Raw genomic sequence first — 50641 nt, 5'->3', positions numbered from 1 at the left:
TGTGCTTGCGCTGTCATAATTTTTGCTTGTGCATCTGTTGTTGAAAGTCCTGTAATGTCAACACCTAATTTCTTAGCTCTTTCTGCAAGACCTTGTTCTTCACGTGTTGCTTTTATTTTTTCTTTTATTTGATCAACAGTAAGTCCTGTAGTATCTATTCCTAACTTTTGTGCTTGCGCTGCCATTATTTTTGCTTGTGCATCTTCTTTTGAAAGTCCTGTAATATCAACACCTAATTTTTTAGCTCTTTCTGCAAGACCTTGGTCTTCACGTGTTGCTTTTATTTTTTCTTTTATTTGATCAGCAGTAAGTCCTGTAGTATCTATTCCTAACTTTTGTGCTTGTGCTACCATTATTTTTGCTTGTGCATCTGCTGTTGAAAGTCCTGTAATATCTACTCCTAATTCTTTAGCTTTTTCTGAAAAGTTTTGACCTTCATGTCCTGCTTTGCCATCAAATTTTCCTTTATTATCTAATCCCTTAGTATGTTTTGCTTCAATTTTCGTTTGTTTAGCACCTGAATCCTTTAGAGATCTTTCAGCTGCATAAGTTGGAACAGTACTTGTAATAGCCATAATAGCAACAATAGCGATCCCCAATATTTTTTTGTTCATCATAATAATCTCTCCTTCATTAATAAAAAATTTACCTATTATTTTTTGGAATAATACTTTTTGTAGAATGTCTTATTCCTTATAGGTACATAATATAATTCTTTTGTGAAATTTTTGTGAAATTACTAATATTTTTTTAAATAACTATATTTAAAAATAATGTTGATATTTTAATATAAGAGCGAACTGGCATTGGAATTTGCTTTTTAGAACTCTTAATGAATATTAGTCCTATTAATTGCTTGTCACAATCTTTGATTGGGAGCATGCATTAATAGGACTAATATTTATTTTAGTGTTCTTAAAGCAAATTCCACTGTCCATGAGCTTTATATTAAAATATCAACATTCACTTAAAACATAGCAAAAAATTTTAAGGTATCTTAACAAAGAATATTACACCTTCATTTACATTTTCCACACCAGTAATCCCTCCATGAAGCTTAGCTATTAATCTTACTATAGATAATCCCAATCCATGGCCACCATATTGCCTAGACCTTGCTTGGTCTACCTTGTAATAAACATCCCAAATTTTTTCTAAATCATTCTCTGGTATATGATTACCTGTGTTAAATACAATTATTTTTATGCCAGTTCCCTTCTTTTCCACAGTCACTTTGATATGTTTTCTTCCTTCTACATGATTAATAGCATTTGTAATAAAATTATTTATAGAACGTTCTACCAGTTCATAATCAGCAGATATAACAAAATCTTCATATTTCAAATCATAGGTAATACCTTTTTCAATAAATACAGGAGTAAAACGGTTCATTGTATTTTGAATAAGGTCACCAACATTAAACATTGTGATATTCAACTGAAACGTTCCAGATTCCATCATAGACAGACTTAAAAGCTCACGCACCATGCCATCCATCCTATCACATTCTTCACATATAACATTGCAATACTTCTCCATCTTTTCTTTATCTTGAGCTACACCATATTTTAATCCTTCTGCATAGCCTTTTATTATAGATATTGGCGTTTTTAATTCATGTGACATATCTCGTACAAGATGTTTTCTACGTTCAACATCTTGTGTAAGCTCATTTATACTGGTACTTAATTTTTCTGAAATTTTGTTAATACTTTTTCCCAGTATCCCAATTTCATCTTGTGAATAAATATTTACACGTTTGTCAAATTCAAGATTTGATATATCTTCTGCAACATTACTCATCTCTATTATGGGCTTAGTTATCTTCCTTGAAAAAATAAATATAAATATTCCACCTATAAAAATTATTATTAAACCTGCAAAAATATAAAACTGATTTGCGATAAAAACACTCTTCTTAATACCCTGCATAGGCTTTTTTAAAATAATAAGTTCTCCATTATTCATTCGTGACGAAAAAACTAATTTAGGTGCTTTACCATTTGGTTTTTCAACAGTAGAATATACATATGTCTTTAACAATTTCATCTTATTTTCTATAACAAATTGTTCAATTTCTTTTGGTAAACGTGTTTCATCAGAACCTAACTTTTCAGAAAAAGAATAGTATTTTACATTCATATTTATATCAGCAATTGTACAGCTTATGCCATCAACATAATCTATCTCATTTATAAAGTTAGAAATATTTTCTTTATTATTAATATATTCCTCAGTGATTTCTTTACTTGTATCTATAAAAATATCTCTATTTTTATAGATATAATAACGTTCTAAAAATAATGCATTAAAAATTATGCCACAAAAAACTAAAAAAAACATAAACATTGTAAATAATAAAAACAGTTTTACTTTAATTGTTTTCATGATTCATCCACCTCAAGCATATACCCACTACCCCGTACAGTCTTTATATATTTACCACATTCTAAAAGCTTGGCTCTTAGGGTTTTTACATGTGTATCAATGGTTCGTATATCTCCATCAAAGTCATACCCCCATATGCTGAATAATATTTGTTCACGGGTTAATACCATGTTTCTGTTCTTTATAAAATAAATCAAAAGGCTATATTCTTTACGGTTTAATTCAACTTCCAAATCACATACCATAACTTTATGTGTTGCCTGATTTATTATTATTTCCCCAACCTTTATCTTCGCAAGACGTTCCTTTTTTACCTTTCGCAAATGTGTATTGATACGAGCAATAAGCACCTCATAGCTAAATGGTTTCGCAATATAATCATCTGCTCCTTTTTTAAGTCCTAACACCTCGTGTTTTTCATCTCCCAATGCTGTTAACATGATTACTGGCACATCAGAATATTCCCTAATTTCCTTTAGAACCCTCCAGCCATCATATACAGGCATCATGACATCCAATATAAGTAAGTCAATATCATTTGATTCAAAAAAAATATCTAAAACTTGTTGTCCATCGCATGCGTCAACAGGTATATAACCTTGTTTTTTTATTATGTCGCATACAAGTTCTCTAAGCATCTTATCATCATCTGCAACCAAAATTTTTATATCCATCAATACCCCTTCTTCCATAATATACAATCTACATTTGCCTCCGATTATTGCATATAGTATCAAGTTACATTAACATCTTTAATCTCAATGATGTATTTTGTCGTTTTTCGTAGCTTTATTCTTATTATTCTAACATGATAGATAAATATTAGGAATGGTTTTATAAAAAGTTATAGTACTATTATATTTTCTTTCAGATATCTTAATTGATATAATAATTATGCGAAAATTAAAGTCATGACATAAAGAATGAAAAGTGGATTGATATGTTAAATGACTGGAATAGTTATTTTTAGTAAATGAGTCACGTGTTGCTTACCCCCCTCTGAAATAGAGTATAGATAACAACATCCAATAAATGAAGGAATCCCAAAAAGGACATATTAGTACGGAGTGATACATTGTAAATAGTGATTTTAGTGTTTCATCATTTCTGTTATAGAATTTGCCACTGTTTGAAGCTTTAGCTGAGTTTGGCATAATTCTATTGCAGAAATGATAGAAACACTTAATCTTTATTTACTAGTATCCGTAGTACTAATATGTCCTTTTTTTAAGGGTTCTGTTTTAATTAAAATGTCTATACTATATAATAAAGCTAATAACATTTTAAAGAGGTGAAAATATATGATGAAAGGTTTGTTAGATCCTAAAATTGATTTTGTATTTAAAAATATTTTTGGTTCTACTAATCATCCAAGAGTATTAATATCATTTTTAAATGCAATTTTGAAACCTAAATATTTAATAACTAAAGTAAAAATACAAAATACAGATATAGAAAAACATTTCTTAGATGATAAATTTTCGAGATTAGATGTTAAAGCGAAAACAAGTAATAATGAAATTATTAATATAGAAATTCAACTTAAAAATGAATATAACATGATAAAAAGAAGTTTATACTATTGGAGCAAGATGTATGAAGAGCAGCTTAATGAAGGTGAAGATTATTCTGAATTAAAGAGAACTGTTTGCATAAATATTCTTAATTTTAAATATCTTAAAAATGAAAGGTTTCATAATGGATATAGATTAAAGGAAACTGAAACAAATGAAGAATTAAGTGATGTTTGTGAAATTCATTTTATAGAAATACCTAAACTTAAGGAAAACAGTGATGAAAAGGATATGCTAATGGCTTGGACAGAATTTCTTAAAAATCCTGAAAGTGAAAAGGTAAGAAGTCTAGAAATGAGTATAGATGAAATACGAGAAGCTAAGGATGAATTAATAAGATTAAGCAATGATGACAAACAAAGACAACTTTATGATATGAGAGCTAAAATATTAAAAGATAAAATAAGTGCAATAAATAAAGCAAAAAGAGATGGAATAGAAAAAGGAATTAGACAAGAAAAAATAAATATAGCTAAAAATTTATTGGATGTTTTAGATAATAAAACGATAGCACTTAAAACTGGATTAACAATAGCTGAAATCCAAAAATTAAGATAAGGCACATTCAATAAATATTACTTAATATTATACTTTTTAATAGTAAAGATTAAATCATTTATACCTGAAAAAAGGACATATTAGTACATAGTGATACATTGTAAATAGTAATTTTAGTATTTCATCATTTCTGTTATAGAATTTGCCACTGTTTGAAGCTTTAGCTGAGTTTGGCATAATTCTATTGCAGAAATGATAGAAACACTTAATCACTATTTGCTAGTATCCGTAGTACTAATATGTCCTTTTTTAAAGGTTCTGTTTTAATATAATGTTGATATTGTTACATTTTTGTTCAGCGGGCATTAGAATTGGACTTTTAGAACTCTTAATGAGTATTGTCACATTAATTGCTTGTCCGAAGCTTGTCTTTGGAGCAAGCTGGAATTGGACTATACTCATTTAGATGTTCTTAAGTTTAATTCTTTAGCCCACTTAACAATATGTAACAATATCAACACGGTTTAAAACATCGCCTTTTTTTAATATGATCTGATTATTTGATCCAAGCTCCGCTTGCTCCTAATTTGTAACCATCAACAGTAGTGCTTACAGCCATTGAACCTGAAGCATTTAAGTAGTACCAAGTACCATTATCGTTCAACCAACCAGTTTTCATTGCTCCTGATGATTGCATGTAGTACCAAGTTCCGTTAACTAATTGCCATCCAGTTTGCATTGCTCCTGAACCATTAGTGTAGTACCAAGTTCCGTTGTCATTGATCCAACCAGTTTGCATAATTCCTGCTGAATTTAGCATGTACCAAGTTCCATTATCATTGTACCAACCAGTAACTTTAGTTGCATCAGCTTTTACAAATGACCAAGTTCCATCAGCGTTCTTAACCCAACCAGTTTTAACTTCTGGAGTTACAACTGGAGTTTCAGTTTCTTTGTTTCCAACTATTGAATAAACTTCATCTTTTTCATTCCAAGTAACCATGTTATCTTTATCGTAAACAGATAATTGATTCATTGATCCGTCTACTTTATAAACTTTATTCCATGTGTCATTGTTATCAAATTGATAAACATATCCGCCATCTAATTTCCAAAGATTTCCATTAACATCAACATCTAATATTCCTGTAGCATCAGTGTTTACACTATCTAAATCAGTGTAGTTTAATACACCTTTGCTCTTTAATTCAATAGTTTGTACTTTTCCATTAGTGTAAGTGATGATTTTTCCATCAACTATGCTGTATTTTGTATTATTATCTAAAGTGTTTGCTGGTGTTACAGCAACTCCTGCATCATCAGTTATTTCATAGTCAGATACAGTTTTAGCATATTTAGCTCCATCAATAGTATCTGTAGCTTGTGCTTTTGATATCTTTTGGATAACTTTAACACTTGCAGGTGCTGAAGAAGGTGTTCCAACTGAAACTCCGTTGATTTTTGATATTTTATCAGTTAAAGTTCCACCAGCTGTAGTTGTAACTGCTACTTTTATTTGTGCTAATCTATAAATATAGTTTGAGTCTTGTCCAATTACTTGTGGTGCGCTAGCTGTATCTATTGTAGCATTAACAACGTTCTTATCAGTTATTTCTGTTTTAGTTGTATCTTTGCTATTAGTTATGTTAACTGTTTTGCTTGAATTATCAAATTCAACTTTGATTTTTCCTAAGTTGTAATCTGCATCAATGTAGTTTCCTTTTGCATCAGTATAAACATTCTTACCGTCGTAAGTAGTTGCATACCAAGTTGCACCAAATTCTGCTCCTGGAAGTTCAGTTAAATCAGTTTTCAAATCAGCATATTGAGTTGTGTATCTGTCATTTGCTTTATCTTTGATGTTCTTTTTTAAAGCCATTGCAGCATCATCTTTAGCATTTTCTGCTACTTTTTCATCTGTTACTTTACCACTTGATAAATCAACATAGTAACTTCCGTCATCTACAGAAACATATTTATCTCCATAAGTACCAGTAACTGTTGCTCCTGAATCAATACCATCTATTTGAGTGTATTGTCCTCCGTTTAAGTAATAAGCTGCTTCAGAAGTTCCATCTTTAACATTACCATCTACATAGAATTTTCCATCTTTGTAAGCTTTCGCTGCATAGATTGTTCCTTCTTGTGAAGCTATTTTAGTATAGTCTGCAGCATTTGCAGTAATTCCTGGTACCATTGAAGCCACAGCTGTTGCTGCAACTAATAATGCTGTTAATTTGTTCACTCTTTTTATCATTTTCAATCCCCCTGAATTTTTGTATTATATTTTTTGTCATTTGTCGTTTTTTGTTGTTTGTTTTTCAATTACAGTTTTTATTCTAACATGGTAGACAAGCTTTGGGAATAGTTTTTTGTATAATTTTAATATAATTATATTTCCTTTAAAAGAATTAAAATGAATTATAATAATTTTCAGGTACTAATGTTATTAAATTCATTGGAATTTTATATAATCTATGCTTTATTTCTTCATTTAAAGAAAAAAAACACACCATAATCGGTGTGTTTTTAATATATGTTCTTATTATTGTAAAGAACCATCTGAATTTAAATAGTACCATTTTCCATCTAAGAATAAATTTCCTGTCTTCATTTTTCCAGAATAATCAAAGTAATACCATATACCATCAATATATTGCCATCCCATTTTCGCATATCCAGAATAATCTAAATAATAGAATTCTTTACCAGTATATAACCAACCTCTTCTCATAGTTCCGTCATCATTTAAATAATACCAGTTCTTATCATAATATTGCCAGCCCTTTTTCATAACTCCACTATCTTGTAAATAATAGTAGTATCCATCACGTAAAATCCATCCTGTTTGCATCATTCCATTTTCATTAAGCATATACCATTCTTTATCGTATTGACCCCAGCCGGAACTTTTCATAGAACCATCACCTTGAAGGTAATACCAGTACCCATTCCCCTTATACCAACCAGTTTTCATAGTTCCATCTGGATTTAAATAGTACCACTTATTACTTTCTAAAATCCATCCGTTTTCTTCCCTATATCCACTTACATTTACAAAATACCAGTTATTATCATACTTAACCCATCTATTTTTAACTTGAGTTCCTGTTGCATCATAAAAAGTCCATGCATCTCCAGCAAGAACCCATTCATTAACAGCTTCTACCTTATCTCTGATTATGCTTACCTTATAATTAGTTGTAGTTTTTTTATCCTCAGCTACTACATTAATATTTACAAGATTTGCACCAATCTTTAAATCTATATAATCTGATTGTTGAGCACTTGCATACTCCTTATCTTCTACTTTAACAACTGCCTTATCGTTTTGTGCAGCAAATACAATTTTAAGCTTTGAAACAGCTCTATCTACCTTAACTGTATAAAGATAAGTTTCTGGATCGAACTTTGGAGATAAAGTTCCCTCTGTAGTCTTAAGACTTCCAAGTCTTACATTATCCTTACCATATCTTCTTGTTACAGTAACCTTATAATCAGTTGTATCTCCTTTTACATCAGTAACTTGTATATCTATATCATTTGATCCCTCATCTAAGCTAATAAATCCTGTAGTACCTCCATTTGCAACACTCTTACCATTAACTTTAAGAGTTGAAGTAGCAAATTCTGCTGTTGGAGTAACTGTTACTGCAGTAACTTTATTATCAACACTTGAAGTATACTCATATGTATCCTTATTAAAGCCTGGTGCAAGAGGTGCAGAATTTATAGTTAATGATTTTAAACATGAACTTCTTGGTGCTTCAGCACGATTTACTTCAACATTATAAGCACTAGCTTGTCCATCTGGCGTAGTAACCTTAACAACAATATTATTTCTACCTTCTTTTAATGAAATAGCTTGACTGTTAGTTCCACTTCTTACAATGACTCCATTAACCTTTATAGTAGAACTATTATCTGTTGCTGTTGGGTTTAAAGTTACAGTAGTTTGAGTAGTTGGCACATTAACTGTATACTCAGTTGTGTCTGAATTAAAACTTGGTGAAAGTGTTACCCCTGTTAATGACTTTAATGTTGCACTTCCTTTTTTAGAAAGTATTAAATTAAATACTTTCGTATGTCCATTAACAGTCCTCTTTATAATTACCTTATTATCTCCTCCAACTAATTTAAAATTACTTGAACTACCATTCATTGTTATTTGGACTCCTGATGTTATAGGCTTAGCATTTGCATCTAATATAGATACCTTAACATTATCTATATTATCTGGAAGGTTAGATAAAGCATAATCCCCAGTATCTGGATCACTATCTTTATAATCTACACCTATATGTGTAGAATATCCAGTTCCACAAGCAACATCAATCGTATCAAACTTAAATGCATCAGAATTATCTTCTGAAAATTTAAACTTTACATTATAAGATTTAATTTCATTAGTACCTAAATCTTTTACTTTTATTGTTGCATAAAAGTCATTATATTGAGTTATTACAATTTTAGCAGAAGTATTTGAACCACTTCCTGAGTTAATAACTGTAACCCCACTAGAACTTGAAGTAACTTCTTCAATCTTATAATATGAAGTACCACTTGACTTTATATTAATAGTAGATACAGACATATCAATTTCATCAGTTTGGTAGTTTGAATCTATTTTATTTATAGCTATATTATTACCATTGCTACTTGCAGTAAATCCAAGATCCAAATCTATCGCATTAGCTCCTTTTATATTTCCAATTTGCACAGTTGTTATCATCAAAGCAAATATTAACAGCTGTGAAATCACCCTTTTAAAATTCATTTTCATCTTTTTATTAATTGCCAAAATAAATTTTCTTTTTTTGACAATATTCCTCCCCTCTCTTAATGGTTTAATCAAAAAGTTCCACAATATTTAATTATCGTATATATATGAAAAAACTAAAGTATTTATTGTGAAAAATTTAATCTATTTAAATTAAGGCTATGTTTTAAAACCGTGTTGATATTGTTACATATTGTTCAGTGGGCTAAAGAATTAAACTTAAGAACATCTAAATGAATATAGTCCCATTTCAGCTTGCTCCAAAGACAAGCTTCGGACAAGCAACTAATGTGACAATACTCATTAAGAGTTCTAAAAGTCTAATTCTAATGCCCACTGAACAAAAATGTAACAATATCAACACTATATTAAAACATAGCCAATAAAAAAAGGATGAGTAAAACTCATCCTTTTTTATATGAAGTTAGATTTTATCTAAATCCAAGCTCCGTTAGCTCCTAGGTTACATCCATCAACAGTTGTGTTAGCAGCCATTGAACCATTAGCGTTTAAGTAATACCAAGTATCACCATCTTTGTACCATCCAGTTTTCATAGCACCTGATGGTTCTAAGAAGTACCAAGTACCACTAACGTTCTTCCAGCCAGTAGCCATTGAACCTGAATCATTTAAGTAGTACCAAGTTCCGTTAACGATCTTCCAGCCAGTAGCCATAACTCCGTTATCGTTCATGTAGTACCAAGTTCCAGCTAAGTTTAACCAACCAGTAGCCTTAGTTCCGTCTTCATTAACATAAGTCCAAGTACCATCAGTAGCTTGTACCCATCCTTTAGTAGCTACAACTGGCTTTTCATCTTCTTTGTCTTTAGCTCCGATTATAGAATAAACTTCATCATCCTTATCCTTATCGCTCCAAATAACCATGTTGTCTTTATTGTAAACTGATAATTTATTCATTGATCCATCTACTTTATAAACTTTATCCCAATCTTCATCGTTATCAAATTTATAAACGAATCCATCATCTACCATCCATAAGTTTCCATCTACATCTGTATCAAGAGCTTCTATCTCATCATCATTGAAATCATGTACATCTGTATAGTAATATGAACTCTTTGATTTTAATTCTATAGCTTGAACCTTCTTATTAGTTTTATCATATGCAACTATTTTTCCGTCAGCTACAGTATATTCAACACCAGTTCCAGCTAACATTTCATTTTTATCTCCTGATTTTGGTTCTTCTCCATTATCCTTAGATATTATATAAGTATTTACAGTCTTAGCATATTTAGCTCCGTCAATATCATCAGAAGCTTGTTCTTTTGATATCTTTTGAATAACATCAAATTTTACTACTTTTGTAGATTTTGCATTTGCTTTAGTAATCGCATTTTCTGAAGCATCTGTGAAAACAGTTTTTACCTCTTTACCATTCTTATCTTCTTGATATATATTAACTCCGTTTATTTGAGCTATATTTTCTTTACTTGTAACAGTTATAGTTGCTTTTCTATAAATGTTTTTTGAATCTTGTGTAAGTGTGCCTATAACGGTAACAGCTGCTTGTGTATCTTCATCTTCTTTAAGCTTATCTGCATCAGTATTCTTTAAAGTAACTGAAGATCCTGTTACAGTTTCAACTTTAATTTTACCTATATTGTAGTCAGCATCAATGTATTTTCCTTTTGCATCAGCATATACATTATATTCAAGACCTGTTATCTTTTTATCAGCATATTTAGTTTTATACCAAGTATCACCATATTTAGAACCTTCAATTTGTGCATTGTCTAAATTTGGAAGTGCTTCAGAACCATAAACGCCATTACTTGATGAAGAATCTTCCTTATATCTTCCATCAGTATCTTTTTTAACGTTCTTTCTTAAAGCTGAAGCTGCATCATCTGCATTATCTTCTCTAACGTTATCATCTGTTACTTTACCGTTTGTTAAATCAACAAAGTAATCTCCACCTTGCATTTCAAGGTATTTTGCAGATTTAACTCCTTCAAAATCATCTCCTGAATCTAAATCTTGTAATGGAGTGTATTTACCATCTTTTAAGAAGTAAACTTCATCATTATCTTCTTTAACAACATCTCCGTCAATAACGAAAGATCCATCTTTGTAAGCTTGTGCGTTATAAACAGTACCATCCTTTGATTCTATTCTCTTTACGTCTGCTGCATTAACTCCAGTAGCTGGAACTAATGAAACTACTGCTGCGGCAGCTACTAATAAAGCTGTCATTTTATTTGCTCTTTTAAACATAATTTCTTTCCCTCCTAATTTTTCTAATTTCATGATAAATTATACCATCACTACATATTATTGTAAAGTTAGATATTGACTATCCATGAACATTATTGCACATTTAACTTTATTTAACTTGGTTTATTTTTCTTGTTAAACCTACTTTTATCATTATATCAAAAACTTTCTTCATGTCAACCAAAATTTATCCAGTAATTAGTATTTATAAGTTTTCAGTTTTAAGTGAAAAATAAATATATATACTACTAAATAACTTTTTATAAATGTTTATTATGAAGAATAATATTTTTTATAAATAAATTCCATCTGAGTTTAAAAATCATTTAATGACATAATGTTATATATGTTCTATTAATTTGGTTTTTAAGTTTAATTTCCTAGTAGTGGTTTATAATTCCATGAAATCTCTTTGTCATATAGTACAAATATAAAATTAACTTTAGGTACCTTTTTTTGAAAGTATTAAAAAAATGTATAAATATTTCTAATTAAGGTACATGAAAGAAAATAATGAATAAGTATACAAGTCTATTACTTTTTTGAATGTAACTAAGATATGGCTTAATCATACAAGGGGCTGTCTCTGAATTACCAAGTGAAGTAATAGTAAAGAAATAGAAATAACATTTATTAAAGAAGACTAGAAAAATAAGCTAAGAGTTTCTAACATTTAAAGTTGTACCCATAAAAGATTGCTCCTAATATGCATTAGGACAATCATTTATGGAACAATTTCAAATGAAGAAACTCTAAGCTTATTTTTCAATGCTTCTTCCACAAATGTTATTTCTATTTCTTTTTTTTGAATATACATCATATCATTAAATGATTCGTATTATGAGACAGACCCTTGTTCTTTCTATAGTAATTTAGGTTGTCATCAGCATATTTGTATCTTCAATTTGTTAATTTCTTAGTTTGTTATCAATAGCTTTTGCTTTTTTGTGTTACTTCTACATTTTTACCTTTGAATACAATTGCAAGTTTTATAATATTTTTAATACCTTTATTTAAAAGTTCTGTTTCATATTTTTTATCTTCAATTTGCTTTAGAGCTTTAGATATTCCTTCTTCAATTGTTTCTTTTGAGAATTCATTTATTTTTTTAAACTCAATTATTATTCCATTTTTTAAATTATTCTTTGGAATTATCATTACATCATATCTTCCATATCCACTTTCTTTATTTGATTTAACCTCATAATTATCTGAAAGTGAAATTAACATTCCAAGTACGAAAGCATGATAAATTTTTTCTGGCTCTTTCCCTGAAATATCAAAATAACTTAAATTATTTATAACAAACTCTTTAAAAATATAGCCAAAATTTTCAATATCTCCATTTATTAAAGCATCAAGCATATTTTTATACTTTAACATACTTAGACTATCATCAAACCATTTTAATATCATGTTTTTAAAGTATATATAAACTTCTTTATTGGGGATTTCTAAAGTACACTGTAAGATTCCTTCTATATTTTCCTTTTTAGTTACTTTTAAGTATCCAGTCATAAGTAAAAAGCTCCATACACTTTCACTTGAACCTTCAATTTCTCCCATTACTATATTGTCGTCTATGACTTTTTCAATAGATTTATTTTCTATTAAATCTTGAAATTCCTTCTTTATCTCTTCATCACCATTTGAAAGAATTTTCTTAACTAAAATATTCTCGCTGCTATTAATCCAATATGGTTTAAATCCTTCTTCATAATTATCAATATAATTTAGTACTGACCATGGATTGTATATAACATTATTTCCAAAAACATAGCCATTATACCATTCTTTCAGCATATCTTTTTCTTTATTTGTTTCATCTTTTTTATAATACGATAAAATTTGATCTATATCATTTTCCAGAAAACCAAACTTATCACTAAATTTATTTTTAATTATTGTATCAACTTCCAAATTATTAAGTCCTGAAAAAATACTTTCTTTCGCAACCCTAAGTATTCCAGTTAACATTGCTTTTTCTACATACAAATTACCTTTAAGCCCTGCCCCTAATAAATTTCTCATAAAACTTATTACTTTATTATAGTAACCATTCATATATCCTTCTTGAATTGGAACATCATACTCATCTATAAGTAATATAACTTTTTTATTATAATATTTAAAAAATAATTCAGTTAAAGAAATGATGCTAAATTCTAAATCCTCTTTGCTTGCTATCCCAGTTATAATTCTTTTTATATATGAAAGATCACTTTCATTAAGCTTTTCATTATTTATTATATTTTGATGTCTTGAAAATTCTTTTGATACTATAAGCCTTAGTTTATTTAAAAAGCCTTCAAAGCTATCGCTCTTTAATTCCTTAAGTGTAATAAATATAACTGGATATTCACCTTGAAACTTTAGAATTTGCTTATCTTTCTCAATATTTAATCCTTTAAATAATTTTCTTGATTCCTCTTTCATATTTATATCAAAAAAATACTTTATCATACTCATGTTCAATGTCTTACCAAATCTTCGTGGTCTTGGAATTAAAATTACATTAGCTGAATTATCTATAAATTCTTTAATAAGTAAACTTTTATCTACAAAATAATAATTTTCTTCTATTAATGTCTTAAAATCATCTATTCCAATTGGTAGTTTCTTTTTTATAATACTCGCCTCCCATATTTGAAAATTCTTCTTTTCAATGGCTTATATTCTATATTCTTATAACTATTATATCCTATAAACTATTTACTTAAAACAAAAACTACAATTAGACATATTTAAAATCTCTTTTAAGAATATTGCTAATTAATTCAACACAATATATATGTATATTACATAGTATTAGAAACTATTAATGCAATTTTTTTCTAGTTTTTCATAGTAATTACTTGCCATATTTCTATTTACCATTACTAATCTAGAAAATTACTATAAATTATCAGTATCAAAGAAATATGATAAATAATTGCGTAGTAAGCATTGAAAAATTGTACTTACTGTTTCATCGTTTCAAGTTGTTCCATTATGTGATTGTCAAAAGCTTGTCTTTGGAACAATCTCTAATGGATGCAACTTAAAACGTTAGAAACTGTTAGTGCAACTTTTCTAGTCTTGCATAGTAATTATTTATCATATTTCGACTTACTAGTAATTTACTATAAAATACGCATATAGAAAGGATTTACTAATGATAAATAAAGGATTTAAGTATATTTTTTTATTACTTATTATAATTTTTTTAGTAGGTTGTAATAACCAAGCTCAAGTAAATAACAACAAAGAAATTTCAAATAAGTCTTCTTCTCAAATTGGTGATAAACTTGATACCGATTATTCTAACTTTAATGGTTTTGATATGCCAAAAGATAATGTAAGCCTTAAAATTGATGGTAAAACTTTAAACTTTACCTTGCCAATATATCTTAATAAAAATAGATATTATTTCCCTTTAAATGAAATTATCTCAGATTTAAATGGAGACAGTGCAAAAAGTGAAAATTCATTGAATCTAAAAATTAATGGCTCTAATTATTCAATTAACACATTAGACAACACTGTTAAATGTCCAGATAAAACTTTTACTTTAAAAGAGAAACTTATAACTGATGATCACATTTATTATCTTGGATTTTCTGACCTTGCTAATATGCTTAATTTATATACTAGGTGGGATAAGGATAACAAAATAATTAATTTCAAAACAAATGGTGTTAATATGGACAATGTTACTCCTTATAATTCTAAAGATATTCAGATAGGTTTCATAAGATTTGAAGATATATGTTTAAGCTCTGAGCCTTATGATAAATATTACTTTGAAAATCTTCGTATAATTGCTAGTTACATGAATCAAAAAAAGGTTTCTTATCATATTGCTTGGATTCCAAGGTATATAAATCCTAAGCATAATATTGATAATGACCCTATAACTAAAAATAATTTTGAGCTTGCAGAAATGGTTTATACTTTAGATTATTTTAAAACTCATAATGGAATAATAGGTCTTCATGGATATACTCATCAATGTGGAAATCATGAATCAGCTATTGGATTTGAATTTGGTAAATTTGAACCTTCAGTTGATGTGTTTAAAGAGAAAATTACAAAGGCTATTGAAACTGCCTCTTATTTAGATATACCAATAGACTTCTTTGAAGTTCCACATTATGAAATAACTCCAGAGCAAAATAAGATTGCAGAAAAATATTTTAAAATACTTTACTATCCATTTAATGATAATGGCATCGATAAAGCAGATTTAACTAAGCCTCAATTAAGTCCTTATAATAATTCTTCTTATTATATTTCAACTCCACTAGGCTATATTGCTCAAGGTAAAGAAGCTACTGCTTTAGCTAAAATTAAAAAGGCTGATACTTCTAAAATGGGAAGCGTATTTTATCATCCTAGATTAGAAAATAACTTTATTTCATTAAGTGAGGATTCTAAAGGCTTGCCAACCTTTACTTATAACGATAATTCAACATTAAAAAAATTAATAGCTATCTTACAAGAAAAGGGCTTTAAAATGATTGATGTAACAAGTCTTAAGTAAACAAAAAGCTATGTTTTAAAACCGTGTTGATATTGTTCAGTGTGCTAAAGAATTAGACTTAAGAACATCTAAATGAGTATAGTCCCTATAATTATTTCTATTATAATACTTTTTCTAAATTATCAATTAATTCTCCTATAGCTTTAACATAATCACTTACTATTCTCTTTGCAACCTCATCTACAAGATTTTCATTATAAATATGAGATGTTGAGTTTCTATCCTCCAATAAGTGTATCCAAACCATATCATCAGAAATCAAATTATTTACATAAGCTTTCTTAAATATAGTTCTTGGAAAGGAATTTTCAAGAGTAATACCTAAATATTTCATAGCTTCTCCAAGAGTTTTATGTGTAAGTTCATATGTGAATTCAAATCTTTGGATGAGGCTATCTCTAATTATTTCATTATTACCATCATATAAATCACTTACTTCTTGCAATTTAGCATATGCTTTTTTTAAGTTCATGTATTTAAAATCAACACTTCTCATATATAATTATTCCCTCTTTTTCTACTTGTTCAATAAATATAGAATCCGTTACTTTATTCATATCAGAAAAATCAAATTCTAATAAAGTACTTGTATTGTTTTCAATTTCATAAATAAAATCAAGTATGTTACCATCTGAATATATAGCTAAATCTATATCGCTTTTTAATGAGTTATCTCCCCTGGCCCTAGAACCAAATAGAGCTATCTTTTTAATTACTTCATACTTTTTTGATATAGTTATTATTTCATTTACTATTTCATCCTTTAAATTCAAAATATTCACCTCAAAATATCATCTAGTGTATATAACTTTTCTATAATCATTTATATGCCTTATTAAAATTCTCAAATCTTTGTTTCCATCTTATATCCTTAAATTCATCCATCATAGACACCTCCAATAATAAACTATATTCTTATAACTATTATATCCTATAAACTATTTACTTAAAACAGACACTACAATAACTTATTTATACAATAAATATAATCATTAAAATCTTTCAAATGATTTTCAATAATAACTTGTACAACCTTTAAACTTAAAGTTTTATAATCGTGAACTGCAATATTCCTAAATCCTACCATTGATTTCATTTTTTTATTTAATGAATCATCTATTATATTATTAGCATTAAGTACTTCAAAAGAATCTCTACTATTTTGTGGTATTCCTAAATTTTTCTCAGATACAATATGCATAGCTAAATCTATAGCAGCTTCACAAGCTCTTTGTATATTTAAAATTACAGAATCTTGCTTTGTATAATCATTTAAGTTTTCAGGATTGTTATTATATACTTCTTTAATCCTATTTAAGCATCTCTCAATAGTTTCAATTTTATTTAAAATCACATCATTTCCCATATACAGTTCCCCTTTCTTTAATTTTCTTTAAGATAACTTCACGCTCTTCATTTAGCATTGCATAAGACTTAAGAGTTCTCATTTCAAAGTACATACGTTTAGTATCATCACTACAATATATTCTTTTGCCTGTTCCAACTACTTGAGCTTTAAATACTGTAGATGATGTATTTAAATCTATTAAATCTACTTCCCTCTTAAAAATGTCAGCTAACTCCTGTGCTTTCATAAAACATTCATAAGCATCTACTGCATTATATGTTAAAAATGCAATATCAATATCGCTATCATCTCTAAGTTTATTTTTAGCGCCTGAACCAAATAAATATATCACTATAGGATTAAATTCTTCTTTTAAAATTTCAATAGCCTTATTTAATTGAATCTCCAAAATTAATCCTCCTTGTATACTCTATAGTATAACATCTAATAAATTTTTGACCTTTAAAGTGCTTTTAAATAATTACTTTGCTCTTAAATGTATTTCTGTATCACTTACCTCTAAAAATATATCAAGATACATTATTTCTGAAAAACAACATTTAAAAATATCTTCTTCCACACCTTCTCTTTTATAATAATCGTGTGTATATCTATTTCTTAGTCGTACAATTTTTATTAAAAAATCACATAAAGAATCCTCTAAAAAGCCATGAATTCTTGCTCTCTTTACTAATTCTACTGCTGAGCATCCATCTATATAATTATCATTCATAACTAAAAACGTCTCTGACATATCAATTATATATTCTGTTAAGTCCTGAAAATATCCAAGAATAGAACGCTTTAAAAAAATAGAATTTGTATTATTAAATTCTTTCATTGCACCTATAAGTAACGCAAGTGTGTCTTTAGCAATATAAAACTTCTTTTCTAATCTTTCTTTTTTATATTTATAATAAGGTGACATATTTATTTTCCTCCATTTAGTAATTCCGTATCATGTCTTATAAGTTTATTAAGCCATTCATTATTTCGTAAATATTTATTTACATAAAGCCTAAAATCAATTTCTTTATTAAAATCTAAAATAATCTTATTTTTACTTTCTATATAACATTTTGCTAAATCAGAATCAAATTCATTTAAATATAGGAAAGTTATATGCATATTATTATATGAAAAAAAATCTTCTAACTTTGAAAGTAACTCGTCTTCTAGTTTAAATTCAAATTCTACTCCTCTTTTTTCTTTTAGTAATATTAATATATCTATATCACTTCTATTTTCTAACCAATTTTCTGTATTATAGCTACCAAAAACAGCTAAAGCAATTATATTATCTGTGTCATCAATTTTAAAATCTTTTATCTCTTCTTTCTTCATGTAATTCACTACCTTTAAATCATAGTATATATGTTGCAATAAGAAGTCTTCAATAAATCAAGTAGTTGTTTACGCTTTTATTACACATTTAAATTTGCAACATATATATTAATTTAATTATAACCTATATATAATCTTCTTAAAACAAAAAACAGATAAGACTTTCTATTCATCTTATCTGTTATATTTATTTCTATATTATTTCAAACTTGTACCTAATAAATTTACACAAAGGTCTATGCCTTTTGTGAATAAGGAAGTGATTCACTTATTAAGAACTGACACGTCACTGTCACCCTAGAATTACTTTTCTCTCTTTTTCACCGTTTTTAAATCTTATTTCCCCTTTACCTATAGCTGAGACTGGACATACTTGTGCACATAAATGACATCCAACACATCTTTCTTTATTTATTTCAGGCTTTCTTTCTTCATCATTCCAAGTTATAGCTTGATGCGCTCCATCATAACATGAAATATAACATCTTCCACAACCTAAGCATTCCTCTTCATCAACTTGTGGATATACTATATAATCTCTATCTAAATCTTCAGCAGGAATAATATTCTTTACAGCTATTCCAACCATATCTTCTAATCTTTCATATCCCTTATCGTTCATAAAATGTGATAAGCCACTTATCATGTCTTCTACTATTCTATATCCATATTGCATTACTGAAGTAGTTACTTGAAGATTACTTGAACCTAAAAGTATAAACTCTAAAGCATCTTCCCAAGTTTCTATTCCACCTATGCCACTTATAGGAACATTCTTTAACTTTTCATTTTTGGAAAGTTCATAAATAAATCTTAGTGCTATTGGCTTAACTGCCTTTCCTGAATATCCTGAAACAGATGATTTAGCATTAACTACAGGATTTGCAGTCATTGAATCTAAATCAATACCAGTTATACTTTTTATAGTATTGATAGTTGCAAGTCCTGTTGCTTCACCTTCAATTGAAGCTATAGCTGGAATTGACATATCACCTATATTCGGAGTCATTTTTGCTAGTATTGGAATATGAGTTCCTCTTCTTGTTGCTTCACAATATTTTTTAACAAGCTCTGGATTTTGACCTACATCTGATCCCATATCATGACTTGTCATTTGAGGACATGAAAAATTACATTCTATAATGTCTGCTCCAGCTTCTGTTACAAGTCTTGCAAGGTCCTCCCATTCTTTTTCATTTTGTCCCATTATTGAAGCTACCACTACTTTAGTAGGATAATTTTCTTTTAATCTTCTCAAATCATCTAAATTTTGTTCTAATGGATGATCTGATATTTGCTCCATATTTTTAAATCCAATAAATGATGTTGCTTCCTTTTTCAAATTATCAAAACGTGGAGAAACTTCATTAGGCATAAAGAATCCTATTGTTTTAAACATTACTCCAGCCCAACCAGCTTCAAAAGCTTTAGCACACATTTCATAACAGTTACCTACAGGTGATGATGATAGAAAAAATGGATTTTCACATTTTACCCCACAAAAATCTATTGATAGATCCTTTATAATACCCATTATCTAGCACCTTCTTTCTCATTTAAGTACATATCAATCTTTTCTGCTGCTTCTTTACCTAACTTAAGTGCATAAACAACAGTCTTGTCTCCCTTAACTATATCTCCACAAGCAAAAACTCCATCAATATTAGTCTTATAATCATCTGTTACTACTATTCCTTTATTATCAAATTCTATCTTTGCTATAGAACTTACATTGTCTTGTTCTTGTCCAATTGCAAAGATAACGTTATCAACAGGTATATCTAAGTTGGAATCATCAAACATGCCAACACCTTTAAATCTTAATGCCTTATTATTTTCTCCAACAATCTCACTTGGCTTAATACCTGTAAATATTGGAATATTGGCATCTATAACTTCATCAATACTCTTTCTTTCTGCTGGCATTTTGTCTATAGTTCTTCTATAAACTATTTTAACATCTGTAGCTCCTAAATTTTTAGCACTTATTGCACAATCTACAGCAACATCTCCACCACCAATAACTACAACTTTATTTCCTAATTCATATTTTTCATTTGATTTTACCTCTGCTAAAAAGTCAGTGCCATTAATAACTCCATCTAATTTATTACCCTTTATATCAACATCTCTACTTTTTTGCATTCCACTTGCAATTAAGAAAGATTTAAATCCATCTTTAGTCAATGACTCTATTGTAATGTCTTTACCAACATTGACATTTGTTTTAAACTCAACACCTAATTTTTTTATATATTCAATTTCATTATCCACAACAGCTTGTGGTAATCTTTCTTCTGGTATTCCATAACTTAGCCATCCGCCTAATTTTTCTTTCTTTTCAAATACTGTTACCTTGTACCCTAATTGAATTAATTTAGTTGCAGCCGCTAATCCACTTGGACCTGAACCTATTATAGCTACTTTTTCTTTTTTACACTCCACTGGCTTTAATACTTCTAAACCTAATACATTTTCATAATCAGTTAAATATCTTTGAAGTTTTGCAATTTCTATTGGCTTATCTATACCAGTTCTGCTACAAGCACCTTCACAATATTTTTTTGTAGGACATACTCTTGCACAAATTCCTCCAAGTATGTTGTTTTCTCTAATCGTTTCCACAGAACCTTTTAGATTTCTAAAACGAAGTGAACGAATAAACTTTGCTGGATCAGTTCCTATAGGACATGCTTTTGAACAAGGTGCGTCATAGCACAATAAACACCTTGAGGCTTCCTCTATAGCAAAAACTGGATTTATTTCTTCTTCATTATTTTTTTTCATGTTATTGTTTTTATACAAAATAATCCCTCCCTAAGTCTCAGATTAGGCACATGAAAGAAACTATAGACAAGTATATCGGTCTATTATCTTTTGAATGCGACTTAATAATATATATGTATTATATTTAGTAAAACATATATATAACACTAATCTGTTTTCTAAATACCACTTTCTCATTTTTATTGTATCATATCTTATTCCACTATTTTCCTGTATATTTTGTATTATGTTATCGCTTACACATAAAATTTATTAAATTAATCATTTTGAAATTGTTATAACCCAAAATGATATTTTTTTTCAATTATATTTACAAATTTAATATTTTTAATATTTTGAAAATTAAGTAGTGGCTGATAATTAATTAACATTTGTTTAAAAAATTAGTATACTAGGATATAATATAAATAAAAATATAGTGTAGAGATGTGAATATTATGACTTTAGCTGAAAAATTTATTATTAAAAGAAGTTCTTTATATACATGAAGTAACTATAAAAAAACATGGTGTCTCTGATTGAATTAAGAATTTAATATTAATTAAAAGTTCACTTAATTCAGGATTAGCTACATTTGGTAGTGAATGTTGATTACATAGAATTTTATAACAAAAAAATATTACAGAAAAATCTAAAAAGTCTGACTCCAATAAAATATCGAAATCAGACATTAGCTATATAACTTTTTTATTTTTTTGTCTGTCTACTTGCAGGGTGCAATTCAATACTAACAAATTCAAATTTTTCATTTTAAAGTATTTCTTTACGTCATTATCTTTTTTAATTCTATAATTAAATTTTAATTTTTCAAACTTATTCTATATGTTTTTTCAACTATATCGCATAATAAATAATCTGACTGCTATCTTTCTGTGTTATCATAATCAATTAAAACATACTTGATACTAATTCGCTCCTTTATCTAAGAAAATTAATAATTTTTTCTGATGCATCACCATTACCATAGTAATTATTCTTATTTTCCATATCTGTTTTTGTATTAAATACTTTATCTATAATATCCTTCTTATTAGGCTTACAAAGTATATTATGGTTTCCATTCAAAGTTTCTACCCATTCTGTCTGATCTCTTACTGTTACACATGGAGTATTTAAAATATATGCTTCCTTCTGTAATCCACCAGAATCTGTAACAATTTTTATAGCATTCTTAGCATAAAAAAGCATATCAATATATCCTACTGGTTGAGTAATAATAGTATTTTTAAAACTATTTTCATTCATTACTTGCAAAACCATCTCTTTTGTACGAGGATGTACAGGAAAAATAACAGGCTCATCAAATTCCTCAAAAGCGGATAAAATCTCATATATTTTTTCAATATTATCTGTATTTTCAGCTCTATGTATAGTAGCTAAGTACCAACTTTCAGGATTATTATGTTCAATCAATTTTTCAAGTCTATTAAAATAATAGTCTTTGCCATTTTTATTTATGAGTTTTTCATAATACAATACAGCATCACACATTACATCTCCCACATCATAGACTCCTTGTGTGATTCCCTCTGCTTTAAGATTTTCCACAGCAGTATTAGTTGGACAAAATAAAAATTTTGATATTCTATCAGTCAAAATTCTATTCTGCTCTTCTGGCATATTCATATTAAAAGAACGAAGTCCAGCCTCAACATGAACAATGGGAATATGAATTTTTGTAGCAGCAATTGCACCTGCCAAAGTTGAATTCGTATCACCATATACTAATATATAATCAGGTTTTTCCTTTAATAAAATTTCTTCAATTCCTATCATCATATCAGCAGTCTGCTTTGCGTGACTTCCAGACCCAACTCCTAAATTATAATCTGGCTTAGGAATATGCAACTCATCAAAAAAAATTTCAGACATATTATTATCATAATGCTGACCAGTGTGAACTAATATCTCTTGATGGTTTCTTCGAATAATTCTAGAAACTGCTGCTGCTTTTACAAATTGCGGTCTTGCACCTATAATTGTAACAAATTTCACATCTATTCACCTCAAAAATTATAATAATTCAATATTAGTTCTATCTGTAATATTTTTCATTGCATTTTTTGTGTCGAAAATTGCTTTTGCATTTTTAGCAATCATATCATAATCTACAGTCGAGTGTGCAGCTGCTATAAATATTACATCGTAACTTTTTATTATATCTTCGTTTATAGTTTCTATACCTTTTCTAATTTCTCCTTTATATTTATATTGAGGTATAAATGAATCATAGAAATCAACTTTTGACTTATTCTTTTCAAATATTTCAATTACTCTTAAAGCTGCACTTTCTCTATAATCGTCAATATCATTTTTATATGCTACACCCAAAACAAGAACTTTTGCACCGCTTAAAGCTTTTCCATGATTATTAAGTATTTTTCCTGTTCTTTCTACACAATATTCTGGCATACGATCATTAATCATTCCTGATGATTCAATCATAGAAGTATGGAAACCATATTCTCTAGCTTTCCAAGAAAGGTAATATGGATCTAAAGGTATGCAATGTCCTCCAAGACCTGGACCTGGGTAAAAAGCCTGAAAACCATATGGTTTTGTTTGAGCAGCATCAACAACTTCCCAAATATTAATCCCCATTTTATTACAAAGCATTGCTAATTCATTAATAAGACCAATATTAATATTTCTATAAGTATTTTCTAATATTTTTTCCATTTCTGCAATTGCTGGAGAAGATACTTCTTTAACATCTCCTTCTAGTACTTGTCTATACATATGTGAAATAGCTTTAACAGCTTTTTCACCTATAGCACCTACAACCTTTGGTGTATTCTTTGTCTTATATATAAGATTACCTGGATCAACTCTTTCAGGAGAGAAACCAAGATAAAAATCTTCTCCACAAGTAAGTCCAGAACCCTCCTCTAAAATTGGTTTAATTAATTCCTCAGTTGTACCTGGATATGTTGTAGATTCTAAAACAACCATTGTTTCTTTTTTCAAATACTTGGCAATTTCAATAGTACTATTTTTAACATAACTAATATCTGGTTGTTGATGTTCATCTAACGGTGTTGGAACACATATAGCAATAAAATCAACATCCTTAATGAATGAAAAATCTGTTGTAGCTGTAAGCATTTTATCATTTACTAATTGTTTTAAATCTTCATTTACAACATCACCAATATAATTTTTCCCTTCATTAACCATTACTACTTTTTCTTTTTGAACATCAAAACCAATTGTTTTAAATCTAGCCTTAGCTTTTTCAACTGCAAGTGGTAAACCTACATAACCAAGGCCTACAACACCTACAACTATACTTCTGTCATCAATTTTTTTCATTAAATTTTCATATATACTCATTATTCAATCTCCTTAATAGCTTAATGTGAAATTTTTTATATATAATAATACTCTATTTATAAAGACTTTATTGTATTAACAACAAAATTCTTTTCTTTATTATTAATTTCTGGGAACATAGGAATTGCAAAAGTTCTCTTTGATAAATATTCAGCATTTGGCATATCTCCAACTTTATAACCTAAATTAGAATAACATTTTTGTAAATGAAGAGGTACTGGATAATATATTCCAGTTGCTATTCCTGGTTTTGCTAATTCTGCAACTATATTTTCTCTATCATCACTTTGTACTATAAACAAGTGATATGAGTGTTTTCCTATCTTATCTTCATAAGGCATTTTTAAATCTGTTACTTTTAAATTTTGCTTATAGAATTCTGCTGTTTTCCTTCTATTAGTAATATATTCATCAAGATGTCTAAGTTTTATCCTTAAAATACTAGCCTGAACCTCATCTAATCTTGAATTATGTCCTATAAGATAATTGTAATATTTTTTAGGATTATAAATTGTATTATCTCTATCAGTTTCATCCTCTATCTTTTCTTTAATATCATTTAAAAAATTATATGCTCTTTGTCCCATTTCACCGCTTCCATGGACCTTTAGTGCTCTACAGATAGTATTTATTTCGTCATTGTTTGTACAAATCATACCACCATCACCGGCACAGGCAAGATTTTTGGTTGGAAAAAAAGAAAAGCATGATATATCAGCAAGAGAGCCAGCTTTTTTGCCTTTATATTCTGCACCAGCCGCTTGACATGCATCTTCTATTACATATAAGTTATGCTTTTTAGCAATGTCGTTAATTGCATCCATATCTGCACATTGACCAAAAATATGAACAGGTAAAATAGCCTTAGTTTTTGATGTAATCTTTTCTTCTATTTTACTTTCATCAATATTAAAAGTGTCTAATCTTACATCTACAAAAACAGGCGTTGCACCTACAAATGATATTGCTTCTGCTGTCGCGAAAAATGTGTATGGTGTAGTAATAACTTCATCACCTTCACCTATATTAAGTGCTTTAAGTGCAATAATAAGTGCGTCTGTTCCATTTCCAACTGAAACTGAATGTTTAACACCTAAATATTCACTAAATTCTTTTTCAAATAGTTTTACATTATCCCCCATTATATATGAGCAATTTTCAAGTACCTCTATGGCTGCTAAGTTTGCTTCTTCTTTAATATTTTCATATTGTCTCTTTAAATTTAATAATGGTAACATATGCATACTCCTTTTTATTTATATATTTCATCATTTAATCTTGACCCAAACTCCAGTTTCGTAATATCACGCATATCGAAAAGCTAACTTGCTATCTGTAATTTTAGCAGAGGCTTTTAGTACTATCCAGGCTGTAATTCTTTTACTCTTACCTGACTTTATGTTTACCCTCTTTTTAAATTGTACTTAATTTAAAATCCGAAAACATACTACACCTCCTCTTTTCTGTGTTTATCTTACAAAGTACAGTTTACCCTTTTTTCCTTTTACTAATTTATCCTTACTTAACTTGTGCCTTTAACCAATTATACATTACTATTTTATTGCTTTCCGGAAATGAATGTTCACCATTAAATACATTAATATTTAAATTCTCTTTTTTATTATATAGGTCATAAATTTTAGAAACTTCTTTATTTATTTCATATACTCCTTGATAATATGGAAAAACGCTATCCTTAGAAGCACTAAAACTTAATATTGGTCTTGGAGCGACTAAAGCCACTAGCTCATGAAAGTCAAAAGGTATCTCCCCACAATCAAAATACTCTTTTAATTGTGGCATTGCAATAAACCATGAATCTCTACACCATTTATATGGATTAGGATCACCACTTATAGTTGATAATCCACAGTTCAATGCTACTGCTGAAATTCGATTATCAAATGCAGCAAGAAAAAGTGAATCAACAGCTCCTTCTGAATGCCCCATTACCATAATATTATCTTTGTTAACGAAATCCAATGTCATCAAGTAATCTATAGCTCTTTGGTTATCCCAAATCGCCTTACCTATCATTGACCAATTAGGATTCTTTTCGTAGAAAGGTTTGGATTCGAATTCTTTATATCCTTTAAATATTCTCTCACCTGCAGATAGTGCATCTGGAGCAAGGACAATAAAACCTTGATTGACTAAATCTACAGCATAACTCATTTCCTTATTGTTAGTTATGCCGACTACTTCATTTTTTCCATATTTTGTGGTCTGATGTAAGGCTAAAACTGCTGGAGTAAGTTTTTTTCGTTCTTTAGGAACAAGTAAATATGCTGTTACAAATTCATTTTTATCAACTTTATACGAAATCTTATTTCTTGTATATGTCCCCATATCCTCAACTAATATGGTTTTTGGATCTAAATCTATTTTAATTAGTGGCTTGTCTCCTAAAAAGTCATCAATTTTCTCTTTTATTTTATCTCTATTTAAATTCCAATCATCGAGCGTTTTGAATGACAAATCCGATAATTGATTTGTTTTACCATGAAAATCACTATAACTGATATAAGCTAAAGAATACGCCATCCAGCTATTAGTTCTATAATTATAATCAGTATCTGTTTCATAAATTTTTATACCCTGAGCAGGTAAATACTCTCCATTCAAATCAATATCCTTTTTTACACGTTCAATCACATATCTTAAGGTATAATCTTTATCTATTTCTTCAGCTTTTCGTAATAATATAAGCGTTTCTGCGACTCCCCACTTATGTGTAGAATTATCCAATATATTATAATCTGAAGTAATATGTTTACTTATAATACCTTCTTTAACCTTTTTAGCTACTTTTAAAAATCTTTGGTCTTTTGTCATTTCAAATAGTCTATAATAAGTTGTTCCTGACATTGCCCAATGTACTAAATCAGTTTCTGTCTTTGGATTTAAATCTTCACAATAATACCAATTACCATTATTAAGTTGAGTCATTTCTTCATAATTGAATGCTTTTTCAATTAACTCTTTATTATTATTATTATTATTTATATTATCAAGTTCACTTAAAAAACTTATAGAATATGCATTTACATTATGAACTTTATATTTTTTATCATGTTCTGAGTTAGAATACCAAAAACAAATATTATTATCTTTCTGCCAATATCCAATGCTATTTACTAATGTTTCTCTAATTTCATTTGCCATAGTCCTGTAATTTTCATTTAAAGTTATTTCGTACGCCTTATCAAAGGCATTTCCAATAACAGCAGTAGTATATGTATAAACAGTGTCTTTATTATTTATTGATTTATCACTAAATGCATCCCATTCACATCTAAGCCCCCATCCAGTATATCCATCATTATTAATATCTTTATTAAGCGTTAGGTTAGTTAGAATCTGTTCTGCCATCTTCAAATATTTGTATTCTCTATCTACTTCATACAGATATAAATATGCCAACGCATAATGTCCTTGTGCATCATATTCCATTGTATTTAAACTATCTTTATTAATAAGTTGCGATGAACTGTCTAGTGCATTTTTGGTTAACTCATATGTACGTATGTTTTCTTTCTGACTAATTTCATTTGAAATATTATCACCATATGTGATTACTGGAAGTAAAAAAATTATGATCAATAAAATACATAAACTCCTGGTTATTCTATTGTTTTTCATTTCACTTCCCCCTAATATGTTGAAATCATTACTAAATTTTAGACATATATCCTCTAAAATTGCTTATTACGCTCAAATAACATTTTTATTATATCATAATATATAGCTAATTATAAGAATGTAACTAATATAATGTTATAATAGCCCTATTACGCAAAAATTAGATCTTTATGAAATAAGCTAAACCTGTTATTTCTTGATATTCTGCTTCTGTAATATCTGTAGCTTTTCCACCTACATTCCATACTCTGCCATTACTATATAAATTGTTGTCATAATAACTTTTTATTAATTCAAAATTAACTGAATGTTCCATTTAATACCCTTCTATCTGACTTACTAACAGTTATTTGAATTAAATATGCCTATTTAGCAAATAATCCATCAGCTTAATTATAATTGCAATGATAATTAAGTTAGCTTTACCTATTTCTCTTCTTATATCTTTAACTTGTTTTGTATTTATATGAGTAATTACAGATTCAATATATTTCCTTGTATTTAATTCTATAGCATGAAAAGTTGCTTTATATCCTCTTTGTAACTTCTTTCTTTGGTAACGTAATTGATTGATGTGGTTTAATATTATTTCATTTACAAAAATGAGTTATTAATCCATGGTAAGTAGAAAATTTAAGCATAATCTCTTCCAAATTTATTTCACTAACTTCCTTTGTCATCACAGAACCTCCTTATTAACTTATTATCTGTATTTTATCAAAGGAAGTAGAGTATCTATTTAGTAATTCTTTGACTCTTATTTTCTAAAAGTAGAATTATCCATTTGCATGAAACTAACATCTCAAAACTTAGATCCCATATACAATAAAAGGTGATATCGTACGACTACTTAGAAAGTAGTATTACGACACCCCCTGCTTAATTTATTTTTATTAAATACTTTCCATCTATGGAGTTAAATAGAATTTTAATTGTATTAACAACAATTCTTTTTTCTTCATCATTAATTTATAGGAACATAGGAATTGCAAAAGTTCTCTTTAATAATGGTAAAGTATGTACTCCTCTTTTCATTGATATATGTTATCCAAATTTCCAACCACATTTTCCCATAAATATTCTTTAGACATAACTTCTTCATTTTTAGCCATTTTTTCTAATATGCTTTTATCTTCAGAAATCTGTTTAAAAATTTTTATTAGACTTTCTTTATAATCTGTACTCACAGCAAAACCTATATTATGCTGATTACAAAAATCTGCAACAACTGAATTATCAGCAACAAGTATAGGCGTTTTTGTAACAATACCTTCAAAGAATTTTGTAGGATATGCATTTTTATCATTTATATCCTTTATATCATAAACACAAAACAATAAGTCAGTTTTATTATAAATGCCAACTACATAATTATGATCAAACTGGCCCATAACACTACAATTTTCATACTCCTTTGAATACTCAAGCATTTTATTATAAAGAACTCCACTACCATATATGTATACATAAATATTATTAAATTGATGTGCAGCCTCCATTAGGCCTAATAATTGCTTTTCATGTCTTACATATCCAATATATGATACTCTAATTTTATCATTTTTTGTTTTATTTGTGTTGATGAATTTTTGCTTTTCTGGATAATTAGGTAAATATACTAATTTTTTCATATTTCTCTGCCTTACTATACTTTTCTGTAAATCATTTAAGTAAATAACCTTATAGCATTTATCTTGAAAAAATCTAACTAGAAATTTAGAAACACGTTTAATCTTAGCCCAAACTCCTGTTTCGTAATATTCACGCATGTCAAAAACCAATTTACACCTTTTACCATAACAGCATAAAAAACCAGTTATCATTCCTTCTAAATCAGCACAATGACAATAGTAATTTTCCTTAACTTTTTTAAAATATTTTTTACACTCAAAAATAAATTTTACTAGAGGAATGATTTGTTTAAATCCTGTACCATATTCTGATTTTGGATAAAATCTTTTTATTTCAATTCCTTCAACTACTTCATTTTCTCTATCCTTATACTTATTATCCCTATCCCAACATACAATTGTAACTTTATGATTTTTAGACACAAGATATTTAGCTTCTTTAAATGTTCTTAAATCTGGATCAAAACCATTGGGGAGGATGATGTATATATTACTCAAAATTATCACCTTCTTAGCACACATATTTTCTTTCTAATATACACATATTTTTTCCATATCAGGAACATTGATACTTGGATTCATATAAAACCTATATATTATATTGTTAGATTCTATATCTTCATCATTGGTAAATTCAAATAAACATGACTGTTTCGGTACTACATGATCATATAATACAATCTCTTGCCCATCATTATCTACATATGATATTTTTAATTTTTTATATCATCCATCATATCACTAAAATATAATTTAGTCCTATAAAAAGAAATTGTTTTTTGAAAATTAATCTCTAGTATTTTATCTTCATCATTATTTATAATTTGATTTTTTTCAAAGGGTAATTCACTTGAAATATTAGTTTTTGATGTAAATAGTGTATCAGTGATTTTATCAATTTCATAATAATCTCTTACATCAGTATAAACATCATATGTCTGCACGCCTTTAAAAAATAAGTCTTCTCCATATAAATATGATGCTGTAGATTCACCTACTCTTACTTTATCAATATCAAGTTTATTCTTATTAATTAAATTATTTATATTAGTTTTATAATATACCCCTAGTGTAGGATCAAAAACATATTTATGATTAATTACATTAACTTCAACAACAGAATGGTCATTACCATCAAACCTATGAATATCTATCACTATGCTCTTAAAACCAAACTTACTTATTTTCTTTGAAAATAAGTAAGCAAATTCCCTACAATGTCCATTACCATATTCTAATATTTCTTTTTCTGTAGGATTTCTACCTTCTATTACTGGTCCACTACCATAATCAATTAATTTATTCACATATAAATTAATCTCATTTTGAATTTCATATATTATGTAATTTCAAAAGTTAATTACCATTAAGTATATTATTATCACCATCTAGTTACTATGATGGTGAATTGGCAATTCCTTTAATAAAATACAATTATTTTTAATCTGATTTTGCACTCACTTGTCTAAGTAATATTCTCTGTTTACATACAAATTTATTAACTTCCACACTAAAAGAATCAGCTTCTATAGTTTTTTCTAAAATTAATTACTTGTGATGGATTGGTTTGCATCACCATCTAATGAATTTTCCAATTTATATCCATCATACTACTCCGTACTTTCTATTGTTTTTAGCGATAATTCTTTTTTTAATACACCATTATATCCAAATGTTTTAATAAACATAATTTCTGATAAATACATTATACTATTCGAACTATTTGAATTTTCAAAGTATTTTTCAGTTATATTTTTATTGGTATTACTTGTACTATAATTTGCTAAAAATTCCTTAGCATACTCTGTTATAAACGACTTATCAATCCATTTTCCAAATTCATTTTCTGATAGATGAGTACCAAATATAATATTATAATATTCACAAAAAGATTTAATATATGCATTTCTTCTATCCATTCCATCATTACAATATTGATTAAATTTATTTATTGAATCTTTAGATGCACTAAGTACAGTTTTCATCATATTATCAACATCATTATTAGAATAAAATTTATCTTCCAAACGCCATATAATATCTGCTGAGTTTAAGCAATTCACAAAAAATATCCCATCACTCAAATCAAATATGTAATAGTATCCGGTTCTCTGAGGACTTCCAAATATAAAAAATGTTTTACCATCATATTGATACTTTTTACACCATGTAATATAAATTTGGGATAAGAATGGCACAGCATAGTTATCTGATTTATTACATTCATAATCACTTAAATATACCTTTTTATATAGTGAAGAATCATTATTATACAAATCAATTGATGCATAACTACTAACGACTGTTTTGCCCGTTACTAAAGGATTAAATAATTCAGACGGTATATCATTCATTTCTCCATATGTATATGGTATATCTTTATATGGGTGTAGCAATAAGGTCTTGTTTTCTTCATTTTTACTAAAACTTTTATGAGACCATTGTTTAATTAAATTTCCACTCATATCTAATTTTAGTACTCTTGAATTAAATGTATCCGTTACATACATATAATTCTGATGTACTACTGTTGAATATGGAAAATTTAAATCATTAATTGAAGGACCATTTCCACCAATAGAACTCACATAATTTAAGTTTTTATCTAAAATTATTATTCTCCCTGAATGAGCATCTGTTAATACTATATTATTTTCATATGCAAAAATAGATGTTGGCCACATATATTTAGCTATTCCAGTTTGCCCTATAGATCCTTTCTCAATAATTTCATTTCCAGAGAAATCATATTTCACTACTGATTTTTTCTCTAAACTTGTAGCATAAACATAATTTTCATCTAATGTAACTCCATGAGCCAAAGGAACTTCTCTTTTCCAAATCATTTGTCCATTATTATCAAATAGAAATAATGCGTTTCCATCATAATCAGCAACAGCAATTTTAGTACCATCTGAATTGGTAACAACATTTTCAGGAGAAATCATTTGATCATTTGTTATTTCCTTTACTAATTCAAGTTTATGATTTTCATTAACTTTACAAACTAAAATATTATGACCATTATAATTTGCTATATATAATAAGTTTGTATTTTTATTAAAATAAATTCCTGTAGGATTCCATATCTTATTTTCATATTTTTCACTTTTTACATCGAAATTTTCAGGTGGTACAATATTTATAAAACTATTATCTTTAATATTAATTGACTTCAATGATGCGTAATCTACTAAAAAAGCCTCATTTTCTGAATAAAAAGTAATGCCAGCTGAAAAAGTTTCATCTATTTCTTCTGATTCAAAATTCTTATCTATATTTAAATAAGTGAGGTTCCCAGAACTATTTCTAGGAAAGGATATTTTACTTGTTATTGTATCACTTGCAACTGAACATGCTAACATACTAAACATTTGAATAAGTACTAGAAAAATATATATTATACTTTTGTAATATTTCACTTTTTTCATACTAATTCTCCTTTAAATATACTTGTCCAGCAAATTCTCAAACTGCTTCTTTTGATTTTCAAATCTAAATTTATCTTTACATAGTTCATAATTTTTCTTTAATTTATTCAACATATCTTGAGAATTTAATAATTCTTTCATTTTCTTTCCAAATATTTCAGGGTTCGAAAGGTCTGCACCAACACCAACATTATTTTCTCCCGCTACCATAGAAATTTCTTTCATAGATACGTCAAAAAGCATCGGTACAGTTGCTTCAAAATATTCCATCAGCTTATTAGGTACAGAATATGAAAAATACTCATCCATAGCTGAATAAGGTAATACCCCTAAATCAGCATTAACAGTATATTTCATAAGTTCTTTCTGATTTACCCAACCCGTAAAGCGTACTCTTTCAGGATTACCTTCATTTTGAAGAATTTTTTTAAATTCTGTCTCATAAGGACCACCACCAACAATTATTAAATATTGATTATCATCTAAATACTTTGTTGCACGAGCAAGATTATCAAGATTTCTCAGAGTAGTCATACTACCTTGAAAAACAGCGATTTTCATTCCTGCTGTTATCCCAAACATTTCATTCCAAATATTTTCATTATAATCTTCTGGTTTTACGCTTAAATCGGCACTCATACAAGAATATATTGTTTCAAATGGCTTTTCGTAACACTTTGACATGTCAGTAGCAAGATACTCTCCAACAGTTATGCACAAATCACATTTGGGATACAATTCTTTTTCGTATAGTTCTGATAATTCGATTTTTCTTCTAAATGATGAATCCCAAAGTTTAGCTTGCTTATACCACCATTCATGACAATCTATGATTAGCTTACATCCTGTAACCTCTTTGAGCATAGTGCCTATTGGTAACGTCGGTAAATCTGCCACATATACCAAATCTGGTGTTTCTATTTCAAGTTGTCTTTTCACATTTTCCAATATAGGCGAATAATCATAGACAATTTTTTTATACTCACTAAATTCAAACTGTTTTCCTTTTATTTCATCAGCATTATATGCCCCAAAAGGAATTGCTGTTATTTCCTCGAATGTTTTATCGTATGTATTATAACAGTACATAGAATTAAAGGCTGGATTTTGTGCATAAAATGTATTTTCTCCAAATTCATTTAATTCACTTTTCACATTAATATTTCCTATAGAATATGTTGTCCCCAAAAATTCTGTATGTTCGTTCATGTACTGAGCTATTGCATTTTCAAATTCAAAATGTTTTAAAGTATTTTTTGTGTCATAACAAATTGAGTATTTATCATCAAAACTAGTATATAGTACACATTTATCCCCTTTTCTTACTTGAATTATATAAAATTCATTGTATCCATTTAAGATAGAATGATTTTTCTTATACCTACTAATATTGAAATTAATTTCTCTAAAATTTTTAGCATATCTTCCATTTAGTTTTTTAAATTCTTCCTGTTTTTCTTGTGTAAGTTTAATAACTTCTCTACATTCTTCAAAAATAAGGTCTTCACTAATTTCATATCGTTTAACTATATTTTTATTTACAGGCCTATTAACATAATAAGGGTCGCCATCACTTAATAAATCAAAAAAATATGACGGAAATAATGTAACTTCATATCCGCTTAATTCCAATACATCAGCAAAGAAAAATATTCTTCTGTCAATATAATTATCATGTGTAACAAGCCATGCCTTTTTACTCATATTTATTGTCCCCTTTTATTTTTGTTTTTATACGGTTATATACTTTTTTAGCTCCAATATCAACAAGAAAATCATATACAATTGGAATTTTAACTATTTTCTTTAGTAATTTTAATGCTTTTAATGTTGCCTTCGCCAAAATAGTTTTTATTTTAGAACCCGTTTGTTTAGTATTAATATTCATAATAGACAAATTTGCCTTATATAAATTAATCTGAGCTTCTAATTCATCTATTTTGTTACTACTTAAAGCAAGTTTTTCACTTAAAGTACTAATATAATAATCTTTAGCATTAATTTTATCTTTTAGAGCTTCATTCGCTAAAACACTTTGCTTATATATTTCAGACATTTGGACAAAGTCTGTACTAGTTTCTTGTGATTTTTTCTTATTCGAAACTATCTCTTCTGTTTTTAATATTTCTTTATTTTCAGAATTAAAATTATCGTTCTTTAAAGTATCATCATATATATTAGATAATAATTGTTTTTTTTGTTCAACAATATCTGTTAAATTAAATATTCTTTCATAAATTATTTTGATATAGTCAAATATAAATTTTCCATTTATTAATTTCTCTGACGATTGATTTAACCACGACATCAAATCATCTGGCAAATCAATGTAACCTTTCTTAGGTACAAACCACATAAAATTAATATTATCTATTTTTTTACATAAATGAGTAATTGATGATTTAGGAATATATCTGACATAATTCATGCCTAAATCATTAAGCACCTTAATATAAGACAATTGAAAATTTCCGTCAGCATAGATTTTTAAATATCCATAAGCTGATCTAATATTATTATTTAATACCAAATCAAAATTAAATTCACTACCCTCAGTGTTATAATCTAAAATTTTATATTCCTTTCCATACAAATCAATACCACAGATTACAAAACCTACTTTACTAGATGTGCTACCTGTAAAACGTATTGTTTTTTCAACCTCACTAAACGAAACAGGTAAAACAAAGGATATTATTCCATTTCCATCTACTATTTTTTCAAGTTTCATTCCACTTTCAGTAAAATCAACATTAAAATCCTTCGCTATAAAACAAGGAATATTCACATTTTTTATATAATCCTTCATTTTATCTAAAACACATATATCATTCAGTTTTATATCTGCTGTATTTAGTTTAACCGTTTTAAATTTTTCAATATTTTCTATAGATTGATCACCTATTTCAATGCTATTTTTTCTTTCAAACAAAACAGCTATTTCACTATAAACAAATGTTGCTTCTTTTGTAAGATAAGTTTTAGCTATTTCATTTGCAATATCTAAATATTCGCTATTTACTTTCACTGTATTTCCACCGCATACAGGACATTTCCAATTTTCCACTTCATGATGTTCAATATTCAGTGTATCTAAAATTACACCACTATTTTTAAAACCCTCATATTCAGAAACTTCACCTGTAAAAGCAACTGTTTTGATTTTCCATTCATCACTTAAAAGCTGTATAACTTTATTATAATCAAAAGAGTTTTTATGATAATTAACATGCCATTTATTTCCACATTCATTGCATAAAGCCATACTCTCTCCAAGATATTCACCAAATGGGACTTGAATATAGATGTACTTACTACTTACACGTTCTAACTCAAAAATAGCCTTTTTCAGAGAATCTTTTTCAATGTGTTCCAACACATCACAAGCCATAATCATTTCCACAGATTTATCTTTTAAAGTAATGTTCAAAATATCTCCTATACACCATTTTCTTATGTTATCCTTTAATATATTTTCATCTATATCCATAGCTAAAACATTATAACAAGGTGGAATATTTCTATTTACATAGCCTGGTCCAGAACCTATATCCAATATTTTTTCAGCATCTTCTGGCAAAATGTTAATCAATGTTTCTACTGCATTATCAATTGATTCTACTCCTGTTTTAGAAATATCAAATAACCTACGATATTCCTGTGTTTCAGATTGATTTACAGAATTAATCTCGCCATCCCCTACAATTTCAAATTTAGACAAATAACTATACTCTTTATCCCATAATTTTTCTATATTTTTATTTTTAAATTGCACTTTATCTTTAATATAGCTATTTGAATATTTTAAAATATCATCAATAATTTCTGAAAATTTCTCATAAGTAATATCTTCAAATTTGCTTTTTGATTCAAATGTATATAAAATAATTTTAAACAAAAGCCATAAATTTTTTATAAACATATCTGTCTTTTCATCGCAACAATATTTACAAATATAATATAGTATATCAAAATCATAAACATCTTTTCTACCAACTATATTCTCAAATTCAGCCTCTGTTTCAATGCTTACCAATCCTTCATTATCAAATAAGTGATTTGATTTATTATCTTTTAGAATAGGAAAATATATATTCTTCATCTCATCTGACAAAACAAAAGCATCATAATCTTTTAAGAAATCTACTTTAAAGTTAGCCAGAAGACATACAACTCTTAACAAGTTTCTTGCGCATGGATTAATTTTAATTTTTCCATATCTAATCGTTAGATTCCTCATTACTCATCACATCCTCTTAAATTTGCTGCATCAAAAATAACCTCATTACCACCATAACTCCATTGACACTCATGTGCAAAGGCACCTAAACTCTTTTTCACATTATCAGGCTGTTTAACATTAAAAAATACTGTTCTGTCAACCACACAATAAGACTCATTTTCCAACTCACTTGTATAGTCACAGTTTTTAAATATTCCAATACTAACCATATATTCATCTTCTCCAAGGCGTATAGGAGCATATTTCGCTTTTATAATAAATTTATTTTGAATATTTTTAATTTCTAAATCTTCACTTTCACAAAAAACTTGAGAAATTACTTTTCCTGTTTTTGTTAAAATATCAATAACAACAGTAAACCTTTCAACATTCCCAGTTTTTTTCATATTAAGGCAAAAAGTCATCTCTTCACCCATTGTAAATACCCTCTTACTTTTTCCATTTTCATCAAAAATATCTACAAATTCAATTATTATTTCTTCTGACCCATATATTGAATTATCATTTTTCATTTCCTCATAAGTTTTGGCAATACTAACACTCTCAACTTTTATATCATTATTATCATCTTGTTCAACATAAATTTCTTCTATAGCTTCTTCAATTGGTTTTACTTCCTCATTTTGTGTGTCATTATCTTTTTTAGTTTGAGACAAGTCACCAAAAAATTTATATTGATGCTTAAATTCACCACTTGTAACTTCGCCTAATCGCTTATACTCATTATTTATCCATTGTTCTACAAAAACCTTTTCTCTTGAATCTGGCTCTGCTTCAACTTCCAGTACAAGATTATTAATATCTATGTGTTTAGGTACAGCCATTTGAAAAGGTGCATGTCTATTAACTCCCTGTTTATCCATATAATATCTGAAGAAGCCTCTATTTGCCTTCTTTGGCTCACTCCAATCCATTACTTGATTTCCATCTAGAATTCTATTATAATTACTCTCATCATTGTCCATAGGAGCTCCAACAATAAGTTCTATATCAATATTATTTCCATCTGAAATTCTGCATTTATAAATTTTATGTTTAAACTTAGGATGTTCAGATTCTACACAAAACCTAAATAAAAATATATTATTATACTCATCAGCAGACACCATAGTAGAAATATCTTTTTTACTAATCTTATATTCTTTAGCACGTATGCGTAGTTCTTCTTCCTCACGAATTTTTTTATTATATACTTTTGACACTTCTAAAGCTGTTCCTGATTTAACAATGGTTCCTCTTTCTAACAATATAGCCTTATCACATATTTCTAAAACACTATCCATACTATGTGATACAAAGAGAACAGTTGCGCCTGTTTCACGAGTTAACTTCTTCATTCTTTCCGCACATTTAGTAGTAAACGCAGCATCACCAGCACCCAAAACTTCATCTATAATTAAAATATCAGGCTCTAAAGCAGTTGAAACTGCAAATGCAAGACGAGAATACATACCAGCTGAATAATATTTTATAGGCTGATTTATATAATCCTCTAATTCGCTAAATTCAATTATTTCATTTTCTAATTCCAATGCCTTTTTTTTACTTATCCCATTATAAGAAAGTGACGTTCTGATATTTTCAAGACCAGTAAATTCCGGATGAAAACCTGTTCCAAGTTGAAGTAATGCTTGGATTTTTCCATTAACTTTTATCCTACCTTCTGTAGGATTTATACTACCTGTAATTATTTTTAGCAATGTACTTTTTCCCGCACCATTTCTACCTATTATACCAATTCTTTCACCTTTATTAACTTCTAAGTTAATATCTCTTAAAGCCCAAAATTCTCTGTATTTAACAGATTTATCCCAGAACTTAAATTTATTAATATCAAAAACATCTGCTATTCTATCAGATGTTTTATCAAAAAGTTTATACATTTTTCCTAGTGAATTTATTTCTATCGCTTTCATATAGTCCTCCAAAATTCAATTACAATTAAATATTGTCAATAAAAACCTCTTTCATCTTACAAAAAAACCAATATCCAATTATAAAAATAAGAAATGAGAATATCATTAATATCCACAAAACATTATTTTGTGGAAACCGTCCCTGAATAATACAATCTTGATAAGCTGCTATAAAATAATATAAAGGATTCCATGCAAGGAAAGGCCTTAGCCCTTCTGGCACCATATCAATAGTATAGGCAATTGGACTTACCATCATTAAAAATAAGTTTATTAAATTAACAATATTTTGTAAGTCTTTTAAATACACATTCAAACATGAAAGAATCCATCCTAAACCTATACTAAACATTATTTGAAAAATCCACACAACAAATATCAAAAATATATACTTAGAACCATGTCCATTAATAGTACTTGCAATAAGTAACAAAACAAGACCAACTGCCTGAGTGGTCTGACTACATATAACAGCTTTCACAGGAATAATATCTATTGGAAATAGAGTATTTTTAATAAGAGACGAATTAGATGTGACTGATACAATTGTAGATGCAATACTTTCTGTGAACCCAAGAAATGGAATTAATCCTGCAAAAATAAGAAGCACATATGTAGAAGAATTCATTTCGCCAAACCTAGCTTTAAAAACATAAATATAAACAAAAGAATATGCTGTTAGTAATAGAATAGGATATAATAGTAACCAAAACACTCCTAGTAACGAACCTGCAAATCTTGCCTTAACATCAACCATAGCAGTTGACATTAAGACATTTCTATTTTTATAAATTATATTAAATGGTTTTTTTATATTCATATAAACCTCCAAACTAATCCTATACTATTAATCTATAAGAGATTTATAGTACGCTTCTTTATCATGAAAAGAACGCTGCCATAATTCTAAACTAAGCAATCCCCACATATTTCTGCCAAATTGAGATTCTCCATTAATTTTGTTAATAAATTCCGAATTTTTAATATATCTACGAGACTTAGCTTTTTCACTTGTAAAAATATCATAAATAAAATCTTTAGCATCATTTTTAACCCAATAGTTAAATGGAGTAGGAAATCCCATCTTATCTTTTCTATTCATAACCTCATTAGGAACATATTTGTCCATACTTTTTCTTAAAATATGCTTCATATTTCCTTCTTTAAATTTAACATTTGCAGGCATTGTAGCAGCAAGCTCAACTAATTTATGGTCAAGAAAAGGTACTCTTGATTCAAGCCCATGTGCCATGCCCATTCTATCCTCAACTTGAAGTAAAGCAGGTAACAATGTCTTAAAATCAAAATGTGTCATACGATCAAAATATGATTTTTCATTAACATTGTTAGCCATAAAAATCTTTCTAAAGCTTTCATAAGGATTATACTCACCTAACTCATTCCAATTAACACAATCTTTAATTTTAGGTGCTCTATTTATTAGACTAAAATATCTTTTATCAGGATCGTCAAATAAACCATTACTCCAAAATTCTTTTAGCATCGGTTTATAATTATATAAACTTGTTAAATTAGGTATTATGGATTCATATGTAACAATAAAATCACCTGAATTCATTGTACCATCTATTGCTCCCTTAATACACTGCTCGAAATAAGCAACTAAATACCTTGTATATCCCCCAAATATTTCATCTCCACCCTGACCGCCAAGTACAACTTTTCTATGCTTAGCTGCAAGGCTTGAAATCATATATTGAGAAAAAGAACCTGGACCAGCAATAGGTGTATCCAAATGATAGATAACTTTTTCAATATTATCAATAAAATCTTGTGAGGTAATATCTAACTGATATAAATCAAAGTTACTATTTTTAGCAACAATCTTAGCATATTCACTTTCATCATAGTCCTTACTAATTGTAAATTTTCCTGTGAATCCCACAAATTCACCATCACAAACCTTTGAGGCCATAGCAGATATAATAGAAGAATCTACCCCACCACTTACATATCCACCAATAGGTACATCACTTACAGTGTGATATTTTACAGACTCTAAAAAAGCCTCTTCTAATCTTTCAGCAAACCATTTTTCAGTATGGTCAAAATCTATATTATAATAAACTTGCCAATACCTTTCTATTGTAACATTTCCGCTTTTTATTATAATATTATGTGCTGGCTCCAACTCCTTTATATCCTGAAACAGAGTCTTTCCTCCCAAACACATCTGAAAAGTTAAATAATCCTTTAACCCTTCTTTATCAGTTTCAATTTTTTTAACAAAAGGCAATAATGCTTTCATTTCTGAAGCAAAATAAAAAACATTATTGTTTATTGTATAATAAAATGGTTTTATACCAAATCTATCTCTAGAACAAAATAACTTACCTGCTTTTTCATCCCAAATTGCAAAGGCAAACATTCCCTTAAAATGAGAAACACAATCCTCTCCCCATTTTCTGTAAGCATATAAAATAACTTCTGTATCACTATTAGTTTTACATTTACAACCTATTTCTTCTCTTAATTCTTTATAATTATATATTTCTCCATTAAAACAAATCCAATTTCCTCCATCATCACACATAGGTTGTTGACCAGAATCAATATCAATTATACTTAACCTTCTATGTGCGAAACCTACTGAAGAATTTTCATTTTTCCAAACACCAAATCCATCAGGGCCCCTATGAATTTGCAAATTATTCATAACTTCTAATTTTTTTTGCATATTTTCAATAGGACAAATGTTTAAGTCCATAATACCTGCAATTGAACACATATATTCTTCTCCTTTGCTGTTATGCTAGTTTTAGAATTCTAAAATTAAAAAAACAATATAAAATATTTATAACCCCAAAACTAAATTTTTTAATTTATTTTAAATATAAGATTCTTTATTTTAATAAACATTATTATCATTCGCTTTTCTTTAAAATAATAAAGCTTATAAGTTTGTAATTAACATAACTTTTATCTAAATAATATTTCTATAACTTTGAACTAACACAAAAAAATTCAAACAGTTACATCTGTACAATCAATTATTAAATAATTACTTCATTATTTAAATTTTCCATAAAAAAAAAGCATACATAAAACTATTATACCAAAATTTCTTTTAAATGCCCTCAAAAAATATATAATTTATCGTTTATATAATAATAAATTATATAAACGATATTAATATTATTAAATTATTAATTCATATGCTTTTTATAAACAGATCTCAAATAATTATTCGTTCATAAGTATAATTGAAATGAATAAAATTGTCAATTTATCTACTTTAATTTCACAAAGCAAACTTATAAATCTGTTAACATTCCATCTTTACTTTTGAAAAATACGCATCTTTATCTCATATATCTACTATATTTACTTCAACTATTCAGAAAGCATACTATAATAAATAATATTTTTTTATACCATTAATTGTATAGCACACAAAGTAATACATTGATAAAATCAAACCTAATTCCTCACTTTTACGATAGATTACCCATCGATTTTTACATGCATTTAATTTATCAGAAGAACGGCCACCTTTTCTGTAAATTACTAAAGTTTCTTGTATTCCTATTGCTTTAAATCCACACTTCAGTAATTTTAACCACAAAACAAAATCTTCATGAAAAAATTCAGTTTCAAACGGATACTTTTTAAGTAAATAGCTTTTAACAATAGCCGTTGAACAACAAATAACATTTTCCTTCAAAAGACCATTATAATTAATTTCTTTAGGTACAACACGAACAACACAATTAGTTTCATTATTGTTAATCATTTCATATGATGTATAACATATATGTGCATTTTTTTGTTTAATATATTCTAACTGTTTTTCTAATTTAGATGATTTCCATATATCATCACTATCTAAAAAACTAATAAATTCACCTTTAGTCATGTTTATTCCTAAATTTCTAGTTTTAGCCACTCCTAAATTTTTTTGATTTCTATATAAAATAATTCTACTGTCACTTTCACTTAAATTTTCTATAATTTCAAACGAATTATCAGTTGAACAATCATCAATTATAATTATTTCAAAGCAAGTATAGCTTTGACACAATACTGATTTAATTGTTTTTTCAATTGTTTTAGATGAATTATAAACTGGTATTATTACAGATACTAAATTTTTCACTTTGTAGTTCCTCCTACATAGAATCCATTTTACTCAGTATACCACAACATAAAAACATTTAATAATCGTTTGTTTGTCAATTGTCTATTAATAATATAGTTGGATTATTCCTTAAATTAATCTATAATTATACTAAAGTTAAATTTGATACAATTTACGAATAATACTTAATAAAAGGAATGAATGTTAATGATAAAAGAAAACCAAAACTTATTAAATAAAGTCAATGCCCTGAGCGACATATTAATATTGTTTATTTCTATGGCTCTTGCATATTCCATTCGTTTTTTTATTTTTTCATCAGATACATATTACTTAAAATTCAATGTGTATATGCAATTTACTTTATTTCTAGTTCCAGTTAATATTGCTTTATATATGTTTTTTAATTTATATAATTCAGTTAGAGCATCATTATTTAGTAAAGAGTGTATTAAAATAATCAAAAGCAATACCCTTTTAATTGCTTTTTGCTTATCTGCATTATTTGTATTTAAATTAGTTGATATTTCTAGATGGATTATAGTTATTTTTTATTTTGTAAATACTATTTTAGTTATGAGTAAAAGATTTTTATTAAAAACAATTTTATCAAGCATTAGAAAAAGTGGATTAAATTTAAAACATGTATTAATTGTAGGTGGTGGAGAAACGGCCTCTGAATATTTGAAGGTTATTAAAGATAATAAAAGTTATGGTTATAGCTATGCTGGATATGTTGCTAATTCTTCAAACTTTTATGATAAAAAATTTGGTGATTATAGTAAGTTATTAGACATACTATATAAGTTTAAATTTGATGAAGTTGTTTGTGCCCTTGATATTGAAGATGCTAAATATTTAGAAGAAATAGTTTCTGCTTGTGAAAAAAGTGGTACTAAAATTTCTATAATACCTTTTTGTTATAAATATATTCCTAGTAAACCATATATTGATCAAATAGGTAGTATTCCTATTATTAATGTTAGAAGAATACCTCTTGATAACTTTGGAAATGCTTTTATGAAAAGAGCTTTAGATATAATGGGTTCTCTTATTTTAATTATATTGACAAGCCCTATAATGATATTTACTACATTAATAATAAAATGTACTTCTAAAGGTCCTATCATATTTAAACAACCACGTGTTGGTTTAAATAAAAATACTTTTACAATGTACAAGTTTAGATCTATGAAGGTTAATTCTGATGAGCAAACAGGTTGGAGTACAAATAATGATCCTAGAAAAACTAGATTTGGATCTTTAATTCGTAAATTCTCAATAGATGAATTACCTCAATTTTTTAACGTATTAAAAGGTGATATGAGTTTAGTAGGTCCAAGACCTGAAATTCCTCATTTTGTTGATGAATTTAAAAATGAAATACCTCTTTATATGGTGAAACATCAAGTAAAACCTGGAATAACCGGACTAGCCCAAGTAAATGGTTTTAGAGGTGATACTTCAATTAAAAAGAGAATTGAGTATGATATATATTATATTGAAAACTGGGACATATTAATGGATATAGTGATATTACTCCAAACTGCTTTTAAAGGTTTTAAGAATAATGAGAAGATTGTAAAAAAGAATCGTGAAACTATAAACAATAACGGAGTAGAATTATAAAATTCAACTAAATTCAGGAGCATGCAACCGTCATCTCCCACTTGAAGAAGAAGGAGTGTTACGGATGCTAGCTATCGGATAAAATTCCTGCTATTAGGCAATGGAAAATTCTTAGATGAATTAAAAATATACGCTCAAAGTTAGGTATTAACAAAAGTGTATTCTATAGATACCGTTTTACCAAATACAATTAATATTATTTCTAATGAAAATAAGACCAGCTAAGCAAAGTCAAGTAAAATATAAAAAAATATTTTTTTGAATATCTTGCATAGCAAATAAACCGTTTTAAAACACGAACGGTTACAAAAAATGTAAAAAACTAAGCTGTATGATTTAAGTACATTCTACAATGAATTTTAGGGTGTCTTTCCTCATACGGCCTTTTATTTTTCATTACAGAAAATATATATCTAACCATTTTATGCATTATTTCACCTAAAGCAACTTTTGGCTTTTTTGTTTTTAATTTATCTTTATAATATTCTAAAATTATTTTGTTATTAGCTTCGCCATTACGTTTTATACCAATTGAAGAAAGTGCTGCTGTATATATTGCACGTCTTCCGATACTACTCCCACGCTTGGATAGGCTATTCCTTGATCCTTTGAAATTTCCTGATTCATTTATAGATGGATCAATTCCGAGAAAAGCAACTAAATGTTTAGAGGTTTTAAATCTTCGGAAATCGCCTATTTCCGCAACTAACGTTATTGCGGTTAATATTCCTATACCAGGAATCGTTTTTAATAATGAAATATTTTCTTTAATATTACTATTTAGTTCATCTGAATCAATTAGATTATTTATACTTTCTAGTAAAGATTTAATTTCCAAATTAATAGCATTAATTAATGAGATGTTGGCTCTTATTTTTATCGATAATTTATCTAAGCCTACTCCGATAGCGATAGCTTCCTTTGCTACTGAAATTAACTTTAAATAGATATTTTTACACCATTCATTACTTCTTCTAGCATTATCTCTTAATAAATCAATAATCTTATCTTTAGGATCTTTTACTATTAATAAAGGTGATGGATATTTATTTAAAATAGCTAAGGATGTTTTAGAATTTGCATCCCTAAATATTGTATTATAGTTTGGAAATATTACTCTTAAATCAGCTGATAGTCTCTTTTTATATTGAGAACAATCATCTCTAAGTTTGTAATATTCTCTAACTAAAGATTTAAGTAAATAATAATCTAAATCAATATCAGTGGAATACTTAATATTTTGGAATTTACCTATATGTGCAATTGATATAGCATCTTTTTTATCATTTTTCACTTTTCTTATTGAACTATTTTTGTTAGAATTTGTAATGAGTGGATTAATGATGAATACATCATTAAAAAATTTCTTTAAATAGTGGAAAAGAGCTATATGGTAAACACCTGTTGATTCCATAAATATTGCAGGTTTACTTGAAAGGTTCTTTTCTGCTTTTTTAATTTCTTGAACTAAATAGTTAAATTCTTTAAGATTATGATTCATTTTAAAAACCTTTTTATAAATATTGCCATTCGGTTCGATGATTGCTACATAAGAAAATTCGCCGAAACATCAATTCCTATTGTTAAATTATAAGTGAATGCTGCCATTTGATTATCTCCTCATATATAAAATTTGAGATAGAATAGATTATCCAATATATCAGTTAGTCTATATCCTTGTTTGTGACACGAGTAATTCCTATTTAGGAAACTCAACCAGCTAATTATGGAATTCTATCTGATGGAATGATACGCTTTTTAACGGGTATAGTTTCGAAGAAACTCCCAGGGGCTGGTCATCTATCTTCTATTCAGTACTATTTTACCTAATTAAGTTTCCTTTAAAATTCAAAGAGAATGATTTTACTATTATAAATTTGAGATATGTTTTTAAGAATAATAAAAATAAAATAAGCTACAATATTCATGTAAAGAGATATGAATTCTCTAATGAATTTTATAGCTTAATCATACAAGGAGGCTGTCTCATAATACAAATCATTTAATGATATGATGTATATTCAAAAAAAGAAATAGAAATAACATTTGTGTAAGAAGCATTGAAAAATAAGCTTAGAGTTTCTTCATTTGAAGTTGTTCCATAAATGATTGTCCTAATGCATATTAGGAGCAATCTTTTATGGGTACAACTTTAAATGTTAGAAACTTTTAGCGAAATTTTTCTAGTCTTCTTTAATAAATGTTATTTCTATTTCTTTGTTATTTATTTTAATATGCCTTAACTGGTTTATTTCCCCGCCTTGCACCCATGACCTCTACAATGATATAATATTACATATTTGTATAGATAAACAGAGTTCTTATTTTCAGGTGGGGTTTTCATCCCAACTGAAGCTTAGAAATCGTTATCCAGGAGCGTGCAGCCGTTATCTTCCCCTTGTATAAATGGAAATATTATGGATGCTAGCTATCGGATAAATTACAAAAATAAATATATTGGGATGTGTATAAAATGGAAAATAATAAAAATATTTCAAAGGATAAATCCATTAGTTTTTTCTTTCCTATTGCATTTATACTTGGAATTATACCATTAATTGTTCGTATGGTAGTTGTTAAAGTTGATTCCAATGCTGTAGATATACTTGGTGAAGCAGTGAAAACTGATTTATTTTCACAGAAAAAAGCTTTCTATTTAATAATTTTTTCTATTATATTAATTGGAATTAGTGCTATATTCTTTAAAAAAATATTTAGGAAAAAAGATAAAATTGTTAATTCAATTTTAATCTTATCTGGTATATTTTTGCTTTTAACTTTACTTTCTGCAATATTTTCAAAATATAATCAAGCATCTTTTTTTGGTGTATTTGACAGAGCTGAAGGCTTTATTACAATTGCTTGTTATATTATTATCTTTATATATTCAATTTACACATTTAAAACTACTAATGATTATAAATACGTGGTTATTCCTATTATTATTTTAGTTGTTATTAACTCATTTTTAGGTGTTTTTCAATACATTGGACAAGATCTACTTAAAAGTAAGCTAGGTTCTTCTATTGCTATTCCTAGTAAATATAATGTTGATGCTAACGGACTAGATTTACTTTTTGAAAAAGGTAAATTATATGGTACTTTATTTCATTACAATTATGTTGGTAGCTTTGTAGCTATTGTACTGCCTATATTATTTGGTTTAACTATATTTGAAAAGAAGATCGTTAATAAAATAATTTTAGGAATTGCATCATTACTTTCAGTATGGTTATTATTCGGAAGTACATCTCGTGCAGGAATTATAGGTATTTCAATTGCAACTATTTTTGGTATTATTATATTTGGAAAAATAATATTTAAAAAATGGAAACCTCTTTTAATAGGTTTTGTTTCTATAATGATTTTAGCCATTGGAGTTAATTTTGCAACTAAAGGAATTATTTTCGAAAGAATTCCAAGTTTAGTAATAGATTCTTTTAGCATTTTTAAGGATACAAGTGATTTCGATTATAAAGAACATGTACCTGTTAAGGATATAAAACACATAGATAAAGGTGTTGAGGTTGTATTACCTAATGAGACTTTAAAAATCTCCTATGAAAATGGTAACTTTATATTCAAAAATTCAAATGATGAAATTATACAATATGTTAAAGATAAAATTACTTATACAACAAATACTGAGCCTTTCAAAAACATTTCATTTAACTTTGGAAAGCTTAACAATAAATCCATTACTTCAGATGGTCTTATGTTAAATATTAATGGACAGCCTACATTTGTATTCAATCTAAAACCAAATAAAAGTCTTCATTTAGTAAATCCAAGTAGCTATATAAATACTGAAGTAGCTTTTCCTGAATCAGCTGGATTTAAAGGTAAAGAAAAACTTGGATCTGCGAGAGGTTATATCTGGTCAAGATCTATTCCTATGATTAAGAATAATCTAATATTAGGTACTGGTCCTGATACTTTTATTTATCAGTTCCCTCAAAATGATTTAATTGGTAAGTACTATGCTTATAATACTCCTAATATGCTTGTTGATAAGCCACATAACCTTTACTTGCAAATAGCTTTAAATGATGGACTTATTGCATTATTAGCATTTATATCAATTATGCTTATTTATATTATTGATAGCATGAAGTTATACGCTTTGAAAAAGGAATATAGTAAATCTCAAATATTAGGTGGCATAACCTCTTTAGGTGTTATAGGATATTTATTTGCTGGTATTTTCAATGACTCAGTTATAAGCGTTGCTCCAATATTTTGGATAGTTTTAGGTGTTGGTGTTACACTTAACTTTATGAACAGAAAAGTAATTAAATAAGGCATAAGAACATCTATACCTAAAAAGGGACATATTAGTACGGAGTGATACATTGTAAATAGTGATTTTAGTGTTTCATCATTTATGTTATAGAATCTGCCACTGTTTGAAGCTTTAGCTGAGTTTGGCATAATTCTATTGCAGAAATGATAGAAACACTTAAGCACTATTTACTAGTATCCGTAGTACTAATATGTCCTTTTTTAAAAATATGATTATGTTAATGCATATGAACTAAGATAACTAGTCAAAGATAGTGCTTTGTGTTATTTCTACTTCTTTGTTTTTAAACATTATTGCTAGTTTTATAATGTCTTTAATTCCTTTTTCTAAAAGCTCTGTTTCATATTTTTTGTCTTCAATTTGTCTTAAAGCCTTTGAAGTTGCTTCTTCTATACTTTCTTTTGATAATTAATCAATCTTTTTAAATTCTATTATTATTCCGATTTTTGAAGTATCTTTTGGAATTATCATAACATCGTATCTTCCAAAACTACTTTCTTTATTTGATTTAACCTCATAATTATCGCAAAGTGAAACTAACATTCCAAGTACAAAAGCATGATATACCTTTTCTGGTTCTTTGCCAGATACATCAAAGTAACTTAAATTATTTATAACAAACCTCTTATATTTTCTGTCTTAACTGCTTTTAAATACCATGATAAGAGCAAGAAACTCCAAATGTTCTCGTTACAAGGTCTTATCTACAAAATAATAATTACCTTCTACTAAATCTTTAAAATCAGAGATTCCAATTTGTATTTTCTTTTTCATTATAGTTCATTTCCGTACTTGCTAAATTACAAATACTGCTATCTATATTATCTGATACCTTAATTATATTATATCCTTGTATAATTAAGTTGTAAATTTAATAAAAAACTATTTATATTTCTAACGAACATTTCACTTCTTATATTTTTTAATATTCTTAT

General features: G+C 27.7%; 35 protein-coding genes and 1 pseudogene. 5 read left to right on the top strand and 31 right to left on the bottom strand.

Annotated features, from left to right (window positions below):
* From BM027_RS14915 to BM027_RS14905, 3 genes are all read right to left on the bottom strand, one after another.
* Window positions 1-617: hypothetical protein (locus BM027_RS14915; protein WP_090093556.1), on the bottom strand; the 617-nt coding region annotated here is incomplete at its 3' end.
* Between the two features lie 370 nt (window positions 618-987).
* A complete protein-coding gene (locus BM027_RS14910) occupies window positions 988-2388 on the bottom strand; it encodes a HAMP domain-containing sensor histidine kinase (protein WP_090093554.1) in 1401 nt (466 codons plus the stop codon).
* Entirely contained in the window at window positions 2385-3062 is a 678-nt protein-coding gene (locus BM027_RS14905; protein ID WP_090093567.1) for a response regulator transcription factor, read from the bottom strand. The genes BM027_RS14910 and BM027_RS14905 overlap by 4 nt, the downstream gene beginning before the upstream one ends.
* A gap of 627 nt (window positions 3063-3689) precedes the next feature.
* On the opposite strand from BM027_RS14905, the gene BM027_RS14900 reads away from it, so the two are divergent.
* Window positions 3690-4520, top strand: a complete 831-nt coding sequence (locus BM027_RS14900) for an Rpn family recombination-promoting nuclease/putative transposase (protein ID WP_242943348.1) — start codon at window positions 3690-3692, stop codon at window positions 4518-4520.
* A gap of 496 nt (window positions 4521-5016) precedes the next feature.
* Here BM027_RS14900 and BM027_RS14895 read toward each other — a convergent pair whose 3' ends face one another.
* From BM027_RS14895 to BM027_RS14880, 4 genes are all read right to left on the bottom strand, one after another.
* A complete protein-coding gene (locus BM027_RS14895; protein ID WP_090093552.1) occupies window positions 5017-6717 on the bottom strand; it encodes an N-acetylmuramoyl-L-alanine amidase family protein in 1701 nt (566 codons plus the stop codon).
* A 288-nt stretch (window positions 6718-7005) separates the two neighbouring features.
* Window positions 7006-9261 (bottom strand): cadherin-like beta sandwich domain-containing protein, encoded by a 2256-nt coding sequence (locus BM027_RS14890; RefSeq protein WP_242943347.1) that lies wholly within the window; start codon window positions 9259-9261, stop codon window positions 7006-7008.
* A gap of 414 nt (window positions 9262-9675) precedes the next feature.
* Entirely contained in the window at window positions 9676-11478 is a 1803-nt protein-coding gene (locus BM027_RS14885; protein ID WP_090093550.1) for an N-acetylmuramoyl-L-alanine amidase family protein, read from the bottom strand.
* Between the two features lie 927 nt (window positions 11479-12405).
* Window positions 12406-14106 (bottom strand): AAA family ATPase, encoded by a 1701-nt coding sequence (locus BM027_RS14880; protein ID WP_090093548.1) that lies wholly within the window; start codon window positions 14104-14106, stop codon window positions 12406-12408.
* 529 nt (window positions 14107-14635) lie between these two features.
* Here BM027_RS14880 and BM027_RS14875 point away from each other — a divergent pair.
* Entirely contained in the window at window positions 14636-16000 is a 1365-nt protein-coding gene (locus tag BM027_RS14875; protein ID WP_175560006.1) for a DUF2334 domain-containing protein, read from the top strand.
* Window positions 16001-16100: 100 nt separating this feature from the next.
* Here BM027_RS14875 and BM027_RS14870 read toward each other — a convergent pair whose 3' ends face one another.
* From BM027_RS14870 to BM027_RS14835, 8 genes are all read right to left on the bottom strand, one after another.
* A complete protein-coding gene (locus BM027_RS14870) occupies window positions 16101-16496 on the bottom strand; it encodes a nucleotidyltransferase substrate binding protein (protein ID WP_090093542.1) in 396 nt (131 codons plus the stop codon).
* Window positions 16483-16773, bottom strand: a complete 291-nt coding sequence (locus tag BM027_RS14865) for a nucleotidyltransferase domain-containing protein (RefSeq protein WP_090093540.1) — start codon at window positions 16771-16773, stop codon at window positions 16483-16485. Before BM027_RS14865 ends, BM027_RS14870 begins: the two co-directional genes overlap by 14 nt.
* Window positions 16774-16958: 185 nt before the next feature.
* Complete coding sequence (hepT, locus tag BM027_RS14860) at window positions 16959-17366, bottom strand: type VII toxin-antitoxin system HepT family RNase toxin (protein ID WP_090093537.1); 408 nt, start codon at window positions 17364-17366, stop codon at window positions 16959-16961.
* Window positions 17356-17757 carry a type VII toxin-antitoxin system MntA family adenylyltransferase antitoxin gene (mntA, locus tag BM027_RS14855; RefSeq protein WP_090093535.1) on the bottom strand — a complete coding sequence of 134 codons (402 nt, stop codon included), beginning with the start codon at window positions 17755-17757 and terminating at the stop codon, window positions 17356-17358. Before mntA ends, hepT begins: the two co-directional genes overlap by 11 nt.
* Before the next feature lie 72 nt (window positions 17758-17829).
* The gene (locus BM027_RS14850; protein WP_090093534.1) at window positions 17830-18276 is read right to left on the bottom strand and encodes a hypothetical protein; all 447 of its coding nucleotides are present in this window, start codon (window positions 18274-18276) and stop codon (window positions 17830-17832) included.
* A 2-nt stretch (window positions 18277-18278) separates the two neighbouring features.
* Entirely contained in the window at window positions 18279-18692 is a 414-nt protein-coding gene (locus BM027_RS14845; protein ID WP_090093531.1) for a nucleotidyltransferase domain-containing protein, read from the bottom strand.
* A 292-nt stretch (window positions 18693-18984) separates the two neighbouring features.
* Window positions 18985-20226, bottom strand: coding sequence for an NAD-dependent dihydropyrimidine dehydrogenase subunit PreA (gene preA / locus BM027_RS14840; RefSeq protein ID WP_423230337.1), 1242 nt, complete (start codon window positions 20224-20226; stop codon window positions 18985-18987).
* On the bottom strand, window positions 20226-21479 hold the full coding sequence (locus BM027_RS14835; protein ID WP_175560005.1) for an FAD-dependent oxidoreductase: 1254 nt from the start codon (window positions 21477-21479) through the stop codon (window positions 20226-20228). Before BM027_RS14835 ends, preA begins: the two co-directional genes overlap by 1 nt.
* Before the next feature lie 580 nt (window positions 21480-22059).
* Here BM027_RS14835 and BM027_RS18950 point away from each other — a divergent pair.
* A complete protein-coding gene (locus BM027_RS18950; RefSeq protein WP_423230338.1) occupies window positions 22060-22161 on the top strand; it encodes an IS3 family transposase in 102 nt (33 codons plus the stop codon).
* 236 nt (window positions 22162-22397) lie between these two features.
* Here the strand turns inward: BM027_RS18950 and wecB are convergent, their stop codons facing one another.
* The 14 genes from wecB to BM027_RS14760 all read right to left on the bottom strand — a co-directional run bounded on the left by wecB (window position 22398) and on the right by BM027_RS14760 (window position 43792).
* Window positions 22398-23474 (bottom strand): non-hydrolyzing UDP-N-acetylglucosamine 2-epimerase, encoded by a 1077-nt coding sequence (gene wecB, locus BM027_RS14825; RefSeq protein ID WP_090093523.1) that lies wholly within the window; start codon window positions 23472-23474, stop codon window positions 22398-22400.
* Window positions 23475-23492: 18 nt separating this feature from the next.
* Window positions 23493-24812 (bottom strand): nucleotide sugar dehydrogenase, encoded by a 1320-nt coding sequence (locus BM027_RS14820; protein ID WP_341465532.1) that lies wholly within the window; start codon window positions 24810-24812, stop codon window positions 23493-23495.
* A gap of 56 nt (window positions 24813-24868) precedes the next feature.
* A complete protein-coding gene (locus BM027_RS14815; RefSeq protein WP_090093520.1) occupies window positions 24869-26050 on the bottom strand; it encodes a DegT/DnrJ/EryC1/StrS family aminotransferase in 1182 nt (393 codons plus the stop codon).
* Window positions 26051-26330: 280 nt separating this feature from the next.
* Window positions 26331-28454, bottom strand: coding sequence for an alpha/beta hydrolase family protein (locus tag BM027_RS14810; RefSeq protein ID WP_090093518.1), 2124 nt, complete (start codon window positions 28452-28454; stop codon window positions 26331-26333).
* 160 nt (window positions 28455-28614) lie between these two features.
* A complete protein-coding gene (locus BM027_RS14805) occupies window positions 28615-28770 on the bottom strand; it encodes an XkdX family protein (protein ID WP_090093516.1) in 156 nt (51 codons plus the stop codon).
* A gap of 715 nt (window positions 28771-29485) precedes the next feature.
* Entirely contained in the window at window positions 29486-30583 is a 1098-nt protein-coding gene (locus BM027_RS14800; RefSeq protein WP_175560004.1) for a glycosyltransferase, read from the bottom strand.
* Between the two features lie 215 nt (window positions 30584-30798).
* The gene (locus BM027_RS14795) at window positions 30799-31392 is read right to left on the bottom strand and encodes a hypothetical protein (RefSeq protein WP_090093512.1); all 594 of its coding nucleotides are present in this window, start codon (window positions 31390-31392) and stop codon (window positions 30799-30801) included.
* A gap of 303 nt (window positions 31393-31695) precedes the next feature.
* Window positions 31696-33516 (bottom strand): NHL repeat-containing protein, encoded by a 1821-nt coding sequence (locus BM027_RS14790; protein ID WP_090093511.1) that lies wholly within the window; start codon window positions 33514-33516, stop codon window positions 31696-31698.
* Window positions 33517-33528: 12 nt separating this feature from the next.
* On the bottom strand, window positions 33529-35220 hold the full coding sequence (locus tag BM027_RS14785; protein ID WP_090093509.1) for a glycosyltransferase: 1692 nt from the start codon (window positions 35218-35220) through the stop codon (window positions 33529-33531).
* Window positions 35213-37756, bottom strand: a complete 2544-nt coding sequence (locus tag BM027_RS14780) for a class I SAM-dependent methyltransferase (RefSeq protein WP_090093508.1) — start codon at window positions 37754-37756, stop codon at window positions 35213-35215. The genes BM027_RS14785 and BM027_RS14780 overlap by 8 nt, the downstream gene beginning before the upstream one ends.
* Window positions 37756-39675 (bottom strand): ABC transporter ATP-binding protein, encoded by a 1920-nt coding sequence (locus tag BM027_RS14775; RefSeq protein ID WP_090093506.1) that lies wholly within the window; start codon window positions 39673-39675, stop codon window positions 37756-37758. The genes BM027_RS14780 and BM027_RS14775 overlap by 1 nt, the downstream gene beginning before the upstream one ends.
* Window positions 39676-39700: 25 nt before the next feature.
* Complete coding sequence (locus tag BM027_RS14770) at window positions 39701-40495, bottom strand: ABC transporter permease (RefSeq protein ID WP_090093503.1); 795 nt, start codon at window positions 40493-40495, stop codon at window positions 39701-39703.
* Between the two features lie 27 nt (window positions 40496-40522).
* Window positions 40523-42424 (bottom strand): asparagine synthase (glutamine-hydrolyzing), encoded by a 1902-nt coding sequence (gene asnB / locus BM027_RS14765; RefSeq protein ID WP_090093501.1) that lies wholly within the window; start codon window positions 42422-42424, stop codon window positions 40523-40525.
* A gap of 621 nt (window positions 42425-43045) precedes the next feature.
* Window positions 43046-43792, bottom strand: coding sequence for a glycosyltransferase family 2 protein (locus tag BM027_RS14760; RefSeq protein ID WP_175560003.1), 747 nt, complete (start codon window positions 43790-43792; stop codon window positions 43046-43048).
* A gap of 189 nt (window positions 43793-43981) precedes the next feature.
* On the opposite strand from BM027_RS14760, the gene BM027_RS14755 reads away from it, so the two are divergent.
* A complete protein-coding gene (locus BM027_RS14755; RefSeq protein WP_090093497.1) occupies window positions 43982-45403 on the top strand; it encodes an undecaprenyl-phosphate glucose phosphotransferase in 1422 nt (473 codons plus the stop codon).
* 322 nt (window positions 45404-45725) lie between these two features.
* Here BM027_RS14755 and BM027_RS14750 read toward each other — a convergent pair.
* Window positions 45726-47011, bottom strand: a pseudogene (locus BM027_RS14750) (IS110 family RNA-guided transposase).
* 865 nt (window positions 47012-47876) lie between these two features.
* Here BM027_RS14750 and BM027_RS14745 point away from each other — a divergent pair.
* Entirely contained in the window at window positions 47877-49703 is a 1827-nt protein-coding gene (locus BM027_RS14745; RefSeq protein WP_090093494.1) for an O-antigen ligase family protein, read from the top strand.
* Window positions 49704-50114: 411 nt separating this feature from the next.
* On the opposite strand, the gene BM027_RS19005 is transcribed toward BM027_RS14745, so the two are convergent.
* A complete protein-coding gene (locus BM027_RS19005) occupies window positions 50115-50249 on the bottom strand; it encodes a PD-(D/E)XK nuclease domain-containing protein (RefSeq protein WP_479723319.1) in 135 nt (44 codons plus the stop codon).
* Between the last annotated feature and the right edge of the window lie 392 nt (window positions 50250-50641).

The organism is Clostridium uliginosum, from assembly GCF_900112485.1.
In the GTDB taxonomy this organism is placed as follows: Bacteria; Bacillota; Clostridia; order Clostridiales; family Clostridiaceae; genus Clostridium; species Clostridium uliginosum.
The sequence above is the reverse complement of the archived record's forward strand: the minus strand, read 5'-3'. Positions and strand labels throughout refer to the sequence as shown.

What these genes read in the sequence shown, in the direction of transcription:
- BM027_RS14910 (WP_090093554.1), bottom strand. Translation starts at nt 2,388, where the DNA reads ATGAAAACAATTAAAGTAAAACTGTTTTTATTATTTACAATGTTTATG.
- BM027_RS14845 (WP_090093531.1), bottom strand. Translation starts at nt 18,692, where the DNA reads ATGAAGAAAGAAGAGATAAAAGATTTTAAAATTGATGACACAGATAAT.
- BM027_RS14790 (WP_090093511.1), bottom strand. Translation starts at nt 33,516, where the DNA reads ATGAAAAAAGTGAAATATTACAAAAGTATAATATATATTTTTCTAGTA.
- BM027_RS14775 (WP_090093506.1), bottom strand. Translation starts at nt 39,675, where the DNA reads ATGAAAGCGATAGAAATAAATTCACTAGGAAAAATGTATAAACTTTTT.
- BM027_RS14780 (WP_090093508.1), bottom strand. Translation starts at nt 37,756, where the DNA reads ATGAGGAATCTAACGATTAGATATGGAAAAATTAAAATTAATCCATGC.
- BM027_RS14785 (WP_090093509.1), bottom strand. Translation starts at nt 35,220, where the DNA reads ATGAGTAAAAAGGCATGGCTTGTTACACATGATAATTATATTGACAGA.
- BM027_RS14805 (WP_090093516.1), bottom strand. Translation starts at nt 28,770, where the DNA reads ATGGAACATTCAGTTAATTTTGAATTAATAAAAAGTTATTATGACAAC.
- BM027_RS14770 (WP_090093503.1), bottom strand. Translation starts at nt 40,495, where the DNA reads ATGAATATAAAAAAACCATTTAATATAATTTATAAAAATAGAAATGTC.
- BM027_RS14815 (WP_090093520.1), bottom strand. Translation starts at nt 26,050, where the DNA reads ATGTTACCATTATTAAATTTAAAGAGACAATATGAAAATATTAAAGAA.
- BM027_RS14820 (WP_341465532.1), bottom strand. Translation starts at nt 24,812, where the DNA reads ATGAGTATATATGAAAATTTAATGAAAAAAATTGATGACAGAAGTATA.
- BM027_RS14755 (WP_090093497.1), top strand. Translation starts at nt 43,982, where the DNA reads ATGATAAAAGAAAACCAAAACTTATTAAATAAAGTCAATGCCCTGAGC.
- preA (WP_423230337.1), bottom strand. Translation starts at nt 20,226, where the DNA reads ATGGGTATTATAAAGGATCTATCAATAGATTTTTGTGGGGTAAAATGT.
- asnB (WP_090093501.1), bottom strand. Translation starts at nt 42,424, where the DNA reads ATGTGTTCAATTGCAGGTATTATGGACTTAAACATTTGTCCTATTGAA.
- hepT (WP_090093537.1), bottom strand. Translation starts at nt 17,366, where the DNA reads ATGGGAAATGATGTGATTTTAAATAAAATTGAAACTATTGAGAGATGC.
- BM027_RS14905 (WP_090093567.1), bottom strand. Translation starts at nt 3,062, where the DNA reads ATGGATATAAAAATTTTGGTTGCAGATGATGATAAGATGCTTAGAGAA.
- BM027_RS14745 (WP_090093494.1), top strand. Translation starts at nt 47,877, where the DNA reads ATGGAAAATAATAAAAATATTTCAAAGGATAAATCCATTAGTTTTTTC.
- BM027_RS14900 (WP_242943348.1), top strand. Translation starts at nt 3,690, where the DNA reads ATGATGAAAGGTTTGTTAGATCCTAAAATTGATTTTGTATTTAAAAAT.
- BM027_RS14895 (WP_090093552.1), bottom strand. Translation starts at nt 6,717, where the DNA reads ATGATAAAAAGAGTGAACAAATTAACAGCATTATTAGTTGCAGCAACA.
- BM027_RS14870 (WP_090093542.1), bottom strand. Translation starts at nt 16,496, where the DNA reads ATGAGAAGTGTTGATTTTAAATACATGAACTTAAAAAAAGCATATGCT.
- BM027_RS14810 (WP_090093518.1), bottom strand. Translation starts at nt 28,454, where the DNA reads ATGAAAAACAATAGAATAACCAGGAGTTTATGTATTTTATTGATCATA.
- BM027_RS14885 (WP_090093550.1), bottom strand. Translation starts at nt 11,478, where the DNA reads ATGTTTAAAAGAGCAAATAAAATGACAGCTTTATTAGTAGCTGCCGCA.
- BM027_RS19005 (WP_479723319.1), bottom strand. Translation starts at nt 50,249, where the DNA reads ATGTTAGTTTCACTTTGCGATAATTATGAGGTTAAATCAAATAAAGAA.
- BM027_RS14850 (WP_090093534.1), bottom strand. Translation starts at nt 18,276, where the DNA reads ATGTCACCTTATTATAAATATAAAAAAGAAAGATTAGAAAAGAAGTTT.
- BM027_RS14835 (WP_175560005.1), bottom strand. Translation starts at nt 21,479, where the DNA reads ATGAAAAAAAATAATGAAGAAGAAATAAATCCAGTTTTTGCTATAGAG.